The sequence below is a fragment of the Modestobacter muralis genome, from assembly GCF_010682105.1.
In the GTDB taxonomy this organism is placed as follows: Bacteria; Actinomycetota; Actinomycetes; order Mycobacteriales; family Geodermatophilaceae; genus Modestobacter; species Modestobacter muralis.
In genome coordinates this window covers 1-56,671 of record NZ_JAAGWH010000015.1, presented here as the reverse complement: position 1 = coordinate 56,671, position 56,671 = coordinate 1, and the positions used below count along the sequence as shown (strand labels likewise).

53 protein-coding genes (1 of these 53 cut by a window edge) are annotated in these 56,671 nt (G+C 73.9%); 21 read left to right on the top strand and 32 right to left on the bottom strand.

Annotation, left to right across the window (positions count from 1 at the left end; all coding sequences use genetic code 11):
* On the top strand, nt 1-149 hold the end of the coding sequence (locus tag GCU67_RS07885) for a glutamine amidotransferase (RefSeq protein ID WP_163610555.1). Its footprint begins 580 nt before the window's first position; the window shows 149 of its 729 coding nt (coding positions 581-729); its start codon lies off the left edge, out of view; its stop codon occupies nt 147-149.
* 158 nt (nt 150-307) lie between these two features.
* Here the strand turns inward: GCU67_RS07885 and glnA are convergent, their stop codons facing one another.
* Nucleotides 308-1,741, bottom strand: a complete 1,434-nt coding sequence (gene glnA, locus GCU67_RS07880; protein WP_163610554.1) for a type I glutamate--ammonia ligase — start codon at nt 1,739-1,741, stop codon at nt 308-310.
* Nucleotides 1,742-1,924: 183 nt separating this feature from the next.
* Between glnA and GCU67_RS07875 the strand changes: the two genes are divergently transcribed.
* Nucleotides 1,925-2,350 (top strand): RDD family protein, encoded by a 426-nt coding sequence (locus GCU67_RS07875; protein ID WP_163610553.1) that lies wholly within the window; start codon nt 1,925-1,927, stop codon nt 2,348-2,350.
* A 175-nt stretch (nt 2,351-2,525) separates the two neighbouring features.
* On the opposite strand, the gene GCU67_RS07870 is transcribed toward GCU67_RS07875, so the two are convergent.
* From GCU67_RS07870 to GCU67_RS07850, 5 genes are all read right to left on the bottom strand, one after another.
* On the bottom strand, nt 2,526-3,380 hold the full coding sequence (locus tag GCU67_RS07870) for a DUF4191 domain-containing protein (RefSeq protein WP_163610552.1): 855 nt from the start codon (nt 3,378-3,380) through the stop codon (nt 2,526-2,528).
* Nucleotides 3,381-3,451: 71 nt separating this feature from the next.
* Nucleotides 3,452-4,450, bottom strand: coding sequence for a lipoyl synthase (gene lipA, locus GCU67_RS07865; protein WP_163610551.1), 999 nt, complete (start codon nt 4,448-4,450; stop codon nt 3,452-3,454).
* 103 nt (nt 4,451-4,553) lie between these two features.
* Complete coding sequence (locus GCU67_RS07860) at nt 4,554-6,044, bottom strand: hypothetical protein (RefSeq protein ID WP_163610550.1); 1,491 nt, start codon at nt 6,042-6,044, stop codon at nt 4,554-4,556.
* 272 nt (nt 6,045-6,316) lie between these two features.
* Entirely contained in the window at nt 6,317-7,138 is an 822-nt protein-coding gene (locus GCU67_RS07855) for a phosphocholine cytidylyltransferase family protein (protein ID WP_246214783.1), read from the bottom strand.
* 2 nt (nt 7,139-7,140) lie between these two features.
* Nucleotides 7,141-8,259 (bottom strand): CDP-glycerol glycerophosphotransferase family protein, encoded by a 1,119-nt coding sequence (locus GCU67_RS07850; protein WP_163610549.1) that lies wholly within the window; start codon nt 8,257-8,259, stop codon nt 7,141-7,143.
* A gap of 551 nt (nt 8,260-8,810) precedes the next feature.
* Here GCU67_RS07850 and leuS point away from each other — a divergent pair.
* Nucleotides 8,811-11,684 carry a leucine--tRNA ligase gene (gene leuS, locus GCU67_RS07845; RefSeq protein ID WP_163610548.1) on the top strand — a complete coding sequence of 958 codons (2,874 nt, stop codon included), beginning with the start codon at nt 8,811-8,813 and terminating at the stop codon, nt 11,682-11,684.
* 300 nt (nt 11,685-11,984) lie between these two features.
* Here leuS and lipB read toward each other — a convergent pair whose 3' ends face one another.
* The 3 genes from lipB to GCU67_RS07830 all read right to left on the bottom strand — a co-directional run bounded on the left by lipB (nt 11,985) and on the right by GCU67_RS07830 (nt 14,779).
* A complete protein-coding gene (lipB, locus tag GCU67_RS07840; RefSeq protein ID WP_163610547.1) occupies nt 11,985-12,629 on the bottom strand; it encodes a lipoyl(octanoyl) transferase LipB in 645 nt (214 codons plus the stop codon).
* Nucleotides 12,630-12,708: 79 nt separating this feature from the next.
* Nucleotides 12,709-13,443: a Type 1 glutamine amidotransferase-like domain-containing protein gene (locus GCU67_RS07835; RefSeq protein ID WP_163610546.1), complete on the bottom strand. Its 735-nt coding sequence runs from the start codon at nt 13,441-13,443 to the stop codon at nt 12,709-12,711.
* Nucleotides 13,444-13,522: 79 nt separating this feature from the next.
* The gene (locus tag GCU67_RS07830; RefSeq protein WP_163610545.1) at nt 13,523-14,779 is read right to left on the bottom strand and encodes an FAD-dependent oxidoreductase; all 1,257 of its coding nucleotides are present in this window, start codon (nt 14,777-14,779) and stop codon (nt 13,523-13,525) included.
* Between the two features lie 119 nt (nt 14,780-14,898).
* On the opposite strand from GCU67_RS07830, the gene GCU67_RS22345 reads away from it, so the two are divergent.
* On the top strand, nt 14,899-16,809 hold the full coding sequence (locus GCU67_RS22345) for a serine/threonine-protein kinase (protein WP_276508449.1): 1,911 nt from the start codon (nt 14,899-14,901) through the stop codon (nt 16,807-16,809).
* Between the two features lie 29 nt (nt 16,810-16,838).
* Here GCU67_RS22345 and GCU67_RS07820 read toward each other — a convergent pair whose 3' ends face one another.
* The 3 genes from GCU67_RS07820 to lpdA form a co-directional block, all read right to left on the bottom strand.
* Nucleotides 16,839-17,744 (bottom strand): TIGR01777 family oxidoreductase, encoded by a 906-nt coding sequence (locus tag GCU67_RS07820; RefSeq protein WP_163610544.1) that lies wholly within the window; start codon nt 17,742-17,744, stop codon nt 16,839-16,841.
* Nucleotides 17,745-17,887: 143 nt separating this feature from the next.
* Nucleotides 17,888-19,753 (bottom strand): 2-oxoglutarate dehydrogenase, E2 component, dihydrolipoamide succinyltransferase, encoded by a 1,866-nt coding sequence (sucB, locus tag GCU67_RS07815; protein ID WP_163610543.1) that lies wholly within the window; start codon nt 19,751-19,753, stop codon nt 17,888-17,890.
* 57 nt (nt 19,754-19,810) lie between these two features.
* Entirely contained in the window at nt 19,811-21,193 is a 1,383-nt protein-coding gene (gene lpdA, locus GCU67_RS07810) for a dihydrolipoyl dehydrogenase (protein ID WP_163610542.1), read from the bottom strand.
* Between the two features lie 157 nt (nt 21,194-21,350).
* Here lpdA and GCU67_RS07805 point away from each other — a divergent pair, with 157 nt between their 5' ends.
* Entirely contained in the window at nt 21,351-21,707 is a 357-nt protein-coding gene (locus GCU67_RS07805) for an oxidoreductase (protein ID WP_211660981.1), read from the top strand.
* 20 nt (nt 21,708-21,727) lie between these two features.
* On the opposite strand, the gene GCU67_RS07800 is transcribed toward GCU67_RS07805, so the two are convergent.
* Nucleotides 21,728-23,242 carry a leucyl aminopeptidase gene (locus tag GCU67_RS07800; protein ID WP_163610541.1) on the bottom strand — a complete coding sequence of 505 codons (1,515 nt, stop codon included), beginning with the start codon at nt 23,240-23,242 and terminating at the stop codon, nt 21,728-21,730.
* Nucleotides 23,243-23,313: 71 nt separating this feature from the next.
* On the opposite strand from GCU67_RS07800, the gene gcvT reads away from it, so the two are divergent.
* Entirely contained in the window at nt 23,314-24,441 is a 1,128-nt protein-coding gene (gene gcvT / locus GCU67_RS07795; RefSeq protein ID WP_163610540.1) for a glycine cleavage system aminomethyltransferase GcvT, read from the top strand.
* 105 nt (nt 24,442-24,546) lie between these two features.
* Here the strand turns inward: gcvT and GCU67_RS07790 are convergent, their stop codons facing one another.
* From GCU67_RS07790 to GCU67_RS07780, 3 genes are read right to left on the bottom strand one after another with little or no spacing between them, the layout of a single operon-like run.
* On the bottom strand, nt 24,547-25,734 hold the full coding sequence (locus GCU67_RS07790; protein WP_163610539.1) for a YihY/virulence factor BrkB family protein: 1,188 nt from the start codon (nt 25,732-25,734) through the stop codon (nt 24,547-24,549).
* A 47-nt stretch (nt 25,735-25,781) separates the two neighbouring features.
* Complete coding sequence (locus GCU67_RS07785) at nt 25,782-26,054, bottom strand: DUF4235 domain-containing protein (protein ID WP_163610538.1); 273 nt, start codon at nt 26,052-26,054, stop codon at nt 25,782-25,784.
* Entirely contained in the window at nt 26,051-26,305 is a 255-nt protein-coding gene (locus GCU67_RS07780) for a DUF3618 domain-containing protein (protein WP_163610537.1), read from the bottom strand. The genes GCU67_RS07785 and GCU67_RS07780 overlap by 4 nt, the downstream gene beginning before the upstream one ends.
* Nucleotides 26,306-26,430: 125 nt before the next feature.
* Between GCU67_RS07780 and GCU67_RS07775 the strand changes: the two genes are divergently transcribed.
* Complete coding sequence (locus tag GCU67_RS07775; protein WP_163610536.1) at nt 26,431-26,643, top strand: hypothetical protein; 213 nt, start codon at nt 26,431-26,433, stop codon at nt 26,641-26,643.
* Between the two features lie 93 nt (nt 26,644-26,736).
* On the opposite strand, the gene GCU67_RS07770 is transcribed toward GCU67_RS07775, so the two are convergent.
* A complete protein-coding gene (locus tag GCU67_RS07770) occupies nt 26,737-27,720 on the bottom strand; it encodes an aldo/keto reductase (protein ID WP_163610535.1) in 984 nt (327 codons plus the stop codon).
* A gap of 91 nt (nt 27,721-27,811) precedes the next feature.
* Nucleotides 27,812-28,420 (bottom strand): DUF3043 domain-containing protein, encoded by a 609-nt coding sequence (locus GCU67_RS07765; RefSeq protein WP_163610534.1) that lies wholly within the window; start codon nt 28,418-28,420, stop codon nt 27,812-27,814.
* Nucleotides 28,421-28,639: 219 nt separating this feature from the next.
* On the opposite strand from GCU67_RS07765, the gene GCU67_RS07760 reads away from it, so the two are divergent.
* Nucleotides 28,640-28,999: a HesB/IscA family protein gene (locus GCU67_RS07760; protein WP_163610533.1), complete on the top strand. Its 360-nt coding sequence runs from the start codon at nt 28,640-28,642 to the stop codon at nt 28,997-28,999.
* 100 nt (nt 29,000-29,099) lie between these two features.
* Here the strand turns inward: GCU67_RS07760 and GCU67_RS21285 are convergent, their stop codons facing one another.
* Genes GCU67_RS21285 through GCU67_RS07745 form a run of 4 tightly spaced genes read right to left on the bottom strand, consistent with a single transcriptional unit; the run spans nt 29,100 to nt 32,136 of the window.
* Entirely contained in the window at nt 29,100-29,459 is a 360-nt protein-coding gene (locus GCU67_RS21285) for a hypothetical protein (RefSeq protein WP_163610532.1), read from the bottom strand.
* Nucleotides 29,456-31,390, bottom strand: coding sequence for an asparagine synthase (glutamine-hydrolyzing) (asnB, locus tag GCU67_RS07755; protein ID WP_163610531.1), 1,935 nt, complete (start codon nt 31,388-31,390; stop codon nt 29,456-29,458). The genes GCU67_RS21285 and asnB overlap by 4 nt, the downstream gene beginning before the upstream one ends.
* Before the next feature lie 52 nt (nt 31,391-31,442).
* Nucleotides 31,443-31,781, bottom strand: coding sequence for a DUF3817 domain-containing protein (locus GCU67_RS07750; RefSeq protein WP_163610530.1), 339 nt, complete (start codon nt 31,779-31,781; stop codon nt 31,443-31,445).
* On the bottom strand, nt 31,771-32,136 hold the full coding sequence (locus GCU67_RS07745; RefSeq protein ID WP_163610529.1) for a metalloprotease: 366 nt from the start codon (nt 32,134-32,136) through the stop codon (nt 31,771-31,773). The genes GCU67_RS07750 and GCU67_RS07745 overlap by 11 nt, the downstream gene beginning before the upstream one ends.
* Nucleotides 32,137-32,422: 286 nt before the next feature.
* On the opposite strand from GCU67_RS07745, the gene ctaC reads away from it, so the two are divergent.
* Both ctaC and GCU67_RS07735 read left to right on the top strand, forming a co-directional pair.
* Nucleotides 32,423-33,304: an aa3-type cytochrome oxidase subunit II gene (gene ctaC / locus GCU67_RS07740; protein ID WP_163610528.1), complete on the top strand. Its 882-nt coding sequence runs from the start codon at nt 32,423-32,425 to the stop codon at nt 33,302-33,304.
* 33 nt (nt 33,305-33,337) lie between these two features.
* Nucleotides 33,338-33,739, top strand: coding sequence for an aa3-type cytochrome oxidase subunit IV (locus GCU67_RS07735; protein WP_163610527.1), 402 nt, complete (start codon nt 33,338-33,340; stop codon nt 33,737-33,739).
* A gap of 1,335 nt (nt 33,740-35,074) precedes the next feature.
* Here the strand turns inward: GCU67_RS07735 and qcrB are convergent.
* The 4 genes from qcrB to ctaE are packed head-to-tail and all read right to left on the bottom strand — an operon-like array spanning nt 35,075 to nt 39,394.
* Nucleotides 35,075-36,778, bottom strand: a complete 1,704-nt coding sequence (qcrB, locus tag GCU67_RS07730; RefSeq protein WP_163610526.1) for a cytochrome bc1 complex cytochrome b subunit — start codon at nt 36,776-36,778, stop codon at nt 35,075-35,077.
* A complete protein-coding gene (gene qcrA / locus GCU67_RS07725; protein ID WP_163610525.1) occupies nt 36,778-37,893 on the bottom strand; it encodes a cytochrome bc1 complex Rieske iron-sulfur subunit in 1,116 nt (371 codons plus the stop codon). The genes qcrB and qcrA overlap by 1 nt, the downstream gene beginning before the upstream one ends.
* Nucleotides 37,890-38,771 (bottom strand): cytochrome bc1 complex diheme cytochrome c subunit, encoded by an 882-nt coding sequence (gene qcrC / locus GCU67_RS07720; RefSeq protein WP_163610524.1) that lies wholly within the window; start codon nt 38,769-38,771, stop codon nt 37,890-37,892. Before qcrC ends, qcrA begins: the two co-directional genes overlap by 4 nt.
* A gap of 8 nt (nt 38,772-38,779) precedes the next feature.
* Nucleotides 38,780-39,394 (bottom strand): aa3-type cytochrome oxidase subunit III, encoded by a 615-nt coding sequence (gene ctaE / locus GCU67_RS07715; protein ID WP_163610523.1) that lies wholly within the window; start codon nt 39,392-39,394, stop codon nt 38,780-38,782.
* 146 nt (nt 39,395-39,540) lie between these two features.
* Between ctaE and GCU67_RS07710 the strand changes: the two genes are divergently transcribed.
* Nucleotides 39,541-39,963: an ANTAR domain-containing protein gene (locus tag GCU67_RS07710; RefSeq protein ID WP_163610522.1), complete on the top strand. Its 423-nt coding sequence runs from the start codon at nt 39,541-39,543 to the stop codon at nt 39,961-39,963.
* A gap of 4 nt (nt 39,964-39,967) precedes the next feature.
* On the top strand, nt 39,968-41,026 hold the full coding sequence (gene trpD / locus GCU67_RS07705; protein ID WP_163610521.1) for an anthranilate phosphoribosyltransferase: 1,059 nt from the start codon (nt 39,968-39,970) through the stop codon (nt 41,024-41,026).
* 60 nt (nt 41,027-41,086) lie between these two features.
* Here trpD and GCU67_RS07700 read toward each other — a convergent pair whose 3' ends face one another.
* Both GCU67_RS07700 and GCU67_RS07695 read right to left on the bottom strand, forming a co-directional pair.
* Nucleotides 41,087-41,374: an Lrp/AsnC family transcriptional regulator gene (locus GCU67_RS07700; protein WP_163610520.1), complete on the bottom strand. Its 288-nt coding sequence runs from the start codon at nt 41,372-41,374 to the stop codon at nt 41,087-41,089.
* A complete protein-coding gene (locus GCU67_RS07695) occupies nt 41,371-43,353 on the bottom strand; it encodes a DEDD exonuclease domain-containing protein (protein WP_338104862.1) in 1,983 nt (660 codons plus the stop codon). The genes GCU67_RS07700 and GCU67_RS07695 overlap by 4 nt, the downstream gene beginning before the upstream one ends.
* A gap of 156 nt (nt 43,354-43,509) precedes the next feature.
* Between GCU67_RS07695 and GCU67_RS07690 the strand changes: the two genes are divergently transcribed.
* The 4 genes from GCU67_RS07690 to GCU67_RS07675 all read left to right on the top strand — a co-directional run bounded on the left by GCU67_RS07690 (nt 43,510) and on the right by GCU67_RS07675 (nt 47,613).
* Entirely contained in the window at nt 43,510-43,920 is a 411-nt protein-coding gene (locus GCU67_RS07690; RefSeq protein ID WP_163610507.1) for a hypothetical protein, read from the top strand.
* A gap of 355 nt (nt 43,921-44,275) precedes the next feature.
* Nucleotides 44,276-45,163 (top strand): coiled-coil domain-containing protein, encoded by an 888-nt coding sequence (locus tag GCU67_RS07685; protein ID WP_163610519.1) that lies wholly within the window; start codon nt 44,276-44,278, stop codon nt 45,161-45,163.
* A gap of 42 nt (nt 45,164-45,205) precedes the next feature.
* Nucleotides 45,206-46,495: a M48 family metallopeptidase gene (locus GCU67_RS22340; RefSeq protein WP_163610518.1), complete on the top strand. Its 1,290-nt coding sequence runs from the start codon at nt 45,206-45,208 to the stop codon at nt 46,493-46,495.
* Entirely contained in the window at nt 46,492-47,613 is a 1,122-nt protein-coding gene (locus GCU67_RS07675) for a glycosyltransferase (RefSeq protein ID WP_163610517.1), read from the top strand. Before GCU67_RS22340 ends, GCU67_RS07675 begins: the two co-directional genes overlap by 4 nt.
* Before the next feature lie 34 nt (nt 47,614-47,647).
* On the opposite strand, the gene GCU67_RS07670 is transcribed toward GCU67_RS07675, so the two are convergent.
* Nucleotides 47,648-49,462, bottom strand: coding sequence for an AMP-binding protein (locus GCU67_RS07670; protein WP_163610516.1), 1,815 nt, complete (start codon nt 49,460-49,462; stop codon nt 47,648-47,650).
* Nucleotides 49,463-49,638: 176 nt separating this feature from the next.
* Between GCU67_RS07670 and GCU67_RS07665 the strand changes: the two genes are divergently transcribed.
* The 4 genes from GCU67_RS07665 to GCU67_RS07650 are packed head-to-tail and all read left to right on the top strand — an operon-like array spanning nt 49,639 to nt 52,719.
* Nucleotides 49,639-50,070 (top strand): SRPBCC family protein, encoded by a 432-nt coding sequence (locus tag GCU67_RS07665; RefSeq protein WP_163610515.1) that lies wholly within the window; start codon nt 49,639-49,641, stop codon nt 50,068-50,070.
* Nucleotides 50,070-51,263 carry an ArsA family ATPase gene (locus GCU67_RS07660; RefSeq protein ID WP_163610514.1) on the top strand — a complete coding sequence of 398 codons (1,194 nt, stop codon included), beginning with the start codon at nt 50,070-50,072 and terminating at the stop codon, nt 51,261-51,263. The genes GCU67_RS07665 and GCU67_RS07660 overlap by 1 nt, the downstream gene beginning before the upstream one ends.
* Nucleotides 51,260-51,694: a hypothetical protein gene (locus tag GCU67_RS07655; protein ID WP_163610513.1), complete on the top strand. Its 435-nt coding sequence runs from the start codon at nt 51,260-51,262 to the stop codon at nt 51,692-51,694. Before GCU67_RS07660 ends, GCU67_RS07655 begins: the two co-directional genes overlap by 4 nt.
* Nucleotides 51,691-52,719 (top strand): ROK family glucokinase, encoded by a 1,029-nt coding sequence (locus GCU67_RS07650; RefSeq protein WP_163610512.1) that lies wholly within the window; start codon nt 51,691-51,693, stop codon nt 52,717-52,719. The genes GCU67_RS07655 and GCU67_RS07650 overlap by 4 nt, the downstream gene beginning before the upstream one ends.
* 150 nt (nt 52,720-52,869) lie before the next feature.
* On the opposite strand, the gene GCU67_RS07645 is transcribed toward GCU67_RS07650, so the two are convergent.
* Complete coding sequence (locus GCU67_RS07645; RefSeq protein ID WP_163610511.1) at nt 52,870-53,562, bottom strand: hypothetical protein; 693 nt, start codon at nt 53,560-53,562, stop codon at nt 52,870-52,872.
* The gene (locus tag GCU67_RS07640) at nt 53,559-54,338 is read right to left on the bottom strand and encodes an alpha/beta hydrolase (RefSeq protein ID WP_163610510.1); all 780 of its coding nucleotides are present in this window, start codon (nt 54,336-54,338) and stop codon (nt 53,559-53,561) included. Before GCU67_RS07640 ends, GCU67_RS07645 begins: the two co-directional genes overlap by 4 nt.
* Nucleotides 54,339-54,452: 114 nt before the next feature.
* Between GCU67_RS07640 and GCU67_RS07635 the strand changes: the two genes are divergently transcribed.
* Nucleotides 54,453-55,235, top strand: a complete 783-nt coding sequence (locus tag GCU67_RS07635) for a lysophospholipid acyltransferase family protein (protein ID WP_163610509.1) — start codon at nt 54,453-54,455, stop codon at nt 55,233-55,235.
* A gap of 10 nt (nt 55,236-55,245) precedes the next feature.
* On the opposite strand, the gene GCU67_RS07630 is transcribed toward GCU67_RS07635, so the two are convergent.
* On the bottom strand, nt 55,246-56,535 hold the full coding sequence (locus GCU67_RS07630; RefSeq protein WP_163610508.1) for a cation:proton antiporter domain-containing protein: 1,290 nt from the start codon (nt 56,533-56,535) through the stop codon (nt 55,246-55,248).
* Nucleotides 56,536-56,671 lie beyond the last annotated feature (136 nt).

The window sequence follows — 56,671 nt, the reverse complement described above, 5'->3', positions numbered from 1 at the left end:
TCGAGGCGCTGATCACGCGGGTGGACGTCTACCAGCACGCCGGGTACTACCCGCCCGCGGAGCGGGACGCGCTGGTCGCCCGCCTGGCGCCGGCGGTGGTCACCGAGCCCGGCCGGATGCTGGCCAACTTCGTGGCGCGGTACGGCTGACCCGACAGGCCCGGGACGTGGCGCCCGCAGACCACCGGGGCGCCGTCCTGGTCGTGCGGGTCCGCCTGGTGTCCTGCCGCCGAACGGGGGAGAGCCGGCCCCCCGAGGGGGACCGGCTCTCCTGACCGCTCAGCTGTGCAGCCGCGCTACGACGTGGATCAGATGTCGTAGTACATCGCGAACTCGTGCGGGTGCGGGCGGAGCCGGATCGGGGTGATCTCGTTCTCCCGCTTGTACTCGATCCACGTCTCGATCAGGTCGGGGGTGAACACCCCGCCGTCGAGCAGGTAGTCGTGGTCGACCTCGAGCCGGTCGAGCACCGCGTCCAGCGACGCCGGCACCTTCTCGATGCCCAGGGCCTCCTCGGGCGGCAGCTCGTAGAGGTCCTTGTCGACCGGGGCCGGGGGCTCGATCCGGTTCTTCACGCCGTCCAGGCCGGCCATCAGCATCGCGGAGAACGCGAGGTAGGGGTTGGCCGAGGGGTCCGGCACCCGGAACTCGATGCGCTTGGCCTTCGGGTTGTCACCCGAGATCGGGATGCGGGTGCAGGCCGAGCGGTTGCGCGCGGAGTAGACCAGGTTGATCGGGGCCTCGAAGCCGGGCACCAGGCGGTGGTAGCTGTTCACCGTCGGGTTGGTGAAGGCCAGCAGCGAGGGGGCGTGCTTGAGCAGGCCACCGATGTAGTGCCGGGCGATGTCGGACAGGCCCGCGTAGCCGGTCTCGGCGTGGAAGAGCGGCACGCCGTCCTTCCAGAGGCTCTGGTGGCAGTGCATGCCCGAGCCGTTGTCACCGAACAGCGGCTTCGGCATGAAGGTGGCGGTCTTGCCCGCGGCCCAGGCGGTGTTCTTGATGATGTACTTGAACAGCATCAGGCTGTCGGCCGAGCGCAGCAGGGTGTCGAACTTGTAGTTGATCTCGGCCTGCCCGCCGGTGCCCACCTCGTGGTGGCCCCGCTCGAGCTCCAGGCCGGCACCGGCCAGGTTGACCATCATCTGGGCGCGCAGGTCGCTCTGGTGGTCGACGGGCTCGACCGGGAAGTAGCCGCCCTTCTGCCGGGTCTTGTAGCCCAGGTTCGGGCCGCCGTTCTCCCCGGTCAGCGAGCCGGAGTTCCAGGAACCCTCGATCGCGTCGATGTGGTAGTAGCCCTCGTTGATCGAGGTGTCGTGCCGCACCGAGTCGAAGACGTAGAACTCGGCCTCGGGGCCGAAGTACGCGGTGTCGGCGATGCCGGAGCTGGCCAGGTAGGCCTCGGCCTTCTTCGCCACGTTGCGTGGGTCGCGGCTGTAGGCCTCGCGCGTGATCGGGTCGTGGATGAAGAAGTTGATGTTCAGCGTCTTGTGGATGCGGAACGGGTCGACGTAGGCGCTGCTGGCGTCGGGCAGCAGCAGCATGTCGGACTCGTTGATCGTCTGGAAGCCACGGATCGACGAGCCGTCGAAGCCCAGGCCCTCGCTGAACGTGTCGGGCCCGAAGGTCTCCGCGGGGATGGTGAAGTGCTGCATGACGCCGGGGAGGTCGCAGAACCGGACGTCGACGAAGCGCACGTCGTTGTCACGGATGTAGGCGAAGACCTCGTCGGGACTGGTGAACATCGATCCTCCGGGGGTGGGCGGACAGCCGAGCCGCAAGTTACGAGCAGGCGGTTGCCCTGCGGTGTCTCTCGTGTTTCCGGGCGGTAACACCGCCCCTGGCGTGTCGTACCGGCCACCTCTCAGGGGCCCGTGCCGAGCGTGCGAGGTGCGGAGGGAGAGGTGGTCCTTCCGTACGCTGGCGGCATGGCCAGGGACGACGCCCCACCCTCTCAGCACCCCGCCCGCGGCGCCGCACTGGGGCTGCCCGCGGAGGGCCCCGGATCGCTGGCCCCCTTCGGACGCCGGATCGCCGCCTACCTGGTCGACTCGGTGGCCGCGGCCTTCGTCGCCGGGCTGCTCACCGCCCCCGAGCTGCCCCGGCTGTGGAGCCTGCCGGCGTTCGGGGTGATCACCGTGGTCTTCCTGGTGCTCACCGGCCAGACGCCGGGGATGCGGCTGCTGGGGCTGCGGCTGGCCCACCCCAACACCGGGCAGCGGCTGGCGTTGTGGCGGGCCGTCGTCCGCACCGGGCTGCTCATGCTGCTGGTGCCGGCCCTGGTGGTCGACTCCGACGGCCGTGGCCTGCACGAACGGCTCACCCACACCGCCGTCATCCGCGACCGGGTCTGAGGGAGGGCCTCGTCCCCCTCAGCACTCGCAGGCTCGCACCGGACCTTCGGACGGCGCTGGGACCCGCGTCCCTCCCGGCCGACGCGGGCCGGCGCTGGGCCTCCGGGCGAGGCCGGGACGCACGGACGCCCCCGGTCGCATGTGCGACCGGGGGCGTCCTCGTGCTGGGGCTGCGTCAGCCGCGGCGGCGGACCTGCCGCTGGCTGACCGACATCTGGCGGCCGCCGGGGAGCGGACCGCCGGGCATCGGCAGGCGCTGGGTGCCCAGTGCGGCCATCCGCTTGCCCAGGGAGTTGACCTCGGCGCCGTCGAGGTTGCGGGGGAGCTTCATGACGTGGGTGCTGAGCTTCTTCAGCGGCACCTGGCCCTCGCCGTCGCCGACGACGACGTCGTAGATCGGGGTGTCGCCGACGACCTTGGCCATCCGGCGCTTCTCCGCGGCGATCAGCCCGCGCACCCGCTGCGGGTTGCCCTCGCCGACGAGGATGATGCCGGGGCGGCCGAGCACGCGGTGCAGGGCGTCGAGCTCCCGGGTCCCGGCCACGCCGGCGCTGACCCGCCAGTCGCCGCGCATGCCCTCGAGCACCCAGGAGGCGGCACCCGGCTGGCCCTCGACCTGCCGGTAGGCCGATCCCTGCGCGCGCCGCCCGAACACGATCAGCGCGGCGAGCAGCCCGAACAGGATCGCGAAGGGCAGGAAGACCAGCGGCGAGCTCAGCAGCACGCCGATCAGCTCGATCACGGCGAACACCGCCACGAAGGCGATGAGCATGACCCAGGGGAGCTTGGGGTCGTTCTTGTACGTGAGCTTGTAGGCCTGGCGCATCATCCCGGCCTGGCCCTTGAGCTTGGCCAGCCGGGAGCCCTTGGGCTTCCCGTCCTTGCCCAGCTTCGGGGCCTTGGGCGCCTTGCCGGGCTTGCCGGTGGCACCGACGGCGGTGGCGCCGGTGTGGCGTCCGGACGCGCCGGCCGGGCCCCGACCGGCCTTGCCGGTGGGGGCGGGGGAGTCGGTGGACCTGCTGCGTGCCATGCCCACGAGGATAGGGCCCCGGCGAGCCCGGTCCGCGCGGCGCGCGTCCGGGCTCGCCGGGAGGGGTGAGCTCAGCGGGTGGTGACGGCCAGCCCGCGCGCCTCGGCGGCCTGCTGGTACAGCCGGCCGGCGCGGTAGGAGCTGCGCACCAGCGGGCCGGAGAGGACGCCGGCGAAGCCGATCCGCTCGGCCTCGGCGTTGAACTCGACGAACTCCTCGGGCTTGACCCACCGCGAGACCGGGTGGTGCCGGACGCTGGGCCGCAGGTACTGGGTGATGGTCAGCAGGTCGCAGCCGGCCTCGTGCAGGGCCTGCATCGCCTCGATGACCTCGTGCGGCTCCTCGCCCATGCCCAGGATCAGGTTGGACTTGGTGACCAGCCCGGCGTCGCGGGCGGCGGTGATGACCGACAGCGAGCGCTCGAAGCGGAAGCCGGGGCGGATCCGCTTGAAGATGCGCGGCACCGTCTCCACGTTGTGCGCGAGCACCTCGGGCCGGGAGGAGAAGACCTCGGCCAGCTGGTCGGGCTCGGCGTTGAAGTCCGGGATCAGCAGCTCGACGCCGCAGCCGGGGATCTGCGCGTGGATCTGGCGGACCGTCTCGGCGTACAGCCACGCCCCGCCGTCGGGCAGGTCGTCGCGGGCCACGCCGGTGATGGTCGCGTAGCGCAGGCCCATGGAGACCACGCTCTCGGCGACGCGGCGGGGCTCGTCGGTGTCGTAGTCGGCGGGCTTGCCGGTGTCGATCTGGCAGAAGTCGCAGCGCCGGGTGCACTGGTCACCGCCGATGAGGAAGGTGGCCTCGCGGTCCTCCCAGCACTCGTAGATGTTGGGGCAGCCGGCCTCCTCGCACACCGTGTGCAGGCCCTCGCGCTTCACCAGCGACTTGAGCTCGGTGTACTCCGGGCCCGTCTTCAGCTTGGTCTTGATCCACTCGGGCTTGCGCTCGATCGGCGTCCGGCTGTTGCGGACCTCCAGGCGCAGCATCTTGCGTCCGGCAGGTTCGATCGGGGACGCCGCAGCAGCTGCCGGTCCGGCCGTCGCAGCGGCCTCCTCCATGCCCAGGCTCATGGCGAGAACGGTACTCCCGGCCCTGAGGCGACCCGGGACGTGCAGAGGGGGCCCGGCCGATGGCCGGGCCCCCTCGCAGGACGTGTGGTGCGGTGGGCGCAGGTCAGCCCGCGGTGTCCTCGTCGGGGCGGGTGCCCCGGCTGGGCGCGGAGTTGCCGGCGCTGCCGGGGGACTCGGTGAAGCTGTCGGGCGCGGCGGTGGCCACCGGGCTGTCGGGGTCGTTCGTGGTCCCGGTCGCGGTGGTCGGACGGTCCTGGTTGCTGGGCTCGTCGCGGCCGGAGGCGGGCTGGGCCTCGAGGGCGCCGATGCCACCCTCGGCCGGACCGGAGTCCGAGGGGGCGGTCATCGCGGTGGAGACGGTCTTCCCCTGGGCCTCGGGGGACTCGGTTCCGCCTGCGGGAGTGCTCGGTGAGCTGGGCACGGGGTCCTCTCGGTAGCTGGGCACGGGACCGTCGCCGGAGGGCGCCGGGTTCCACAGGTCGTTCGTGTTCTTCTTGCGCAGGAGCACCACGGCGACGCCGGCGACGACGGCCAGCACGGCCACCACCCACGGCCACCGACGCGGCTGCTCCTCGATGCCGACGCTCCGCTTGACCGTGGTGACGGTCCGCGCGGTGCGCTTGCCGGCCTCCTTGCGGGCCTGGCCGACGGCCTTCTCCAGCTCCGACCGCCGCTTGGCGGCCTTCTCGGAGAGCTTGTCGGCCTTCCTGCCGAGCTTCTCGGCCTTCTTGCCGGCCGCGGCGTAGTTGGCGTCCGTAGCCGCGCGCAGCGCCGCGAGCCGGACGGCGGCCTCGGCCCGGGCCGCCTCGGCGGCAGCCGCGGCGTCCTTGCGCACCTTCTCCGTCTGCTTGGCGGTGGCGGCGGTGAGCGTGGCCGCGGTCGCGGCGATCTCCGCGCTGCGGGCGTCGATCAGCGCGCGGGCGGTGTCGGCCTGCGCGGCCAGGCTCGCCCGGGCGCTGTCGAGTGCCGGACCCGCGGCGTCACGGGCGGCGGTGACCCGGGGCGTGGCGTAGGCCGTGGCCGCGGCGGTGGCGGCGCTGAACCGCGGTCCGGCGGCGTCCCGAGCGGCCACGATGCGCGGCGTGGCAGCGGCGACCGCGGTCTCCAGGTTGGCCCGGGCGGCGTTGGCGGCGGCCTCGAAGGCGGGACCGCTCGCCCCACGGGCAGCCTCGATCCGGGGGGCGGCCGCGGCGACGGCGGTCTCCAGGTTGGCGCGGGCGGCCCGGGTGGCTGCCTCCAGGCGCGGGACGACGTCGGACTCGTAGGCCTTCCGCCCGGCCTCGATGCGCGGGGCGAGGTTCTCCCGCGCTGCCTCGATGCGCGGCGCCAGGTTCTCCCTGGCGGCGTCGAGTCGGGGCACCAGCACCTCGCGGGCGGCGTCCAGTTGCGGGGCGAGGGCGGCGACGGCCGCCTCCACGCGTGGGGCCACCTCGGTGGCGTAGGCCACGGTCGCGGCCCTGGTCGCTGCGTCGACCTGCGGGCGCAGCTGCTCGACCGCGGCCCGGCGGGCCTCGGTCGCGGCCAGGCCCAGGTGCGCCAGCCCTTCCTGCAACTCGGCCCCGATGACCTCTGTCGGGCTCTTCTTGCGGAACACTCCAGCACCTCCGAGTTGATCGCTTCTCGATCATCCTGCCCGCTGGCGTCCCCGGGCACACCCCGAACCGGCGCGGGCACCCGGCGGAGCGCCGGCGTGCACGGCGCGCCGTCGTCGGGATCGCCGGCCCCGGTCGGTGCGCGGTGCCCCGGGCCCGACCAGGACGGCCGGCCTCACCCGCCCGGCCCCGGTGACCGTCGAGGGGCCGGGCCGCGGACGACACAGCGCCCCGTCCCCTCACCGGGGGACGGGGCGCTGTCGTGCGGGGTGGGTCAGTCCAGCTCGGAGGCCAGCGGCGCCAGCGCGGCGCGGGAGCCCAGCCAGGTGTTCGCCCGCTGCAGGTCGTCGTCGAAGTCGACCTCGACGGCGGAGAACCGCGAGATGTCCAGCGGGCGGAACCGCACGCCCGCCCGCTGGATCGCCAGCTCCATGCCCCGCTCGAAGTAGTCGGTCATCTCCACGGTGGACAGGGCCTCGATCAGCGCGGCCTTGTCGGCAGCGGACACGTAGTTGATGCCCACCGCCTCACCGAGCCCGCCGACCACGCTCTTGGACAGGCCGGCGATGAAGCCCTCCTCGTCGAGGGTGTACTTGACCTCCTCCTCGGCGACCGTGGAGGTGTCGACGCAGACGAAGCTCTGGTCGGCCGTCACCAGCGGCGCCGCGTGGTCGAGCACGGCCGGGTCGAAGACGACGTCGCCGTTGAGCCAGAGCACGCCGCCGGTCTGCGAGGACCGCAGCGCGCGCAGCAGGCTCTGCGAGGTGTTGGTGGTGGCGAAGTCGGGGTTGAACGCGAACAGCAGGTCCGGCTGGGCCCGCATGACGGCCTTGGCGCGGTAGCCGACGACCGCGGTCACCGGGGTGTCCTCGCCGAAGACCGCGCGGACGCCGTCCAGCTGCTGGGACATGATCGTGCGGCCGTCCATCAGCGGGGTGAGCGGCTTGGGCAGCTTGCGGCCCAGGCGGGTGCCCATGCCGGCCGCCAGGATGACCACCTGGGGAGCGGTCTGCACGGGGGCGGAGGGGTGGCCGGCCGCGGCCGGCTGCGACCGCTGATCGCGGCCCCCGGTCAGGATCGGGTCAGCAGTGCGCATGCTCATCTCCTCTTTCCGTCGTGCGTGGGTGCAGCACCGGTCGGCCCAGGGGGGTCGGCCGGGAAGAACAGCTCGAGGACCCGCTCGGTGGCGTGGCCGTCCTCCAGCGAGCAGAAGGTGTCCTGGAACCGGGTGTAACGCTCCGTGGGCTCCCAGGGATCCCGGGCCAGCGCGGCGAGGGCGGCCAGCAGCTCCTCGGCGGTGGTCAGCAGGGGAGCGGGCGCCGTCTCGGCGAGGTCGAAGTAGAAGCCCCGCAGGTCGTCCCGGTAGTGCTCGAGGTCGTAGGTGAAGTTCAGGACCGGCTTCCCGGTGACGGCGAAGTCGAACATCGTCGAGGAGTAGTCGGTCACCAGGACGTCGGCGGCCAGGTACAGGTCGCTGACGTCGGGGTGGCGGGAGACGTCCAGCAGCGGGGCCGAGCCGTGGACGGCGAGGCGGTCGGCGACCATGGCGTGCAGCCGGACGAGCAGCACGTGGTCCGGGCCCAGGGCCCGCGCGAGGTCGGAGAGGTCGACCGGGAAGTCGTACGACGGGCCGTCGTGGCTGAGCACCAGGTCGTCCCGCCACGTGGGGGCGTACAGCACGGCCCGCACGCCGTCGGCGATGCCCAGGGCCGCACGGACACGGGCACGCCGGAGCTCGCGGTCGGGTGCGCTCAGCACGTCGTTGCGCGGGTACCCGGTCTCGTGCACGGGCCCACTGAACCCGAACGCACTGCGCAGGTGCGGCGTGCTCACCACATTGGGGGAGAGCAGGTGGTCCCAGCGGGAGATGTCCCGCATCACCATCTCCAGGCGGCCCTCCGGGGCCCACCGGGCGTCCCGGTGCAGCCGCTTGAGCGGGGTCCCGTGCCAGGTCTGCAGGTAGGTCGTGGTGGGCGACTTGTCCCACTCGTGCGACAGCCCGTCGTTGGACACGATGACGTCGGCGGACTCGACGGCCGCCCGGGCGTCGGGTCCCCAGGTCTCCACCGTGTGCACGTCGGCGGGGAAGTCACCGCGCAGCTCGGGGCGGGCGAGCCAGACCGCGTCGACGTCCCGGCCGCTGGCGACCAGGGCCTCGTGGAGCGCGCGGGGGTTGTCGGAGTAGCGGCCGCCGAAGCTGTTGAAGACGACCCTCAACGGCGGCTCTCCACCCGGGAGGACCGACCGGGGACACGGCGTCGGCTGCACCCTGCGGTCGGGTGCTGTGCTCGTCGCTGCCTCATGTCGACTCCTCCTCGGGGGGTGGTGCTCGGGTGCTGCGGGGTGCCCCCGGGCGCCTGGCCGCAGGTGGGCGGGTGGGACCTCGGGTCGCGTCCGCTCGCGAGCCCGGGTCGGGCGCCGGGCGCCGCGGGGGCCGGGCTGCCCACCGGGCGCGCTGCCGGCTGCTGGCGGCGCTGCCGAGGGTCTGAGAGGACGCCTGCGTCCTGGTTCCCACGGGGCTGGAGCCGTCAGGACGGGCGTGCTCCCCGCCCGGGCAGCGTGCTCCTCCGACGTCGAGCTCCTGCAGGCTACGGGCTGAGGAGTCCCGCCGTCGACCTGGGGGATCGCGCGTCGCGCTAGGATCGGCCCCGTGACCGGCGGACTCCTGCTTCCCCGGCCGTGCTGATCTCCCTGACGTAGACCGGCACGGCGACCCCTCCTGTGTGAGGGGTCTCTTCATGTCCGCCCCCTGTACCAGGAGCGCCCCGATGAGCCAGACCACCGAGCCCACCGCCGACGGGGTGCCCCCGCACCGCTACACCCCGGCGCTGGCCCAGCAGATCGAGCTGGCCTGGCAGGACCGGTGGGAGGCCGAGGGCACCTTCCACACGCCCAACCCGGTCGGTCCGCTCAGCGAGGGCTTCGACCGCGTGGCCGACCGGCCCAAGGCGTTCGTGATGGACATGTTCCCGTACCCCTCCGGCGCCGGCCTGCACGTCGGGCACCCGCTGGGCTACCTGGGCACCGACGTCACCAGCCGGTTCCTGCGGATGGACGGGCGCAACGTCCTGCACCCGATGGGCTACGACGCCTTCGGTCTGCCGGCCGAGCAGTTCGCGGTGCAGACCGGGCAGCACCCGCGGGTCACCACCGAGGCCAACATCGCCGCGATCAGCGCGCAGCTGCGCCGGCTGGGCGTCGACCACGACACCCGCCGCACCTTCGCCACGATCGACCCGGGCTACTACAAGTGGACCCAGTGGATCTTCCGGCAGGTCTTCGAGGCCTGGTTCGACACCGAGACCGACCGGGCCCGCCCGATCCCCGAGCTGGTGGCCGAGCTGGACGCCGGCACCCGCACCCCGGCGCCGGGGACGCTGCCGGAGGGGCAGACCTGGGACTCCCTCGACGAGGTCGGCCGCCGCCGGGTCGTCGACGCCCACCGGCTGGCCTACCGGAACTCCGCGCCGGTCAACTGGTGCCCGGGGCTGGGCACGGTGCTGTCCAACGAGGAGGTCACCGCCGACGGCCGCTCCGAGCGGGGCAACTTCCCGGTCTTCCGGCGTCCGCTGACCCAGTGGATGATGCGGATCACCGCCTACGCCGAGCGGCTGATCGACGACCTGGACCGGCTGGACTGGTCGGACTCGCTGAAGCAGATGCAGCGCAACTGGATCGGCCGCTCGACCGGCGCCCGGGTCCGGTTCCCCGTCTCCGGCGAGACCGTCGAGGTCTTCACGACCCGCCCGGACACCCTCTTCGGTGCCACCTACCTGGTGCTGGCCCCCGAGCACCCGCTGGTGGAGACGCTCACCGCCCAGGAGTGGCCGGACGGCACCGACCCGCGGTGGACCGGCGGTGCCGCCACCCCGGCCGAGGCGGTCGCGGCCTACCAGCTGCAGGCCTCCCGTCGCTCCGAGCTCGACCGCCAGTCCGAGGGCCGGGACAAGACCGGTGTCTGGCTGGGCGTCACCGCGCGCAACCCGCTGACCGGCGCCGACCTGCCGGTGTTCATCGCCGACTACGTGCTCACCGGCTACGGCACCGGCGCGATCATGGCCGTGCCCGGTGAGGACACCCGCGACTGGGAGTTCGCCCAGGTCTTCGGCCTGCCCGTGGTGCGCACGGTGCAGCCGCCGGCCGACTTCGACGGCGGGGCCTACACCGGCACCGGGCCGATGATCAACAGCTCCAACGAGCAGTTGTCGCTGGACGGGCTGGACAAGGCCGCAGCCATCGCCCGGGTCACCGAGTGGCTGGTCGAGGGCGGCCACGGCGAGGCGACGACCACCTACAAGCTGCGCGACTGGCTGTTCAGCCGGCAGCGGTACTGGGGCGAGCCGTTCCCGATCGTCTACGACGCCGACGGCCTGCCGATCGCCGTCCCGGACTCGATGCTGCCGGTGCTGCTGCCCGAGGTCGACGACTACTCGCCGAAGACCTTCGCCGACGACGACGCCGACTCCCAGCCCGAGCCGCCGCTGTCGCGCGCCACGGAGTGGACGACGGTCACCCTCGACCTGGGCGACGGTCCGCAGGAGTACCGCCGGGAGACCAACACGATGCCCAACTGGGCGGGCTCGTGCTGGTACTACCTGCGTTACACCGACCCGACGAACGACCAGCAGTTCGTCGACCCCGAGCTCGAGCGCTACTGGATGGGCCCGCGCGAGCCCGGCGACGTGGGCGGCGTCGACCTGTACGTCGGCGGTGTCGAGCACGCCGTGCTGCACCTGCTCTACGCCCGGTTCTGGCACAAGGTGCTGTTCGACCTGGGCCACGTGTCCAGCGAGGAGCCCTTCCGCCGGCTGGTCAACCAGGGCTACATCTCCGCCTACGCCTACACCGACGCGCGGGGCTTCTACGTGCCCGCCGCCGACGTGGTCGAGCGCGACGGTCAGTTCCTCTACGAGGGGCAGCCGGTCAACCGTGAGTACGGGAAGATCGGCAAGAGCCTGAAGAACATGATCACGCCCGACGAGATGATCGCCGCCTACGGCGCGGACACCTTCCGGGTCTACGAGATGTCCACCGGGCCGCTGGACCAGTCCCGGCCCTGGGAGACCAAGGCCGTCGTCGGCTCCGCCCGGCTGCTGGCCCGCATCTGGCGGGTCGTGGTCGACGAGGAGACCGGTGAGGTGCGCGCCGGCGACACCGAGCCCGACGACGACACCTCCCGCGCGCTGCACCGGGCCATCGAGGCGGTGCGCGACGGCATGACGACGCTGCGGTTCAACATCGCCATCGCCCGGATCACCGAGCTGACGAACCACCTGACCGCGGCCTGCCCGCCCGGGACGGCGGTGCCCCGCTCGGTCGCCGAGTCCCTGGTGCTGCTGGTCGCGCCGCTGGCCCCGCACCTGGCCGAGGAGCTGTGGTCGCGGCTGGGCCACCCGGGCTCGGTGGCCTGGGCGCAGTTCCCGGTCGCCGAGGACCGCTGGCTGGTCGACGACACCGTCGAGGTCGCCGTGCAGGTCAACGGCAAGGTGCGGGCCCAGGTGGCCGTGCCCGCCGACGCGGACGCCGCCACCCTGGAGGCCGCGGCCCGCGCCGACGAGAAGGTCATCGCCCAGCTCGAGGGCAAGACCGTGCGCCGGGTCATCGCCGTCCCCGGCCGCCTGGTCAACTTCGTCGTCGGCTGAGGGAGCCCCTCCACGCGCCGCTCCTGGCGGGCCCCGTGCGGGGGTCGGCTGCCGGACGTGGATCAGGTGACCTGATCCACGGCTGTCCCCCCGCACCAACGCTGGTGCGGGGGGACAGCCGTCGGTGCAGGGGGACGCCGGTCCGTGAGGTCGGGGTACCGGACGTGGACCAGGTGACCTGATCACAGGCACTCCTCCCGCACCGACGCTGGTGCGGGAGGAGTGCCTCTGCTGCAGGAGGACGTCGCCAGCGCACTGAGGCGCCGCCCAGGCCACGTCCGCCCGGCGTGGGACGTGAGGTCAGGCGGGGACGGCGGTGCTGGTGAGCACGCGGCGCATCGCGGCCTCGACCGGCGCGATGGCCTCGGCGACCGGCACGTCCCGGCCGAGCTCGGCGGTCAGCGAAGTCGCCCCGGCGTCGGGGATGCCGCACGGGACCATGTTGCCGAAGGCGGTCATGTCGGGGTCGCAGTTGAGCGCGAAGCCGTGCATGGTCACCCCGCGGGCCACCCGGACCCCGATCGCGGCCACCTTGCGGTCGGGCCCCCGCTCGTCGGCCAGCACCCAGACCCCGCTGCGGCCCTCGACCTGCGACGTGGCCAGCCCGAAGCCGGCGCAGACCTCCATCAGGGCGAGCTCCAGCCGGCGGACGTGCGCGACGACGTCGACCGGGTCGGCCAGCTGCACGATCGGGTAGCCGACCAGCTGACCCGGGCCGTGCCAGGTGATCTTGCCGCCGCGGTCGACCTCGATGACGGGGGTGCCGTCGAAGGGCCGCTCGTGCGGCAGGGTGCGCTTGCCGGCGGTGTAGACCGGCGGGTGCTCCAGCAGCAGCAGGGTGTCCGGGCCGGTGCCGGCCACCCGCTGCTCGTGCACCTCGCGCTGCTGCGCCCACGCCTGCTCGTAGGGGACCAGCCCCGCCCGCACCACCGCCAGCTCGCTCATGACTCGACAGCCTATGCCTCGTCCGGCTCCGTCCCCCTCGTCCCTCGTGAGCTCCTGACGCCCCTCGGGAGGGCGCCGATCAGGCCAGCCGACGGGGGCGGACCGGTGTCTCCACGGCCTGCCCGTCGCTGCCGCGCTCGACCCGGTACGCGCTCGCGCCGGGGCGGTCGGACACCGCCTCGACCAGCTCGGTGCCGCGGTAGACCAGTCCCACGCCGTCGTCGGTGGCGTACCCGGCGGGCAGCACGCCCTCGGCGACCAGGCGGTGGTACGCGGGCCGGCGCTGGGGCTCGGAGTCGTGGTGGACGCCGTTGGAGTGCGGCAGCAGCGCGAGGCCGTTCGTCACCGGCCGCAGGTCGGGGCCGAAGGAGTCCGTGGTGCCCCCGGCGTGCCAGCACAGCGACCCGGCCGACACCCCGGCCAGCACGACCCGGGCCTGCCATGCCTCCCGGAACACCTCGTCCAGCCCGTGCACCCGCCAGACCGCGAGCAGGGCGGCGACGCTGCCGCCGCCCACCCAGACGACGTCCTGGGCCAGCAGGTGCGCGCGCACGTCGGCGACGGTCGGCATGGGGAACAGGCTCAGGTGCGAGGCCCGGACGGCGCTGCCGGCGAAGGCGCCGTAGAAGCTCGCCACCCGCGCCGGGTCGTCGCCGGTGGCGGTGCCCAGGTAGGTGATCCGCGGCTGCTCCGGACTGCCGGCGAGCTCGACCGCCAGGTCGACGACCGGTCCCGGCGCCGCGTCGTACGGACCGCGACCGCGGGCGTGGAAGCCCATGCTGGTGGCCAGGATCGTCGGTGCGGCAGCAGGCACGGGGCGAACCTACCCGTGCGCCCGCCGACCTCCGCGCGCTCGCGGGGGAGGTGCCGACCGTCCGGTGCGGTCGCGGCCCTCAGCCCTCGTTTCCCGGCACGGGTGCCGTGCTCGCCGTCAGCCGGCGCAGGACGGCGCGGGCGGTGCGGGCACCGCTGGCCATGGCGCCCTGGATGGACGGGGTGTCCCGGTGGTCGCCGCAGACGAACAGGCCCTCGCCCAGGTCGACCGGTCGGCGGTGCTGCAGCGGGACGGTCGCCGCCGGCTGCGCGCCGGTCACGGTCACGCTGGTCAGGTGGTCGAGGTCCCCGGGTCCCACTCCGTGCGCGCGGGCGATCTCGGCACGGACGTCGGCCTCCCGGGTGGGCTGGAGGGTGGAGCTGGCCACCAGCGCCCGCCGGTCGGGGCTGTAGGCGGGCTGGGCGTCGGAGACCACGACGGTGTTGACCAGGTGGCCGCCGGGCCGCCCGAGCACGATGAGCGGTGCCGGCCAGGGGGAGGCCGGCAGCACGTGCAGGTGGGTGGTGACCTGCCGGGGTGCGGAGGCCCCGAGACCGGGGAGCAGGCCGGTGGCGGTGTCGGGGTCGGTGGCGACCACGACGGCATCGGCCGTCGTCGTCCCGGTGGCGGTGCGCACCGAGCGGCCGTCGACGGCGGTGACGCGGACCCCCAGGTGCACGTGCCCGGCCGGCAGCCGATCGGCCAGCTGCTGGCCGACGGACTGCATCCCCGCGGCGGGGAGCCCGACCCGGCCGCGGACTAAGCTGCGCCAGACCAGGTCGAGGTAGCGGCTGGAGGTCGTCAGCCGGTCCTCCAGCAGCACCCCGGACAGGAACGGGCGCAGGAACGTCTCCAGGGCCTGCTCACCCACCCCGGCGGCGCGCAGGGCCTCCTCGGCGGTCCGCTCGGGGGCCGCCAGCAGCCGGGACACCGGGAGGTAGCCCGCCCGGGCGGAGAAGGCGGCCAGCGCCGCTTTCCGGGGCAGCCCGCCGATCGGTGCCCGGACCGTGTCCAGCAGTGCGCCGAGGTGCTGGCGCGGGTCGACGACGCGGTGCGGGCCGCTGTCCCCCTGCACGACCGCCCCGGTCCAGAACCAGCCCATGTCCAGCGCGTCCAGGTCCAGGTCGGCGACCCGCGGGTAGCCGGTGTTGAGCACCTGGAAGCCCCGGTCGACGGTGAACCCGTCGACCCGGGTCGTGGTCAGCCGCCCGCCGACGTGGCCGGCTGCGTCGACCAGGTGGACGTCGCGGCCGGCGGCGGCCAGCCGGGTCGCGGCCGACAGCCCGGCCAGGCCGGCGCCGACCACGACGACCTCGGCGCGTGAAGGCAGGGTCATGCCCCGAACGTAGGCGCTGGGGGCCGGCGCTGTCCCGCGGGGAGCCCGGCCCGTGGACGGAGCGGCAGCCTGTGGACAGCGCCGGCGCGGTGGCCGCCGGAACGCCTACGGTCCCCGGCATGCCTGCGCAGCCCGTCCCGACCGCGGCCCCCGTCGTGCCCGGACTCGTGCTGGAGGAGCTGCTCGGCCGTGGGGGCTCCGGCCAGGTCTGGCGGGCCCGTCCCCGCTCCGGCGGGCCCGCGGTCGCGGTGAAGGTGCTCGTCCGCGGCGACCCCGAGCGGCAGGAGCGGGAGGCGGTGCTGCTGGGGGAGTTGGACCACCCGCACCTGGTCCGCCTCCACGAGGTCGTCCGCCGCGAGGTGCGCGGTGCGCCGGCCCAGGTGGCGCTGGTGCTGGACCTGCTCGAGGGCGGCAGCCTGGCGGCCCTGCTCGCCCGGCGGGGGCGGTTGCGGCCGGGGGAGGTGGTGACTACGGTCGCCCCGATCGCCGCCGCGCTGGCCCACGCCCACGACCGCGGCGTCGTGCACGGTGACCTCTCGCCGGGCAACATCGTCTTCACCGCCGAGGGCCGGCCGGTGCTCACCGACCTGGGCACCGCCCGGCTGGTCGGGAACACCGCACGGGCGGAGGTGACCCCGCCCTACGTCGACCCGGTGGTCGCCCGTGGCGGTGCGCCGGGTCCGGCCTCCGACGTCTTCGGGGTGGCGGCCGCGGCCTTCCACGCCCTCACCGGCGTCGCGCCGTGGAACGCCGCCGACCCCGGCGGCACGCTCACCGTCGCCGCCACCGGACAACTGCCCGATCTCGCCCTGCTCGCCCCGGAGGCGCCGGAGGAGCTGGTCCGGGTGGTGCTGCGCGGGCTGTCGGAGGAGCCGCACGAGCGCGGGTCGGCGGCCGCGTTCGCCCTGGACCTGCGGCACGCGTGCCGGCCCGAGCCGGTGCGGCTGCCGGTGGCAGGGGTCCCCGACACCGAGCTGGCCGTCACCGGTCGCGGACCGCGCACCGAGCTGACCCACCAGGTGCCGGGTCAGCGGCCGCGGGCGGCGCACGCTGCGGCTGCTCCGGACAGCCGGCTGGTGCGGGCGCGGGGTTGGTTGACCGAGCGGTCGGGGGTGGACGGGCAGCTCCGCGCGCTGGTCCGCCGCTCGGCCACGGGGGTCGCGGTGGTGCTTGCGGTTGGCGGTGCCCTGGGGGGTGCGGCCTGGTTGGGCTCCAGCTGGGGGAGCGCGGGGGAGCCGGTACCGGCCGCGGTGGCCGGGCCCGCCCCGACGGACGTGGCAACGTCGGCCTCCCCGTCAGGGTCGCCATCCGGCTCCCCGGGGTCGCCGATCGACGACTCGCCAGGCTCGCAGGGGTCGGCCGGGGGTCCCCGTGGAGGCGCGGCCTCGCGGGACGCGGCCGCGGGCGACGCAGCTCCGGGCGACGCAGCCGCGGGGGCGCGCGGGGACGCCACCGCCGGGCCACCGGGGGACGCTGCAGTCGAGGTGTCCGAGGCCGTCCCCGCTCAGCCGGCCCCGTCACCGGCGACCGGGTCGGCCACGGCACCGCCGTCTCCCACGCCGCCGCCCGCGCCGCCGCTCCCGCCGGCCGCCGACCGTACCGAGACGCCGGCCGACGTGGACGCCTGGGCCGGCGTGGTCGGTGAGCTCTACCAGCGCCGGGCAGCCGCCTTCGCCGCACCCGCCGACCCGGCCGTGCTGGCCACCGTCCACGCCCCGGGCAGCCCGCTGCTCGCCCGGGACGCCCAGCAGCTGACCGCGCTGCGCACGGCCGGGCGGGTGGTGGAGGGGTTCACCCCGCTGCTGCGCGAGGTGGTCTCGGTGACGGAGGAGTCACCGGGCCGGGTGCGGGTGCTGCTGGTCGACGCGCTCCCGGCCTACCGGACGGGGGTGCCGGCTCGGGGCACCGGTGAGCTCACGGACGACACGGAGCTCGTGCCCGGGCGTGGGGACGCCCGGGTGGAGCTGGTGCTCACCCGCACCCCCGACGGCTGGCGGATCGCCGAGGGCGGGCTGGTGACCGACGGGTGACCAGCCCGGAGTCGTCCGGTGCGGCGGGCTCAGCCCTTGGCGAGTGCCTGGGCGAGGGCGACCCGCAGGTCGGGAACGGAGAAACGGAAGCCGGCAGCTTCCAGCGCCGCCGGCACCGCGCGCTGACCGGCCAGCGCGCCGACCCGGGCGAACTCACCCAGCACCACCTGCAGGGCGATGCCCGGCACGGTCAGCAGCGCCGGCCGGTGCACCACGTCGGCCAGTGCAGCAGTGAACTCCGCGTTGGTGACCGGGGTGAGGGCCGTCAGGTTCACCGGGCCGGACACCGGTGCGGTCAGCAGGAACCGGATCGCGTCGACCTCGTCGGCCAGGCTGATCCACGGCATGTACTGGCGACCGTTGCCGAGCCTGCCGCCCACCCCGAGCTTGAACAGCGGGGCCAGCCGGCCCAGCAGTCCGCCGCGGGCGAGCACCAGCCCTGTGCGCAGGGTGGCCACCCGGATGCCGGCGTCCGCGGCCGGGGCGGTGACCGCCTCCCACGCGACGCAGACGTCGGCGAGGAAGTCCGAGCCGGCCGGGGCGCTCTCCTCGGCGACCCGGTCGCCGGTGTCGCCGTAGTAGCCGACCGCCGAGGCCGACAGCAGGACCCGCTCCCGGTCCGGGTCGGCCGCGGCCGCTGCGGCGAGCGCCTCGCTGACGGTGGTGGTGGCGTCGACCCGGCTGCTGAGCACGGCCTGCTTGTGCGCCGCGGTCCAGCGGTGCTCGGCCACGCCGACCCCGGCCAGGTTGACGACCGCGTCGACGTCGTCGAACAGCCCCGGGGGGAGTCGGTGGTGGGCGGGTTCCCAGCGGTGCTCGTCGGCGGTCCGTGGGGTGCGGCGCACCAGGCGCAGCACCTCGTGCCCGTCGGCGACCAGCAGCGGGACGAGTGCCGACCCGATGAGGCCGGAGGACCCGGTCACGGCGATCTTCATCGTGCTCTCCCAGCGGTGGCGGCGCACGGACCGGCTCGACGGCCGGGGAGATGCCGAGGGCCCCGGCAGGTGCCGGGGCCCTCGTGGCCCCGTCCAGAGGCTCGCCCTGAGCGTGCGAAGGGTGAGGAGGACGGGGTCCTTTGTCAGGCGAGGCCGAGGTCGCCGGAGAACTGGCCGGCCTCGAGGCGGTCCTTCATGGTGACCAGGAAGCGGGCGGCGTCGGCGCCGTCGACGATCCGATGGTCGTAGCTGAGGGCCAGGTAGACCATCGAGCGCACGGCCACCACCTCGCCGAGGTCGGCGTCCTTGACCACGACCGGCCGCTTCACCACCGCGCCGAGGCCCAGGATGGCGACCTGCGGCTGGTTGATGATCGGTGTGTCGAACAGCGCGCCCCGGCTGCCGGTGTTGGTCAGCGTGAAGGTGCCGCCACCCAGCTCGTCCGGCGTGATCTTGTTGATCCGGGTGCGCTCCGCGAGGTCGGCGATCTTGCGCGCCAGGCCCGGGATGTTGAGGTCGCCCGCGCCGTGGATGACCGGGACGAGCAGCCCGCGCTCGGTGTCGACGGCGATGCCGAGGTTCTCGCTGTCGTGGTAGGTGACCGTGCCGGCCTCGAGGTCGACCGAGGAGTTGACGACCGGGTGCTCCTTGAGCGCCTCGATCGCGGCCTTGGCGAAGAACGGCAGGAACGACAGCTTGACGCCCTCGCGGCTGACGAAGTCGTTCTTCGCCTGGTCGCGCAGGCGCGCGATCCGGGTGACGTCGACCTCCACGACGGTGGTCAGCTGGGCACTGACCTGCAGCGACTCGAGCATCCGCTTGGCGATGACCGTGCGCAGCCGGGAGAGCTTCTCGGTGCGCCCGCGCAGTGCGGAGCTGGACGTGGCGGCCGGCGAGGGGGTGCGGGTCGCCGACGGGGCGGCAGCCGCGGCCGGGGCCGGGGTGGCTGCGGCGGCCTTGGTCGCCTCGGCGGCGGCCAGCACGTCCTGCTTGCGGATCCGGCCACCGACACCGGTGCCCTCGACCGTGGACAGGTCGACGCCCTGCTCGGCGGCCAGGCGGCGCACCAGCGGGGTCACGTAGGCGCCAGAGCCCTCGGGCGCGGGAGCTGCCGCCGGGCGCGAGGCGGGGGCGACGGCCTCGGCGGGCGAGGGGTTGTCGGTGGGGGACGTGGTCGGCATCACGCCGCCGGAGCCGTAGTCGGCGCCGGGCTGGCCGGTGCTGGTGTTGGCCTCGACGGGGGTCGGGGAGACCTCCTGCGGCGCGGGCGCCGGGGCGTCGGTCTTCGGAGCGGAGGGCAGCGGCTCCTCGGCGGCCGGGGCGGGGGCAGCCGCCGGGGCCGGGGTGGCCGGTGCTGCGGCGGGCGCGCTGCCGGCGACGCCGATGACGGCGAGCTCGGCGCCGACCTCGACGGTCTCGTCCTCGTTCACCGTGATCGACAGCAGGGTGCCCGACACCGGTGCGGGGATCTCGGTGTCGACCTTGTCGGTGGACACCTCCAGCAGCGGCTCGTCGGCGGTGACCTCGTCGCCCACGGCCTTGAGCCAGCGGGTGACGGTGCCCTCGGTGACGCTCTCGCCGAGCGCCGGCATGGTCACCGCGGTGCCCTCGCCGCCGCCCGAGCCGCTGCCGCCGTCCTGGGCCGGGGCCTCGGCCGCCGGCGCAGCCGGTGCCTCGGCGGCCGGGGCGGGAGCCGCGGGCGCCTCCTCCTGTGCCGGGGCCGCCTCGGCCGGGGCCTCCTCCTGCGCCGGAGCGGCGGGAGCGGCGTCGTCACCGCCGCCGATCACCGCCAGCTCGGCGCCGACCTCGACGGTCTCGTCCTCCGCGACGACGATCTTGGTGAGCACACCGGCGGCGGGGGAGGGGATCTCCGTGTCGACCTTGTCGGTGGAGACCTCCAGGAGGGGCTCGTCGACCTCGACCTGGTCACCCTCCTGCTTCAACCAACGGGTGACCGTGCCCTCGGTGACGCTCTCGCCCAGGGCGGGCATGGTGACGGACGTCGGCATCGAAGGCAGGTCTCCTCAGGTCAGGGGTGTCTCGGGGATGGGACGGGTCGAGCAGGGTCAGCTGTGCGCGTGCAGCGGCTTGCCCGCCAGCACGAGCGCGGCCTCGCCGAGGGCTTCGCTGAGCGTGGGGTGCGGGTGGATCAGCTGGGCGACCTCCTCGGGGAGGGCCTCCCAGTTGTAGATGAGCTGGGCCTCGGCGATGAGGTCGCCCACCCGGCTGCCGACCATGTGCACGCCGACCACGGGGCCGCCGTTGGCGGTGCGGATCAGCTTCACCGCGCCGGCGGTCTTGAGGATGGCGGCGCGCCCGTTGCCGGCGAGGTCGTAGGTGGCGATCTCGAGCTCGCCGTACCGCTCCTTGGCCTGGGCCTCGGTCAGGCCGACCGAGGCGACCTCGGGCTCGGAGTAGGTGACGCGTGGGACGCCGGCGTAGTCCAGCGGCACGACCGGGAGGCCGGCGAGCCGCTCGGCGACGAGGATGCCCTCGCCGAAGCCGACGTGGGCCAGCTGGAGCGTGGGCACCAGGTCGCCGACGGCGGAGATGGTCGGCACGTTGGTCTGCATGTACTCGTCGACGAGGACGTAGCCGCGCTCCATGGCGACCCCGGCCTCCTCGTAGCCCAGGCCCTGGCTGACCGGCCCGCGGCCGACGGCGACGAGCACCAGCTCGGCCTCGAACTCCTTGCCGTTCTCCAGGGAGACCTTGACGCCGTCGGCGGTGGTCTCGACCCTGGCGACCCGGCTGCCCAGGGAGAAGTCGATCTTGCGGCGGCGGAAGGCGCGCTCGAGGAGCTTGGAGGAGGACTCGTCCTCCAGCGGCACCAGGTGCGGCAGGCCCTCGACGATGGTCACGTCGACGCCGAAGGACTTCCAGGCGCTGGCGAACTCGCAGCCGATGACGCCGCCGCCGAGGATGATCGCCGAGGTGGGCACCCGGTCCAGGGCCAGCGCGTGGTCGCTGGTGATGACCTTCGTGCCGTCGATCTCGATGCCCGGCAGCGAGCGCGCGTAGGAGCCGGTGGCCAGCAGGACGTGCTTGCCCTCGTAGCGGGTGCCGTCGACCTCGACCGCGGTCGGGGAGACCAGCCGGCCCTCACCGGTGACGGTGGTGACGCCGCGGGACTTGATCAGCCCCTGCAGGCCTTTGAAGTTCTTGGAGATGACGCCGTCCTTGTAGGCGTTCACCCCGTCCATGTCGATGCCCGACAGGGTCGACTTGACACCGAACTGCTCGCCCTCGCGGGCGTTGTCGGCGACCTCGGCGGTGTGCAGCAGCGCCTTGGTCGGGATGCAGCCGCGGTGCAGGCAGGTGCCGCCGACCTTGTCCTTCTCGATCAGCACGACGGACATGCCGAGCTCGGAGGCCCGCAGTGCCGCGGCGTAGCCACCGGAGCCACCACCGAGGATGACCAGGTCAGCGGGGGTGGTGGGTGCGCTCACAAGTGCTCCTCAGTGCTGGGTGACCCGGTGTGGTGCCGGGCACAACGATCGTGCGCCTGCCCATCCTGCCACTCCCGGGAACGACACGTCCGGGTGCTCCGTTCACCGACTGCGAACGTCGCCGAGCAGCGCGCGACGCAGGGGACGGGAGCACGGCATGGGACTGGTCGACCGACTGCGCGGGCGTCGCGCGCGACCCGAGGCGGGGCCGGGCCGGCGCGGGACGCTGGACCGCGCGTCGGGGTCCGCCGACGTCCGGCACCTGGAGGAGTTCGTGGCCACCCGGCGCGGCGTCGAGGGCTTCGTCGAGCCCCGCACGGCCGTCACCGAGACGACGATCCTGCTCGTGGCCGCCGACGGCGAGTGGACGCGGCGGCGCATCGACGGGCCGGAGACCGCCCGCAGGCTGTCCCGCGACCTCGCCGTCCCGGTGTACGACGCACAGGTGACCGGCTACCCGCAGCGCATGCGTGACTGGAACCGCGACCACCCGGCGGGCCCCGCCGCCCGGTGAGGGCGGCCGGGCCGACCGCGCTACGCCTGGGCGATGAGGTCCTCGATCGTGGCCAGCAGGGTGCGGACCGGGACGCCGGTGCCGCCCTTGGGCGTGTACCCCCAGGGGCTGCCGGTGTTGTAGGCCGGGCCTGCGACGTCGATGTGCGCCCACGGCAGGCCCGAGGGGACGAACTCGGCCAGGAAGTGCCCGCCGACGAGCATCCCGCCCATCCGGTCGGGGTTGGCGTTGACCAGGTCGGCCACCGAGGAGTCCAGACCGCGACGGAGCTCGGCGGGCAGCGGCATCGGCCACATCGGCTCGCCGCTGCGCCGGCTGGCGGCCACGACGGCGTCGCGCAGGTCGTCGCTGCCCATGACACCGGCCGTGCGGGTGCCCAGCGCCACCAGCTGCGCGCCGGTGAGCGTGGAGGTCTCCAGCAGGTGGGCGGGGGAGTCCTCGACCGCGCGGCAGATCGCGTCGGCGAGCACGACCCGGCCCTCGGCGTCGGTGTTGGTGATCTCGGCCTTGGTGCCGTTGCGGAAGGTGACCACGTCGGCCGGGCGGTAGGCGGTGCCGCTGGGCATGTTCTCCGCGATCGGCACGGTGGCGATGACGTCGACGGGCAGGCCGAGCTCGGCGACCAGGCACACGGTGGCGATGACGGCCGCGGCGCCGGCCATGTCGCTCTTCATGTCCTCCATGTGCGCGGCCGGCTTGATCGAGATGCCGCCGCTGTCGAAGGTGATGCCCTTGCCGACCAGCGCGACGCTGGTCCTCGCCTTCTTGCCCCGGTACTCCATGCGCAGCAGCCGCGGCGGGCGCGAGGACCCGCCGCCGACGGCCAGGATCCCGCCGTAACCACCGGCCAGGAGCGCCTTCTCGTCGAGCACCTCCACCGACAGTCCGGCCTTCTTGCCGGCGGCCGCGCCACGGGCGGCCAGCTCGGCCGGGTACAGGTCGTTGGGCGGGGTGTTGACCAGGTCGCGGACCAACGTGACGGCCGCGGCGACGGCGCGCACCCGGGCCAGCGGGCCCTTGGCGGCACCGGCGTCGGGGACCACGAGCTCGAACGACCACGGCGGGGTCGGCCGGTCGGCGGGGAGCGTGGACTTGTAGGCGGTGAACTCGTAGGCACCCAGCAGGGAGCCCTCACCGACGGCGTGCAGGCGCTCGGCGTCCGGTGCGCCACCGACGGCGGCCAGCAGCGTGACGACGGCACCGCGGCCGGTCAGCGCCCGGCTCGCCGCACCGGCGGCCTGGCGGAGCGACTCCGGGGACCAGCCGCCCCCGGCCTGCGGGGCACCCAGACCAGCGACCGCCACGACCGGGAACGGCCCCTGGCCGAACGTCGGGAGCTTGGTGACCTCGCCCTCGGCGCCGCGGGCGCCCAGGTCGGTCAGCGCGGCGAGCAGCCGGCCACCGAGCAGCCGGTCGAGCGCGTCGGCGCCCGGCGTGCTGAGCAGGCCCTTCGGCCCCTGGCCGATCCCGACGACGACGGCGTCGGCGGAGAGCTTCTCGAGCGGGCGGTCGGTGGCAGAGATCGTCGGCGGCACGGGGACGATCGTAAGGAGGGGCTGAGGACGGCGTACGACCGGCGGTGCAGCCGCCCACTAGCGTGCTCCGGGTGAGCTCGCCGACACGCCCTCTGCTGTCCCCGCTGCACGACCGGCACGTGGCCGCCGGTGCGAAGTTCGCCGACTTCGGCGGCTGGTCGATGCCGATCGAGTACGCCGGCGGCGGGGTGATCGCCGAGCACACCGCGGTGCGCGAGGGCGTCGGTCTCTTCGACGTGTCCCACCTGGGCACGGCGACGGTGCGGGGCCCCGGTGCAGCCGCGTTCGTGGACTCCTGCCTGACCAACGACCTGACCCGGATCGGCCCCGGCCAGGCGCAGTACACGCTGTGCTGCGCGGCCGACGGCCCGCAGGCCGGTGGCGTGGTCGACGACCTGATCGTCTACCTGCACGGCCCGGACGACGTCCTGCTGGTGCCCAACGCCGCCAACGCCGCCGACGTGCTCGCCCGGCTGTCCGCGGCGGCGCCGACCGGGGTCACCGTGACCGACCGGCACACCGAGGTCGCCGTCCTCGCCCTGCAGGGCCCGCGGGCGGCGGAGGTGCTGGCCGCGGTGGGCCTGCCCGGCGAGCTGTCCTACATGTCCTTCGCCGAGACCCCCGGCTCCGGCGGCGACGAGGTCACCGTCTGTCGTACCGGCTACACCGGCGAGCACGGCTACGAGCTGCTGGTCGCCGCCGAGCGGGCCGACGCGCTGTGGGACGCCCTCCTGGCCGCCGGCGAGCCCGAGCAGATCCGCCCCTGCGGTCTGGGCGCCCGGGACACCCTGCGCACCGAGATGGGCTACCCGCTGCACGGCCACGAGCTGTCGCTGGACATCACCCCGAACCAGGCCCGTTCGGGCTGGGCGGTGGGGTGGGGGAAGGACGCCTTCTGGGGTCGCGACGCGCTCGTGGCGGAGAAGGCGGCCGGTCCGGCTCGCCAGCTGTGGGGCCTGCAGGCGCCCGGCCGGGGCATCCCGCGCCCGGGCATGGCCGTGCTCTCGGCCGACGGGTCGAAGGTCGGTGAGGTGACCAGCGGGACGTTCTCCCCGACGCTGCGCACCGGGATCGCCCTCGCCCTGCTCGACACCGCCGCCGGTCTGACCGAGGGCGACGAGGTGGCCGTCGACGTCCGCGGCCGCCCGCAGCCCGTCGTCGTCCGCAAGCCCCCGTTCGTGGAGTCCAAGGTCCGCTGAGGCCCCCTCGCAGGGGCCCGGCGCGAGTAGCAGGACCCCGTCCTCCTCATCCCTCGCACGCTCGGGACGAGCCTCGGGACGGGGCCGGGGCGAGGAGGTCCTTCGTCAGGCGTTGGCCGTGGCCTTCGCCTCCTCCTCGTCCTTCTTGCTGGGGACGGGCGGGTCGGCGACCTCGTCCGCCATGGTGGCGTCGCGCTCGCCCATCGGCTGGGGCTCGCCCTTGGTGGTGTCGACCGCAGTCTGGTGCTCGGTCTCGGAGTTGATCTCCGCGCCCAGCAGCACCAGGAAGACGGTCAGCTGCAGCCAGAGCATGAGCACGATGACGCCGGCGATGGCCCCGTAGGTCTTGTCGTAGGACCCGAAGTTGTCGACGTAGAAGCTGAACAGCAGGCTGATGACCGCCCAGATGACAGTGACGACGACCGAGCCCAGGCTGACCCAGCGGAACTTCGGTGCGTCGCGGTCGGGCGCGACCCGGTAGAGCACCGACAGCGCTCCGGACATCACCCCGAGCAGCAGCACCCAGCGGATCACCTGGGCCAGGATCGTGCCGAACACGCCCAGCGGCAGGGAGTCCAGCACCACCGGGACGACGGCCACCAGGGAGAAGGTGATCAGGACGAAGACGATCGTGCCCAGGGTGAGCGCCAGGGAGAGCAGCCGCAGCTTGATGAAGTTGCGGGTCTCGACCTCGTCGTAGGCGATGTTGACGGCCTTGATCAGGTTGCCGACGCCGCCGGAGGCGCTCCACAGCGCGCCCAGGATCGAGATGATCAGGCTGACGGTGAGCGCCCCGCCGCTGTTGGACGTGATCGCGGTCAGCTGGTCGGCGAGCAGGGACTGGGCGCTCTCGGGCAGCTGGTCCGACAGTGACTCGATCTGCCGGGCCACCGTCTCCGGGGAGGCGATCAGGCCGTAGAGGGAGATGGCCGCGATCAACGCGGGGAAGATCGCCAGGAAGCCGAAGAAGGCCACGCCGCCGCCGATGATCGGCATGTTGTCGGCGCCGTTCTCCGCCCAGGCCCGCTTGACGATCTGCACCCAGCCGCGCGCGGGGATGTCGGTGGGCTTCTCCGCGTGCACGCCGGGCAGCTCGGCCTCGCTGGGCACCTCCGGCGCCGGGCGCTGGGCCTCCTGGCGCTCGGTGGCCACCACAGTGGCCGTCGTCGCGCCCGTGTAGGGCGCCGGGTCCGCGGCGCGGTCGGCGCCCGCCCGGGCAGCCGCCCGGCGCGCGGCCTTCTCCTGCACGCGCTGGCGGATGCGCTCGACGGCGTTGTCCGTGGTGTCCACCATCGGGGGCGTTCCTTCGTGTCTGGAGGGGAGACGGGGGTGGCGGAGGGTCAGTCGCCGGGCCAGGCGCCGGTGAGCTTGGTGAAGCCACGGGCACCGCCTCGGCTGACCAGGGCCTTGACGACGGCGACGATCGCACCGCGGACGGCGGAGGCCAGCAGGATCTCCCGCAGCCGGTACTCGCTCTGCATGGCGGTGGGGGCGTCGTCCCGACGGGTGACCTTCTTCCACACCACCTGGAACAGCGTGGCGGCGATCGAGCTGGCCACCAGGCTGCCGATCAGACCGATGGGGCGGTAGACGGCCTTGGCGGTCTTGCTCATCGCTTGCTCCTCCAGATGACGATGCCCACGACCGAGGCGAGCAGCGCTGCGGCGGCCCCCAGCACGGCCGGCGGGTTCTCGCGATAGGTCTCCACCGCGGTGTCGCGGGTGCGCAGCGCGCTCTCGGTCAGCCGCGCCCGGGTACGGGCCGGCACGTCGAGCCGTGCGGCGAGCTGGTCGACGGTCTCGCCCAGGCGCTCACGGGTCGCGTCGATCTCGGCCTGGATGTCCGCAGGGGTCGGCTTGCTCATGGGTCCTCCGCGGTCTCGGGGCGCAAGCGGTGCGGGCCTCCCATGCCCCGATCGGCCAACCGGGTAAACCAAGATCGACGTCACCGACCCCCGCGCCGGGACGCCGTCCTCGCTAGCCTCGCCGCATGAGCTGGACCTGGCAGCTGGAAGACCCGACGGGCACGCCCGTGGACCCCGCCACGCTCGGGGTGGAGGTGCCTGCGTGCGACAACCAGGGCGACGCGGAGTCCTGGCTGGGGGAGGCCTGGCGTGACCTGCTCGAGCGCGGCATCGCCACGGTCACCCTCCAGCGCGACGGCGAGCGCGTCTACGGCCCGATGGGCCTGGCCCCGAACTGACGGGGCGGACGCCATGACGGCGCCCGCCCCCCCCGGCCCCGTCCCGAGGCTCGCCCTGAGCTCGCGGAGGGCGAGGAGGACGGGGTCCTCCGGTCAGCCTCGGCTGGTCTTGGCCGGGTCGCGCTCGACGACGTCCCCGAGGACGTCGTCGATGCGGGCGAGCACCTCGGCCGGCAGGGTGACGCCGGCGGCCTTCACGTTGTCGTGCACCTGCTCGGGGCGGCTGGCCCCGATGATCGCCGCGGCGACGTTCTGGTTCTGCAGCACCCAGGCGACGGCCAACTGCGCCATCGACAGGCCCAGCTCGTCGGCGATCGGGCGCAGCTGCTGGACCCGGGTCAGCACGTCGTCGGTCAGGTAGCCCTTCATCGAGCCGCCCACGGTGGCGTGCCCGCCACGGCTGTCGGCCGGCGGCTGCTGGCCGGGCAGGTACTTGCCGGTCAGCACGCCCTGCGCCAGCGGCGACCAGACGATCTGGGACAGGCCCTCCTGCTCGCTGGTGGGCACGACCTCGGCCTCGATCACCCGCCACAGCATCGAGTACTGGGGCTGGTTGCTGATCAGCTGGACCTTCAGCTCGCGGGCCAGCTCGGCGGCCGCGGCGATCTCCTCGGCGCGCCACTCGGAGACGCCCAGGTAGAGCACCTTGCCCTGGCGCACCAGGTCGGCGAAGGCGGTCATCGTCTCCTCCAGCGGCACCGAGGAGTCGTAGCGGTGCGCCTGGTAGAGGTCGACGTAGTCGGTCTGCAGCCGCTTGAGCGAGGCGTTGCAGCTCTCGATGATGTGCTTGCGGGACAGGCCGCGGTCGTTCGCGCCGGGACCGGTGGGCCAGTACACCTTGGTGAAGACCTCCAGGCCCTCACGGCGCTGACCGGCCAGTGCGCGGCCCAGCACCGACTCGGCCTTGGTGCCGGCGTAGACGTCGGCGGTGTCGAAGGTGGTGATCCCGACGTCGAGGGCGGCCCGCACGCAGGCGTGGGCGGCGTCCTCCTCGACCTGGCTGCCGTGGGTGAGCCAGTTGCCGTAGGCGATCTCGGAGATGGTCAGGCCGCTGCGGCCGAGGCGTCGTGTCTGCACGACCCGACGGTAGCCCTGAGCGTGGCTAACGACCCCCGGCCCCCTCGCAGGGCCCCGCCACGAGCTCGCGAGTGGTGGGGGGCGAGGGGTCCTACATCTCGGCGCCGACCGCGACCTGGGGCTTGGGGTACCGCCACCGTCGGACCATCGTGGCGCGGCTGACGCCGTACCAGGCCAGGCTGTTCGGCTTCTGCGTGGTGTTCGGGAACCGCTCGGCGACCTTGGCCTTGATCTTGCGGCTCAGGATGATCGAGTCGACGACCAGCACCAGGAAGAAGGCGTAGAGCACGAAGGACGAGTAGACCTTCAGCGCCTGGCTGGGCACGACCAGGCTGACCAGCAGCAGGGCGGCGATGACCAGGAAGAAGCTGCCGAGGTTGCGGCGGGCGTCGACGACGTCGCGCACCAGCCGGCGCTCCGGGCCGCGGTCGCGGGCGGTCAGCGCGCTGTCGTCGCCGCGGGCCGCGGCCTCACGAGCGCTGCCCCGACCGGCCACCTGCTGCTCGCGCTGACGCCGGTAGGCCTCCTTGCGCGTGGTCGGCGGCGGCGGCACCGGGCCGGTGCGCCGTCCCTGGGCCTCGTTGCGCCGAGGGGTCGGGCGGCCCTTGCCCGCGCCGACGGCCGTCGAGCCGTGCGGGGTGACGACGGTCGTGTCCGGCGTCGGGGTGTCGGCGCGGCGGCCGGGCAGGCGGAGCTTCACGGGGGTGGAGTCTACGTGGCTGCGAACCCCCTCCCGTGCCGTCGTGGACCACCGTGCCCTCTCCGGGTGGGGTGCAGTTGCTGTCCCGCCCGGCATGAGCGCCGTACAGTGGGAAGCAGCTCCGCTCCGGCGGTGTTGGCCGTCAGTGCTCATTGATGGCAGGAGTCCGTCCTCGTGGCGGGCCGAGCAGCACACCCTCGAGTGTGGGAGGACCACAACATGACCGTTCAGGACACGCAGGCCCCCGGCACGACCACCGACGTCATCCTCAGCACCCCCGCCGCGTCCAAGGTGAAGGCCCTGCTCGAGCAGGAGGGTCGCGACGACCTGCGGCTGCGCATCGCCGTCCAGCCCGGTGGCTGCTCCGGCCTGCGCTACCAGCTCTTCTTCGACGAGCGCTTCCTCGACGGTGACCAGACCTTCGAGTACGGCGGCGTCGAGGTCATCGTCGACCGCATGAGCACCCCCTACCTCGGCGGCGCGACGATCGACTTCGTCGACACCATCGAGAAGCAGGGCTTCACGATCGACAACCCGAACGCCGGCGGTTCGTGCGCCTGCGGCGACTCGTTCCACTGAGCTAGCCCCCGCCCTCGCGGGCGGGTCTACCTCGTCACAGTGCCCGGCACCCCTCAGGGGTGCCGGGCACTGTGCTGTCCGGGGTCAGGTGCCGTCCGGCTCAGTTCTCGGTCGTCGCCCCGGTGGGGACGGGGACCGGCAGTCCGGACGACGGGCTGGGGACGGTGCTGCGACCCGGTTCCGGCGTCCCGGACGGCAAGGACCCGGACGGCAGCGACCCGGTCGGCACGGCGGTGGGGGAGGCGCTGGTGGGCGCCGCGGTCGGCTCCGCCGTCGTCCGGCCTGCGGAGCCGGTCGGGGCCGGGGCGCCACCGGACGACGACCCTGAGGTGGAGGTCGAGGTCGAGGGTGCGGGAGCCGGCGCGGCCTCGTCGGCACCGGAGCAGGCACCCAGCAGACCCGCGGTCAGCAGGGAGCCGGTCAGCGCGGTGACCAGCCGGGCACGGCCCCCGCCGGTCACAGCCGGACCGGGTAGACCGGCTCGGGGATCTCCGGGTGGATGCGCTCCTCGACGAAGATGCCGTGCCAGATCATGAACACCAGCACCTCCCACACCTGACGGGCGATGCGCTTGCTGGGCACCTCGGCCGAGCGCAGCCGCTCCAGCAGGAGCAGCACGTGGTCGCGGTCGAGCCACTCGTCGGTCTGGCTGTCGGTGACGATGCCGCGGGCCCACTCGTGCAGCGGGCCGGCCAGGAAGTCCGCCGTCGGCACCGGGAAGCCGAGCTTGCGCCGGTTCATGATCCTCGGTGGCACGATCTGCGCCATCGCCTGCCGCAGTGCGTACTTGGTGGCGTCACCGCGGGCGGGGACGCGCTGCTCGACCGGCAGGCTGCTGGCGATGGCGAAGACCTCGGGGTCCAGGAACGGCACCCGCAGCTCGAGGGAGTTGGCCATCGTGATCTTGTCGGCCTTGACCAGGATGTCGCCGCGGAGCCAGGTGAAGAGGTCGACGTACTGCATTGCGGTCACGTCGTCGTAGCCGGCGGCGCGGGCCTGCCGGTAGTACGCCGCGGTGACGTCGGTGTGCGACAGCTGCGGGTCGCGGCCGGGGAGGACGGCGGCGAGCTCGTCCTCGCGCATGTTGCGGGCGTTGCCGTAGTAGCGCTGCTCCAGCGGGGTGGAGGCGCGCGCCAGCAGGTCCTGCCCGCGCACGCCCTCGGGCACCAGCCGGGACAGTCCGGCCAGCGCACGTCGTCCGACCGCCGGCAGCCTGGTCGCCCACGCGAGGCTCAGCGGCTCGCGGTAGATCGTGTAACCGCCGAACAGCTCGTCGGCGCCCTCGCCGGACAGCACCACCTTGACGTGCTTGCGGGCCTCGCGGGCCACGAAGTACAGCGGCACGAGCGCGGGGTCGGCGACCGGGTCGTCGAGGTACCAGACGACGGCGGGGATGGCGTCGGCGAACTCCTGCGCGGTGACCTCGATCGGCACGTGCTTCACGCCCAGGATCGCCGCGGACTCCGCGGCGATCTCCACCTCCGACTGCGCCTGCCTCTGGAAGCCGACGGTGAAGGTGACCAGGTCGGGGTTGTACTTGTGCGCCAGGGCGGCGATGGCCGTCGAGTCGATGCCACTGGACAGGAACGACCCGACGGTGACGTCGGCGCGCATGTGCTTGGCCACCGAGTCGTCGAGCACCTCGGCGATGCGGGCGTAGAGCGCCTGCTCACCGCCTGCCGGGACCGGCCGCGGGGTGAAGGTCGGGTGGAACCAGCGCGTGGTGGTCAGCTCGCCGTCGGCGACGGTGAAGCTGGTGCCGCTCTCGATCCGGCGGATGCCGCGGTGCATCGTCGCTGGCTCCGGCACGTACTGCAGCGTCAGGTAGTGCTGCAGGGACGCCGGGTCGACGCCGCCGGCGGCCGCGCTGCCGCCGAGTAGCTCCAGCAGCGCCTTCTTCTCCGAGCTGAAGACCAGCCCGCCGTCGGCCAGGCGGGCGGTGAACAGCGGCTTGATGCCGAACGCGTCCCGGGCGCCGAACGCCGTCCCGGTGTGGGTGTCCCAGATGACGAAGGCGAACATGCCGCGCAGCTTCGGGACGACGGCCTCACCCCACAGGTGCCAGCCGGCGACGATGGCCTCGGTGTCGCCCTCGGTGGCGAAGGTCGCCCCGGCGGCCTTGAGCTCCTCGCGGAGCTCCAGGTAGTTGTAGATCTCGCCGTTGAAGACGATCCGGTACCGGCCGTCGGCGTAGGGCAGCGGCTGCGGGCTGCCCTCGATGTCGATGAGCGCCAGACGGTTGAAGCCGAGCACCACGTGTGCGTCCGACCACAGCTCCCGGTCGTCGGGCCCGCGATGGCGCACGCACTGCAGCGCGTGCTCGACCTCCGCGACGGTCTGCTCGTCGACGCGCTCGGCGTCGGTGGACAGGTAGGCCAGCAGGCCGCACATGCGGGAGGTCTCCAGGAGGCAGGGGACGGGGGAGGAGCGGAGGTGTGACCGGTCAGAGCGGTTGGCCGGCGCGGACCCGCGCCGTCACCCGCCGCTCGGCCACGAAGGACACGAACGGGATGACCCCGGCCAGCAGGACCAGGACGGTGCCCTTGGCCGTGAAACGGGCCTTGAGCGCGAGGTCGAACGCGGTGACGAGGTAGACCACGTAGAAGAGGCCGTGGATCGGCGAGACGATCGCCGAGACCTCCGGGACGCCCGCGGCGTACTTCAGCGGGATGGCCACGGCGACCAGGACCAGCAGCATGACGCCGACCACGTAGGCCAGCACCCGGTACCGGGCCAGGGCGCCGGCTGTCCTGGGCGCGAGGGTGGTGGTGTCAGCGGCCACGGGGCGTCTCCTGTCCGAGGGCCTTGGCGTTCAGGTCGGCCAGGTAGGCGTTGTAGGCGGCCAGCTCGGGGTCGCCGGTGGTGTCGATGCGGGGCCGCTGGTACAGGACGACGGCGTTGCCCGGCTCGTCGTCGGCGGGGTCGCGGTTGAGCTCGTCCTTCAGCATCCGCAGGTAGAAGCCCAGGCCCATGAGGCCGTAGAGCGGCCATTGCAGCGCATAGCTCCAGTTGACCGCGCCACCGCCGCCCTCGGCCTTGCCCAGCTGCCAGTTGCCCAGGAAGAACGTCGCCACGAACAGCGCCAGCACCAGCAGGTGCAGCAGCACCCACCGCACGGTCAGCACGCGTGAGTACACGCCCCGACTGTAGCCGCCGCCCCGCTGGGTGAGGTGCCGTGCCGGGGAGGCACCGGGCACATCCCCGGCGCCAGAGGACCGCTGTGCCGGGCGTTGCACCGGCGCGCTGCGCCACGCCGGAACGCGACCCGCCGCGCTCCTGCTCCCGCCCCCGGGACGACGAGCGTGGTCGGCTAGTCTCGGGGAGACTGTGGTCGGGGTGGGCGCGGCCTGTCGGGCAACCGATGGGCACCCGCCGGTGAGACCGCGTGGTTCCGCCACGTGGGGGATGAGGAGGCAGCGAGCAGTGACTCGACGCAGCAAGCTGGCGAAGGTCGCCGGGCTCGGTCTCCTGGGTGCTCTGACGCTCAGCGGGTGTGAGGTGCAGGGCAGTTGGCTCAGCTGGGGATGGCCCGAGGGCATCACCGACGAGGCCGCTCGGATGCACTCCCTGTGGATCGGTTCCACCATCGCCGCCCTCGTGGTCGGCATCGCGGTGTGGGCGCTCATCGCCTACGCGGCGATCCGCTACCGCAAGCGCGGCGACGAGGTCCCGCGCCAGACGGCGTACAACCTCCCGTTGGAGATCATCTACACGATCGTCCCGTTCATCATCATCGCGGTGCTGTTCTTCTTCACCGTGAGCACACAGAACCGGGTCATGCAGCGCAGCGCCGACCCCGACGTGACCATCGCGGTCAACGCGTTCAAGTGGAACTGGCAGTTCGTCTACCCGGACACCACCGACGCCAACGGCGGCGAGCCGGTGTCCACGGTCGGGTCGAGCACCGAGATCCCGATCCTGGTGGTCCCCACCGACCAGACGATCCGGTTCGAGCTGGCGTCCGCGGACGTCATCCACTCGTTCTGGGTGCCGGAGTTCCTCTTCAAGCTCGACGTCATCCCGGGCAACGAGAACGGCCGCGACAACGTCTTCGAGGTGACCGTCCGCGAGGAGGGTGCCTTCGTGGGCCGCTGCGCCGAGTTGTGTGGGACGTACCACGCCTACATGAACTTCGAGGTCCGTTCGGTCGACCAGGCCGACTACGAGGCCTACCTCGCCGCCCGCGAGGACGGTCTGTCGACCTACGACGCGCTCGAGAGCATCGGTCAGCCGGGCAACTCCACATCGACCCGGCCGCTCGACCTCGAGCGTGAGCAGTCGTCCGCGGCGGCCTCGAATGACTGACCCGACCACCCTGCAACACCAGGAGGAGCGGCCGTGAAGGTCGAAGCGCTCATCTTCAACTTGATCACGGTGTTCTGCGTCGTGGCCGCGCTCGTCTACGGCATCTGGTCCAGGGAGCCGATCGGCACCACGGCGCTGGCACTCTCCGGTGGGCTCACCGCGCTGATCGGTGGCTTCTTCTGGTTCGTCAGCCGGCGCATCGACGCCCGGCCCGAGGACAGCAAGGACGCCGAGATCGCAGACGGCGCCGGCGAGCTGGGCTTCTTCAGCCCGGCGAGCTACTGGCCCTTCGGCCTGGCCCTCTCGGCCGCGCTGATGGGTCTGGCGCTGGCGTTCTACTACCCCTGGCTGATCCTCATCGCCGGAATCGCGCTGCTGTGCACCATCGGAGGCCTGCTCTTCGAGTACTACGTCGGGCAGAACGCGCACAGCTGACACCAGCACTTCTCGTCCATGACGGGCCCCTTCCCACCCGGGGAGGGGCCCGTCGTGCGTCGCGGGGCGATGTCTCGGGTCGGCCCACAGGTGAGCGCTCGCACCTCACCTCCAGGCCTGAACGCGGCTGTCCGCTTCCTGCCCATCTGAGTCGGAGCGGGTGGCTGGGTGCGGATGCCAGGGGCTCGGGCCGCCGCAGGACGGGCTGTGAGCTCCTGAACGCCCGTACCCGGGCGGGTGGGGCTTGCCCCGGTCGGGTGCCTACGGCCCATGCCCTGTCGAGCCGGAGTCGTTGCCGGTCCGAGGTCCCGGCGCCGTCGGCCGGGCTCGTCCCAAGGCAACAAGCGCTGTCCTCGAACGCTCGCAGCGCCGACGGGCCGCTGCGGACGGCACACGAGCGGCGTGAGCGGCGCGTCAGCACGTCCCCGGTGGCTCGAGGCAGCGACCCAGACCGACAGGACGCGTGTCCGGTGTCCAGGCCAGCGCGGCTGAGCGGCTGGGTGATCGGGTGGTCCGGGGCGTGCAGGACAGGCCGGCCACCCGAACGGTCGCCGGGCCGGGAGCTCGGGTGATCGGCGGCTCGGCGGATGGCCCGGCCCTGCCGAACGGTCGGCGGGGCTGCAGGTCGGCAGGTCGGCAGGTCGGGCGGTCGGCGGACGGGGCGGCCACCGGAACGGTCGGCGGGGTCGGATGCTCGGGTGGACAGAGGCCCGGCGTGCGAACTGACCGCGTCGAACGGGTAGCCGACCCCGCGCCGGATCGAGCACTCAAGGCGCCGGTGGTGCGCGGCCGGCTGACGCTCGTAGTCGTCGTCAGCGGGTCCGGGAGACTCGCGGCAAGAACCCGGACAGCGGTCGACAGTGCGCTCTCTCCGGCGCGGTCCCGCACACGGAGCCGGGCAGGAAGTGAGTAGCGACCGGTCCGGCCCAGCGGACGAGACCCGTACGGCGTACCGCGACGCTGTCTGAGTGGACGACGACGGCGCATCCCAGCTCGCGAGAAGGAGACCCTGGACGGTGCACCCCCTGCACCGGGGCACCGCGCGGTCGTCACCGGACCGACCAGCGATGGAGCCGCACCACCTCACTCGGCGGGGGGCTGATCCAGCTCTGGCTCACGTGAGTCGTGAACCGAGGGGGAACGCCTCGCTGTCCTAACGCGACATGGGTCCTCGACGTCGACCGATGCGGACGCTTCCCGTCAGGTGGCGCAGGTGCCGAACAGGGAGGGGAGTGGCTGAGGCTCAGGGACGATCGACGTAGGCCGGGGATGCAGCAGGGGCCCCGGCGGACGATACCGCCGGGGCCCCTGCTGTGTGGTGCTCGTGTTGTTCGGTCAGGCGCGGGGCTCCTGCTGGGGCTTGCCGCCCTCGGACGGGCGGCCACCCTCGGACGGGCGGCCACCCTCGGACGGGCGACCCGAGCCGGTGAGCTGACGGCGCGCCTGCTCGGACTCGAGGCCGCGAGCCTCCTGCTCGGCCTCGCGCTGCACAGCCGCGGGCTCCTCGATCGGCTTGAAGAAGCCCCGGATCGCGCGGCGTGCGCCACCGACCTGGTTCATCTTCTTCGGCACTGAGGCACCGCCATAGGCGAGCATGCCATGGCCGTGCTCGTCCACCGGGCCCAGGGGCTGGTGGACCTCGATGAACTCACCGCTGGGCAGGCGACGGATGACACCGGTCTCGATGCCGTGCTCGAGCACCTCGCGGTCGTGCTGCTCGAGGCCCAGGCACAGCCGGTAGGTCGCCCAGTAGACGATCGGCGGCAGGATCAGGAAGCCGATGCGGCCGGCCCAGGTCATGGCGTTGAGGCTGATGTCGAACTTGTCGGCCACGACGTCGTTGCCACCGGAGATGAAGAGCACCAGGTAGGCGGTGATCGCCATCGCGCCCAGCGAGGTACGGACCGGGACGTCGCGCGGTCGCTGGAGCAGGTGGTGGCTGGCGGTGTCACCGGTGAGCTTGCGCTCGATGATCGGGTAGAACGCCAGCAGCGAGAACATGATCCCGGGGATGCCCAGGGCGCCCCAGAGGACCGGCGGGATGTGGTAGCCCCACAGGTCGATCTCCCACGGGGGCATGATGCGCGATCCGCCGTCGACGAAGCCGATGTACCAGTCGGGCTGGGAGCCGGCGGAGACCTGCGACGGGTTGTAGGGGCCCATCTGCCAGATCGGGTTGATCTGCACCAGGCCACCGAGCGCCGCGAGCACGCCGAAGACGATGAACAGCAGGCCGGTCGCCTTGGCCGCGAAGGTCGGGAAGAGCCGGTTGCCGACCACGTTGTGCTCGGTACGACCGGCACCCGGGAACTGCGTGTGCTTCTGCTTCACCAGGATCAGCAGGTGGAGCGCGATGAGCGCCAGCAGGACCGCCGGGATGATCAGCACGTGCAGGATGTAGAGCCGGCCGATGATGAGCTCACCGGGAAAGTCCCCACCGAAGACGGTGAAGTAGACCCACGTCCCGATCACCGGGATGGAGAGGAAGACAGCTGAGAAGATGCGGAGGCCGGTGCCGGAAAGCAGGTCGTCGGGGAGGGTGTAGCCGGCGAAGCCCTCGAGCATGGCCAGCACCAGCAGGCCGACACCGATGAACCAGTTCGTCTCACGCGGGCGCCGGTAGGCGCCGGTGAAGAAGATGCGGAGCAGGTGGACGACGATCGACGCGACGAACAGCAGTGCCGCCCAGTGGTGCATCTGCCGGATGAACAGACCACCACGGACGTCGAAGGAGATGTCCAGCGTCGACTCGTAGGCCGCCGACATCTCGATCCCACGCAGGGCCGAGTACGACCCCTCGTAGACGATCTCCTTCATGGACGCGTCGTAGAAGAACGTCAGGTAGGTGCCAGACAGCAGCAGCATGATGAACGAGTAGAGAGCGATCTCGCCCAGCAGGAACGACCAGTGGTCGGGGAAGACCTTGTTCAGCGTGCGCCGGACGGGTCCGGCGACGATCAGTCGGTCGTCGACCTCGAAGGCCGCCTTGCCGACGAGTGTTGCGGGCGCCCCTGGCCCGGGCACGGTGCTGGTGGCCATCAGTTGAGCCTCCCAATGTTCCAGAACGACGGCCCGATCGGCTCGGGGAAGTCTCCTCTAGCCACAAAGTACCCCTCCTCGTCGACCGAGATGGGCAGCTGCGGGAGGGACCGGGTGGCAGGTCCGAACACCGGCCGGGCGCCCTGCGTCACGTCGAACTGCGACTGGTGACAGGGGCACAGGATGCGGCTGGTCTCCTGCTCGTAGAGCGACACCGGGCAGCCGGCGTGGGTGCACACCTTGGAGTAGGCGACGTAGTCACCGACGCCGAAGTCCTCGCGGCCGGCGGCCGGGACGAGGGACTCGATCTGCTCGGGGCGGAGGCGGATGAGCATGACCGCGGCGTCGTAGGCGCGGTCACCGCCCTCGACGGCCGGGAAGACCGTGGCCAGCGAGCCGGGCTGCTGGTCACCGGGGCGGATGGGGGTGCCGTCGTCACGGAGGAGGCGGACGCCCTCGGCCCAGGGGGTGGTGCCCAGCGGGTTGCCCTTGTTCGGGTTCTTGATGAACCCGCCCAGGAGCGAGACGAGCATCGCGCCGAACGCCAGGCTCATGACGCCGAGGACGCCCACGAGCAGTTTCCGGCGGGGGAGGCCGGAGTTGTCCAGGCCGCCCATCAGGGTCGCGCCGGTGGTGACACGGTCGAAGTGCGAGCCGTCGTGCTTGTCCTGGACGGCGGTCTCGTGCGGGAGCAGCTTCTTGACGTAGAGCACCAGGGCGACGCCGACGGCGATCAACGCCCCGCCCATGGTCGCGCCCAGCAGCGGGGTGTACAGCGACTGCCAGGTGCCGCTCTCGATGCGCCACTCCCAGCTGGGCAGGAACCATCCCGAGCCGAGGAAGACGACCACGAACGCCAGCGACAGCAGGCCGGCCAGGGCGAACCACAGGGTGACGAGCCGGGTGTTCTTCTTGTCCAGCGCCGACCCGATCGGGGCCACGGGCTCGACGTGCAGGATCTCGACGCCGTCGAGCCGGGCGCCGAGGCGGTCCAGCTCGGTCCGGTCCATCGCCGCGAGCTGCTCCGGCGAGTAGTCGTCGTCCGGGCCGCCGTGCAGCTGCCCGGGTTCGTCGGCGCCGCCGGTGGAGCCGGGGCGGGGGTCTGTGGTGGTCACGCCTTGGTCCCCATCCAGAAGATGCCGAAGAGCAGGGCGCCGACGGCCGCGACCCAGATGACCAGGCCCTCGGCGACCGGGCCGACACGGCCGGCGCCGTAGCCGCCGGGGTCGGCGCTGGCCTTCATGGTCTGCACGTAGTCGATGATCGAGCGCTTCTCGTCCGGGCTCAGCTGGTTGTCGCCGAACACGGGCATGTTCTCCGGGCCGTGCAGCATGGCCGCGTAGATGGTGAGGTCGTTGGCCTCGGCCAGCGAGGGTGCGCGCTTGCCCGAGGACAGCGCGCCGCCCTGGCCGGTGAAGTTGTGGCACTGGGCGCAGTTGAGCCGGAACAGCTCGCCACCCTCGGCCAGGTCGCCGTCCCGCAGGTCGCCGGAGGGCAGCGTGGGCCCGCCGCCGTTCTCCTGGACGTAGGCCATGAGCTGGTCGATCTCCTCCTCGGAGAAGATCGGCGGGCGCTCGGCGGCCTGGGCCTCCTGGCGGACGAGCGGCATGCGGCCGGTGTGCACCTGGAAGTAGACGGCGGCCTCGCCGGCTCCGATGAGGGACGGCCCGCGGTCGGTGACGCCTTGCAGGTTGGAGCCGTGGCAGGTGATGCAGCTGCGGGTGTAGAGCTCCCGGCCGGCCTCGACGGCGTTGGACGGGTTGCCGGTCGAGTCGTCGGCGGCGCTGGCACCGGGGGCCAGCGCGGAGTAGCCCACCCCGGTCAGCACCAGGGCAGCCATCAGGCCGGCGACGTTGGCCAGTCGGCGGCGCTGCTTGGACCGACGCCGGTCGCGAGCTGCGGCGGCCGGCGTGCCGTCCTCCGGCAGGAGACGGCGCAGCCCGCGGCGACGGCCTTCGGCGGGGGCGACGGATGAGGCGGTGGGAGTGGACACCCGGTTCCCTACTTGATCAGGTAGATCGTGACGAAGAGACCGACCCACACGACGTCGACGAAGTGCCAGTAGTAGGACACCACGATGGCCGAGGTCGCCTGGGCAGGCGTGAAACGGCCCATGGTGGACCGTATGAGCACGAAGACGAAGGCCACGAGGCCGCCGATGACGTGCAGGGCGTGGAAGCCGGTCGTCAGGTAGAACGCCGACCCGTACGTCGAGGACGCGATCGTCGTGTCGTGGTTCACGATGAGGTTGCGGTATTCGTTCGCCTGACCGAGGACGAAGGTCAGGCCCATCGCGAAGGTGATCGTGAACCACCGGCGCAGCCCGTAGACGTTCCCGATCTCCGCGGCGAACACCCCGTACTGACAGGTGACCGACGAGGCCACCAGGATCAGGGTGAAGACCGTCGCGTAGGGGACGTCGAGCTCGGTGGGCTCCGGGGGCCAGCCCTCCAGCGCCCGCGCGCGCGCGGTGAAGTAGATGGCGAACAGGCCGGCGAAGAACATCAGCTCACTGGAGAGCCAGACGATCGTGCCGACGCTGACCATGTTCGGTCGAGTCAGGGAGTGCACCCGCGAGGTGTCGAAGGTGCTGCTCGCCACGGGGGCCGTTGTCACGGGCTCATCATGGCATCGGGACAGGGTTCCCACGACGTGGGGTCGGGTCCGCGTGGCGCGTCCTGCGTGACATGCCGGTTGTACACAACCTGAGGGTACGCGGTCAGGCTCCCCGGAGGGGAGCGCTGCCCGCTAGGCTCCGCCGGGTGAGCGTCGACGCCGCGCCGGCCACCGTGCTGGTCTTCAGTCAGCGGGCAGAGGTCCGTGCCGCTGTGCGCACTGCCCTGGGCAGCTCCCCGGCGGCCGACGTCGGCCCGCTGCGGTACGTCGAGTGCGCCACGGGTGACGAGGTGGTCGCCGCGGTCGACGTCGGCGGCATCGACCTGTGCCTGCTCGACGGCGAGGCGCAGCCGACCGGTGGCATGGGGATCAGCCGGCAGCTGAAGAACGAGATCGCCGACTGCCCGCAGCTCGTCGTGCTGATCGCCCGGCAGGCCGACCGCTGGCTGGCGCACTGGTCGCTGGCCGACGCCACCCTGGCCTACCCGATCGACCCGCTGACGGCCACCGAGGTGGTCGCCGGGCTGCTGCGCGCGCGGGCGCAGCAGCGTCCCGCCGTCCGTCGCTGACGCGGTGGCCGACCTCCGCCCGACCTGGTCGGGACTGCTCACCCGGCTGATCCGCCGGGAGGACCTCTCCGCGGACGACACCCGCTGGGCGATGCGGCAGGTGATGACCGGTGAGGCGACCCCCGCGCAGGTGGCCGGCTTCGTCGTGGCGCTGCGGGCCAAGGGGGAGTCGCCCGACGAGGTCGCCGGGATGGCCGCGACCATGCTCGACCAGGCCACGCCGGTCCCGTTGCCGGTCGACTGCGTCGACATCGTCGGCACCGGTGGGGACGGCGCCCAGACGGTGAACATCTCGACCATGGCCGCCCTGGTCACCGCCGCCGTCGGGGTGCCGGTCGCCAAGCACGGCAACCGTGCGGCGTCCTCGGCGTCCGGCACGGCCGACGTGCTGGAGGCACTGGGCGTGGTCATCGACCTGCCGGCGCCCGCGGTGGCCCGGTGCGTCCGCGACGCCGGGATCGGCTTCTTCTTCGCCCCGGTGTTCCACCCGGGCATGCGGCACGCCGCCGCCCCCCGTCGGGAGCTGGGCATCGGCACGGTCTTCAACTTCCTGGGGCCGCTGACCAACCCGGCCCGCCCGGTGGCCGCCGCGATCGGCTGCGCGGACACCCGGATGGCCCCGGTGCTGGCCCAGGTGCTGGCCGACCGCGGCACCCGGGCGCTGGTCTTCCGCGGTGACGACGGACTCGACGAGCTGACGACCACCACCACCTCGGCGGTGTGGGTGGTCCGTGACGGCGAGGTGGTGCCCGAGCGGCTGGACCCGACGGCGTTCGGTGTGCCCGTGGCCGAGCCCGGCGCCCTGCGCGGGGGTGGGCCCGAGGTCAACGCCGAGGTGGTGCGCCGCCTGGTGGCCGGGGAGCGTGGCCCGGTCCGGGACGCGGTGCTGCTGAACGCGGCCGCGGCGCTGGCCGCCTTCGACACCCACGGCGGCCGGCTGCACGACGTGCTGGCGGCCGGGCTGGAGCGGGCGGCCGCCGCGGTGGACGACGGCCGCGCCGCGGCCAAGCTCGACCAGTGGGTCCAGGTCAGCCAGCTGGCCCGCGCCGCCGCCGTCGGCTGACCGACATCACCGAGCCGCCCCCGCTGGCCTGGCGAGGCGTGGGGGGAACGGGGTCCTTCGTCAGTCGGCGGACTCGAAGCCGATCGAGAACGCCGCCTCCAGGTCATGCCGGGAGTAGGCACGGAAGGCGATGTGGGTGTCGGTGTCCAGCACGCCGGGGACCTTGTTGATCCGCCCGGCGATCACCTGGGCGATCTCCTCGAACTCGTGCACCCGGACCAGCGCGACCAAGTCGACCCCGCCGGCCACGGAGTACACCTCGCTGACGCCGGGCAGGGCGGCGACCGCCTCGGCGACCTCGCCGATCGAGTCGGTGGCGGCATCGATCATCACGATGGCGGTGATCACGACGGGGATGCTAGCCCGGTCGCGCTCCGCCCGCGCCGTCCTGGCGTGCGGCCATCGGGTCGGGGCCGGGACCGCCGGCCGGGCTCGGGAGGGCGGCCTGGGGTGACCCGGTCGGGCTGAGAGCGGGTGCCCAGCGCCCGGTTGTCGGCGAAGGGGTCGCGCTCGGCCCGGCCGGCCTCGACCAGGGCGAGGAAGCCGCTGTAGTCGCCGGTGCCGGGCGTGCGGCTGGCGAGCGTGCCGGTCACGTCGACCAGGCGGGTGCCGGGCTTCTCCATCCACCGCAGCACGAGCTCGGTCTCCTCCACCGTGGCGGCCAGCTCGCCCTCCGGGGTGGTGGTGGTCTCGGCGGTGACGCGCAGGTCGGCGAGGTACCCGCGGACCGAGCGGCCGCGCACGGCCACCCCGGCGGCCACGAGCCGGCCGTTGCGGACCACCGACAGCTGCCACCCGCCCTCCCCGTCGGGCCGGGCCAGCACCAGCTCGGGCACCGCGGCCAGCGAGGCCAGCCGCTGCCGGCGGCGCACGGCGCGCACGAGCACGGCGGCCCGGTCACGGAGCTCGGCGGCGTCCTCGTAGCGGCCCTCGGTGGCCAGCCGCTCCACGCGCTCCAGCAGCGGGGCGATCAGGCCGCGGGGGTCGTGGTCGACGGCGGCGGCGAAGACCTCGGCCACCGACGCGTACTCCTCCCGGCTCTGCGCCCCGGTGCACGGCGCCCCGCAGCGCCCCATCCCGGCCAGCGCGCACGCGCTGCCCAGCACGGTGAGCGAGAGCCGGCCGGTGCACTGCCGCAGCGGCAGGGACTCGTGCACCGCGGCCACGGCGGACTCGGCCGCCCGGCGGTCGGGGAAGGGACCGAGGAACGTGCCCGCCCCGGGCACCTCCCGGCGGACCACCGACAGCCGGGGGAAGGGCTCGTCGGTGAGGCGGACCCACAGCGCCCGCTCGGGGAAGCGCGAGCGCTTGTTGTACCGCGGCTTGTGCTGGGCGATCAGCCGAAGCTCGCGGACGGCGGCCTCGAGGTCGTGGGCGCAGGGCAGCGCCTCTATCCGCTCGGCGAGGGTGATCATCTCGGTCATCCGGCTGCGCTGCTCGCCGGCGGAGAAGTAGCTGCGGACCCGGGTGCGCAGGTCGCCGGAGGTGCCGACGTAGAGCGGCTCGTCGCCGGGACCGCGGAAGACGTAGACGCCGGGGCCGTGGGGCACGTGCTCGGCGAGGTGGCGCTTGCGCCGGCGGCGCGGGTCGACCTGGCGGGTGAGGCCGGTCAGCTCCTCCAGGGAGGTGACGCCCAGCGGCCCCAGTCGCTCGAAGAGGCCGTGCAGCACGTCGACGGTGGCGCGGGCGTCGTCGAGGGCGCGGTGGGTGGGCTGGGTCCGGGCGGAGAAGAAGGGCGCGAGGGTGCCGAGCTTGCAGTTGGGCACCTCGTCGCGGGTGAGCAGCCGACGAGCCAGGACGGCGGTGTCGACCGAGGCGAACGCCGGCCACGCCACACCGCTGGCCTCGCAGGCCGCACGCAGGAACCCGAGGTCGAACGGGGCGTTGTGGGCCACCAGGACGGTGCCGCGGGCGAACTCCAGAAACCCGGGCAACACCGCGGCGATCCGCGGGGCGGCCGCGACCATCATCGTGGTGATGCCGGTGAGCACGCTGATGTAGGGCGGGATCGCGTGCCCCGGGTCGACCAGGGTCTGGAACTCCCCGATCACCTGGCCGCCGCGGACCTTGACGGCGCCGATCTCGGTGATCGCGCTGTCCTTGGGCGAGCCGCCGGTGGTCTCCAGGTCGACCACCACGAAGGTCACCTCGGCCAGGGCGGTGCCCAGGTCGTCGATCGTGGCCTGGTGGTACCGCGGCCGCCCGGGCGCGGAGACGTCGGGTGCTGCGGCGCCGTGCACCGGCAGTGCCACCTGCTGCCACCCGGCTCGGTCCGGCGGCGCCCCGGGTGCGTCCGGCGGGAACGGTGGGACAGGGGGGAACAGCACGTACCGGACGCTAGGTCGGGTGTCCGACAGTTCCGTGCAGCCCACGCCGGGCGGCCGGGCCGGACCCGGGAGCCGGGCGGCGGTGGGACGGAACTGTCGGTGCCCTTCCCTAACGTCCGCGCTGTCCGGACCCGGAGAGAGAGAAGGAGAGCCGTCGTGCTCATCGACTGTGACACCTGCACCGTCCGCGGTCACGGCTGCGACGACTGCGTCGTGACCGTCCTGCTGGGGGCGCCGCCCGGCTGGCGGGGGAGCGACCCCACCGTCGTGCCCCTGACCCGTCGCCGGCCGGGCGTCGAGGCCCCGCAGCCCGCGGTCGCGGCCGGGCAGTCGGACGCCGGGCAGCCGTGGGGCGGGTCGATGGGCGCCGTCGCGGCCGGCGACGCGCCCGGGCGTCCCGACGCCGGGGGTGACGCTCGCGTCGACGCCTCCGCCGACGACCCGTGGTCGCTGGTCGAGCTCGACGAGGTGGAGCAGGAGGCGGTCCGTGCGTTGGCAGAGTTCGGGCTGGTTCCGCCCCTGCGTCATCAGGATGCATTCATCCAGGGTCGCCGTCATGTGAGCTGACACATGGCACGTCTGTGACTTGTCAGCTTCCTGCTCTACATGGTCGTTTGACGGGGCCATCTCGATCCGGTCACGGACCTGAGTTCGTCGTGTCCGTACGAGACGTCGTCAACACAGAGGGTGACTTCGGCCGGGCACCGCCCGACCGCCAGACCCTGAGCCGGGTCGATGGACGGGGAGCCGCCGCAGCACCGGGTGGCTCCTCCCGGATCCGCACAGCCCCGAGCACCGCGTCGACCAGGACGCGACAGGGCCTCCGGCCCGGCCCGGCGGCTGACCGGACCGGCGGTCGACCAGGAGAAACGGAGTCCCGCCGCCCGTGGCGAGCCCTCAGCCCCGTGACCGGACCACCCGGGTGCCCGCACCCGCCGACCGCACCGTCGGCCGGCGTGCCGCCCGCCCCGGGGCACGACCGGACGCCCGGCTCACCGCGGGACTGCTGGTGGGCGTCACGGCGAGCCTCACCCTGGCCCTCCTGCCCGGCTCCGCCGCCGCCACACCCGGCGACCCGGTCACCCACGCGGCCACCGCCGAGGAGGCGACCCGGCTGGTCCCCGACGCCACCCACGAGCCCGAGGTCGTCACCGAGCAGCTCAACGAGGCCCGGGAGACGCTCGCCCAGCAGCGAGCCGCGGCCGAGGCCGCCGAGCAGGCGGTCGCCGACGCCCGGGTCCAGCTCGACGCGCTGGACGAGCCGGTGCGCTGGATCGCCCGCAGCGCCTTCACCGGCGAGAACCTGTCCCGGTTCAACGCCCTGATGACCAGCGGTTCGACCGACGAGTTCCTGGCCCAGGTCACCACCCTCGACACGATCGCCGGGCACACCGACCAGGTGCTCGGTCAGGTGGCCGAGGCCGCCGCGGCCGCCGCGCAGGCCGCATCGACGCGGAGGCCGCCGCAGCCGCCGCGGAGCAGACGCTGGCCGACACCACCGCCCGCCAGGACGACCTCGCCTCCCGGGTCGGCGATTACGAGCAGCAGTTCGACCGGTCAGCCACGTGAGCATCTACATCGGCAAGGGCCAGATGGTGCACGCCTCGACGTTCGGTCAGCCGGTGCTCGTCTCCACGGTGGACATGAAGGGCTACGTCGGCGCCCGCCGCCTGCTCGGCTGACCGCGCCGGCGGTGCGACCGGCGGTCCGAGCCCGCCGGCCGGGTGACCGGCGGCCCGGGACCCGTCGGCCCGGGACCCGTCGGCCCGGCCGCTGCGGCCCGGGGCGCGCGCACAGACCGGCTGCCTAAGCTCGCCGCCGTGTCCACGCTGACCTGCTCGGGGCCCCCCGGATGAGCACCGCCGTCGGGGTCCGGCCCACCGCCCGCCGGCCCGCCCTGGCGGTGGCCGCGGTGCTGGGCCTGGCCCTGGTCGTGGTGATCGTGGTCGTCACCCCCTGGGACCTGCTGCCCGCCCCGGCCGGCGGACGGACCCCCGTCGACCCGGGCGCCGCCTTCACCCCCGAGCAGGCGGCCCGCGCCGAGTCCTTCGCCCAGGCCCTGCGCCCGGCGTCGCTCGCCTCGCTCCTGCTCGGGCTGGCCGTCTCCGCCGTCTTCGGGCTGACCCGGGCCGGTGCGGCCACTGCCCGCACGGTGGCCCGGCCGCTCGGCGGGGGATGGGGCTGGCAGGTGCTGCTGGGCGCGGTGGCCCTCCTGGTGGCCGGCCGGCTGGCCACCCTGCCGCTGGCTGCGTACGCCGAGGTCGTCCGGCACCGCTACGGGCTGTCCACCCGTGGCTGGGGCCTGTGGGCCCGCGACGTCGCCACCTCCACCGCCATCAACGCCGGGATCACCGCGGTCGGCCTGCTGGCGCTGGTCTGGCTGGCCCGCCGGGCACCGCGCACCTGGTGGGCCTGGGCCGGAGGCGGGGCCGCGGCCCTGGTGGTCGTCGGGTCGTTCCTCTACCCGCTGCTCATCGAGCCGGCGTTCAACCGCTTCGCGCCGATGCCCGACAGCCCGCTGCGCACCGAGCTGCTCGCGCTGGCCGAGCGCAGCGGCACCCCGGTCGAGGACGTGCTCGTCGCCGACGCCAGCCGCCGCACGACCGCACTGAACGCCTACGTGTCCGGCTTCGGCTCGACCCGCCGGATCGTCGTCTACGACACCCTGCTCCAGCAGGTGCCCGACGAGCAGGTCGAGTCCATCGCCGCCCACGAGCTCGGACACGTCGCGAACGACGACGTCCTCACCGGCACGCTGATCGGTGCGCTGGGTGCCGGCGCGGGGACGGCGCTGCTCGGCTGGCTGCTCAGCTCCACCCCGCTGCTGCGCCGGGCAGGGGCGAGCGGTCCCGGTGACGGCCAGGTCGTCGGTCTGCTGCTCCTGCTGCTGGCCCTGGGCACGCTGGTGTCGACGCCTGTGCAGAACCTGGTGTCCCGGCACATCGAGGCCCGGGCCGACCTGCACGCCCTCGATCTCACCGGTGACCCGGCGTCCTTCATCGCCGTCCAGCGGTCGCTGGGCTCGGCCAACCTCAGCGACCCGGACCCGCCGGCGGGCTGGCAGTGGTTCTTCGGCAGCCACCCCACGTCGGCACAGCGGATCGCCTTCGCCGAGGACTGGACGGAGGTGCGCGGCCGGTGAACCGCACCCTGGTCGTGACCAACGACTTCCCGCCGCGGCAGGGCGGCATCCAGACCTTCGTCGCCGCCCTGCTGGACACCCGGCCCCCGGAGTCGCTGGTCGTCCTGGCGTCGGACCACCCCGGGTCGCACCTGCACGACGCCGGCCTGCCCTACGAGGTCGTGCGGATGCCCACCGGGATGCTGCTGCCCACCCCCGGCGCCGCCCGGGCCGCCGTCCGGCTGGCCCGCGCGCGCGACTGCCGGACGGTGTTCTTCGGCGCCGCCGCACCGCTGGGCCTGCTGGCCCCGGCGCTGCGCCGGGCCGGGGTCGAACGGCTGGTCGGGGCCACGCACGGGCACGAGACCGGCTGGGTGGCGCTGCCCGGCGCCCGCCAGGTGATGCGCCGCATCGCCGGCGGCCTGGACACCGTCACCTACATCAGCGACTACACCCGGCACCGGCTCGCCCCGGCGCTGGGCGACCGCACCGAGCTGGTGCAGCTCTCACCCGGCGTGGACGTCGACCGGTTCAGCCCGGACGTCGACGGTGCGGCGGTGCGCGCCCGGCACGGGCTCGGCGACGCCCCGGTCGTGGTCTGCGTGTCCCGGCTGGTGCCGCGCAAGGGGCAGGACGTGCTGGTCGCCGGTTGGTCCGACGTGCTCGCCCGGCACCCGCGGGCCCGGCTGCTGCTGGTCGGTGGCGGCCCGCTGGAACCGGCGCTGCGCCGGGCGGTCGCCGCCCGGGGCCTGCAGGACTCCGTCGTCCTGACCGGCGGCGTGCCGGCCGAGGAGCTGCCGGCGCACTACGCCGCCGGGGACGTGTTCGCCATGCCCTGCCGCACCCGCCGGGGCGGGCTGGACGTCGAGGGGCTGGGCATGGTGTTCCTCGAGGCCGCGGCCTGCGGCCGGCCGGTGGTCGCCGGGACCTCCGGCGGGGCGCCGGAGACGGTCGTCGAGGGCGTCACCGGGCACGTGGTCGACCCGCGCTCACCGGCGGCGGTGGCCGCCGTTCTGGCCGGCCTGCTCGACGACCCCGACCGGGCGCGCGCCATGGGCGCGGCCGGCCGGGCGTGGGTGGAGGAGCGGTGGTCCTGGACGACGATCGCCGGGACCTTCGCCGCCGTCCTCGACGGCTGAGGGCCCCGCTGCCCGGGGGCAGCGGGGCCGTCGGTCAGCGGCGCGAGCCGGCGGCGTCGGTCGCGTAGAGGGCCTCGACCTGGTCGCCGTGCTGCTTCATCACCACGGCCCGCTTGAGCTTCAGGCTCGGGGTGAGCGTGCCGTTGGCCTCGGTGAAGTCCTCACCGAGCACCCGGATCTTCTTGATCGCCTCGGCGTGGGAGACCGCCTTGTTGGCCTCGGCGACCGCGCGGTCGAGCTCGGCCAGGAGCTCCGGGTCCTCGCGCAGCTGGTCCGGGGTCAGCGCGGCGTCCTTGCCCACGCTCTTGAGCCAGGCCGGCAGTGCCTCGGGGTCCAGGGTGACCAGGGCGCCGATGAAGGGCCGCTGGTCGCCGACGACGATGCACTGGCTGACCAGCTTGTGGGCGCGCAGCCTGTCCTCCAGCACCGCGGGGGCCACGTTCTTGCCCGCCGCGGTCACCAGGATCTCCTTCTTGCGGCCGGTGATGGTCAGGAAGCCCTGGGCGTCGAGCTCGCCGATGTCGCCGGTGCGGAACCAGCCGTCGGCGTCGATCGCCTCGGCGGTGGCCTGCTCGTTCCGCCAGTAGCCGCGCATCACGATGCCGCCGCGCACGAGCACCTCGCCGTCCTCGGCGATCATCGCGTCGACGCCGGGCAGCGGCCGCCCGACGCTGCCGATGCGCAGGGCGACGTCGTGGTTGACCGCGGCGGCGGCGGTGGTCTCGGTGAGCCCGTAGCCCTCGAAGACGGTGACGCCCAGGCCGCGGAAGAAGTGACCCAGCCGGTCGCCCAGCGGGGCGCCACCGGAGATGGCGGCGTGGCACCGGCCACCGAGCGCGGCCCGCAGCTTGCCGTAGACGAGCCGGTCGAACAGCGCGTGCTGGACCCGCAGCGCCAGCCCCGGGCCGCCGGTGTCCTGGGCGCGGGACCAGTCGATGGCCACCTGCGCCGCCCGGTCGAAGACCTTCCCCTTGCCGTCGGCCTCGGCCTTGGCCTTCGCGCCGTTGTAGACCTTCTCGAACACCCGCGGGACGGCGAGCACGAAGGTGGGCTGGAAGCGACCGAGGTCGCCGACCAGGTCCTTGATGTCCGGGGTGTGCCCGAGCGTCACCCGGTTGTCGATGCAGCCGACCTGCAGCACCCGGGCCAACACGTGCGCCAGCGGGATGAACAGCAGCAGCGAGCCGCGCTCGTTGAGGTGGCCGGACAGCAGGCTGATGCCGTTGCGGATCTCGAACAGGAAGTTGGCGTGGGTGAGCTCGCAGCCCTTGGGCCGCCCGGTGGTGCCGCTGGTGTAGATCAGCGTGGCCAGGCTGGCCGCACCCAGCGTCGCCCGCCGCTCGGCCAGGACGCCGTCGGGGACGTCGGCGCCGGCGGTGGTGAGGGTGTCCAGGGCGCCCTCCTCGATGACCCAGAGGGCGTCGAGCTCGGGGACCTCGCTGCGGATGGACTCCACGACCCCGGCGTGCGCGGCGGTCTCGACGACGACCGCGCGGGCGCCGGAGTCGGCGAGCACCCAGGCGACCTGGTCGGGGCTGGAGGTCTCGTAGACCGGGACGACGACCGCGCCCGCGGTCCAGATCGCGAAGTCCAGGACCGTCCACTCGTAGCGGGTGCGGGCCAGCAGGGCGACCCGGTCGCCGGGCTGCACGCCCCCGGCGACGAGGCCCTTGGCGACCCCGGCGACCTCGGCGGCGAACTGGGCGTAGGTGACGTCGGTCCAGCGGTCCTCGTGCTGCCGGCGCAGCCCGACGTCGTCGGGGTGCTCGGTCGCGTTGCGGGTGACCATGTCGGTCAGCGCCTCGTCGGGGCCCACGGTGGCGGTGGGGGGAACGCTCAGCTCGCGCACGCCGGTCCTCTCTGTCCCGCCCTGCCGGGAGCTCCGTCGCACCCGACCCGGACGTGGGGTCGACCACCAATCTAGTCCGGCGACGCGCCCGGGCAGCAGCCGAGCGACCCCCCGAACGGGCGGTGGGCCCCGGTCGTGGGCCGGAGAGGACGTGCGGAGCGACTACCCTCCCGCCCATGGCCGACCAGTCCACGCAGTCGATCGTCGTCGACGCCCCCGCGGCCGAGGTGATGGCCGTGATCGCCGACTTCCCGGCCTACCCGCAGTGGGTGGCCGCGGCCAAGCAGGTCGAGGTGCTGGAGACCGGCCCCGACGGGCGGGCCGCCCAGGTGCACTTCGTGCTCGACGCCGGTGCGGTCAAGGACGACTACGTCCTGGCCTACACCTGGGACGGCGACCGCCGGGTCGACTGGACCCTGGTGCAGGGCCAGATGCAGAAGCAGCAGGACGGGTCCTACTCGCTCGTCGAGTCCGGTGGGTCCACCACCGTCACCTACTCGATCACCATCGACCTCTCCATCCCGATGCTCGGGCTGATCAAGCGCAAGGCCGAGAAGGTCATCCTGGACACCGCGCTCAAGGAGCTCAAGAAGCGCGTCAAGGGCTGATGGGCTCCGTCCAGGTCCTCCTCGTCACCGGCCCGGGCGGCGCCGGCAGTTCCACCGTCGCCGCCGCCACCGCCCTCTCCCGGGCGCGGGCCGGCGCCCGGGTCGTGCTCCTCGGCGCCCAGCCGCCCGTGGTCCCCGGCCTCGCCGACGCGGTGACGGTCGACGTGGTGGCCCCGCTGCCGGCGCTGGAGACCCTGTGGGCCCAGCACGCCGAGCAGCTCGCCGCCGCCGTCCCGGTGCTCACCGTGCCGCCGGCCACGTCGGTCGTGCCCGTCCCCGGGGTGACCGGGTTCGCGCTGCTGGCCGCGCTCGCCGGCCACGTGCGCGCCGGGGACGCCGACGTCGTCGTCGTGGACGCCGGCCCGCTCGCCGACGCGACCACGCTGCTCGCCCTGCCCGGCGCCCTGCGCTGGTGGCTGGGGCAGCTCGCCCCGACCCGGCTGCGGGTGCTGGCCACCCTGCGCGCCGCCGCGACCCCCGGCCGGCCCGGTGCCGCCACCGGGCTGCTGGACGCCGCCGCCGCGGTCGAGGAGCTGCTGGACGCCGTCCCGCTGGCCGACCCCGCCCGCACCGCCGTGCACCTGGTGCTGCGCCCCGAGCCGGCCGCCGCGGACCAGTTGCAGGCGACCGCCGCCGCCCTGGCGGTGCTGGGCCAGCGGGTCGCCTCGGCGACCGTCGCCCGGGTGCTGCCGGCGGGTACGGGGGAGTGGTGGGCCGCCCGCGCCGCCGTGCAGTCCGACGCCGTCGCCCGGGTGCGCGCGCTGTCGCTCCCGGTCACCGAGGTGGCCGAGGCCGCGGTCCCGCCGGTCTCGACGGCCGACCTGCTGCCCCTGGACGCCGCCGTCCCGGAGACCGTGCCCGCTGCGTCGGCGCCGCCGGCGTCCCGGCGCACGGCGGAGGGGTGGACGCTGGACCTCACGCTGCCGCACGCCCGCCGCGGCGAGGTCGGGCTGACCCGCTGGGGCGACGACCTGGTGGTCACCGCCTCCGGCGTCCGCCGCTCGCTGCCGCTGGACGCGCTGCTGCGTCGCTGCACCGTCGTCTCCGGACACCTCACCGCCCCGGGCACCGGGCAGGCCACGCTGGAGGTCCGGTTCGCCCCCGACCCGGCGCAGTGGCCGGCCGGACTGCTGTCGGCCACCACCGGACCCGTCCACCGCGGACCCACCCACAGCGAACGGAGCACCGCGTGACCACCCCCGGACCCGACTGGGTCGAGCAGGCTCGCCGGTTCGCCGCGGGAGTGGCCGCGGAGCACGCCGCCGGCACGTCGCTGTCCGACGTCCTCGGCGGGCTGCTGGGCGGGGCGGCCACCGCCGCCCCGGCCGGTGCACCCGCGGCGGACGACCACTCCGCGGAGTGCCGCTGGTGCCCGGTGTGCACCGGACTGGCCGCACTGCGCGGCCGCCGCCCGGACCTGCTCGAGTCCCTGGCCGACGTGCTCACCACCGCCGCGACGACGCTGCGGGCCCAGGCGGCCACCCAGGCCGCCTCCTCCCGTCCGGACGGCAGCGCCGCCGCAGCCGGCACCCCCGACCCCGCCGCGTCCACCCCGGACGCGGCCGCTCCTCCGGAGACGACCGTGCCCCACACTGCCCCCGTCCAGCGGATCGACGTCGCATGAGCGCCCCCGACACCGGCCTGGGCGCCCCGCCCTACGACTGCGCCGAGGACGCCGCCGCGCTGCCCGCACTCGGCATCGACATCGGCGGGACCAAGGTCGCCGGCGGCGTCGTGCTGCCCGACGGCACCGTCACCGACACCGCCCGCCGGCCTACGCCGGGCAAGTCGGTGGCCGCGACCGAGGACGCGATCGCCGCCGTCGTCGACGAGCTGGCCGAGCGGCACGGCGGGCCGCTGGTCGGCGTGGGCGTCGGCGCGGCCGGCTGGTTCGACCGCACCGGCGACACCGTGCTGTTCAGCCCGCACTTGGCCTGGCGCAACCAGCCGCTGCGCAAGGAGCTGTCCGACCGGCTCCAGCGCCCGCTGTGGGTGGGCAACGACGCCGACGCCGCCGCCTGGGCCGAGTACCGCTACGGCGCCGCCCGCGGCAGCAGCCTGATGCTGATGATCACCCTGGGCACCGGCATCGGCGGCGGGATGGTCATCGACGGCCGGCTGCAGCGCGGCGCCCACGGTGTCGCCGGCGAGTACGGACACATGCGGGTCGTGCCCGACGGCCGGCTGTGCGCCTGCGGCAACCGTGGCTGCTGGGAGCAGTACGCCAGCGGCAACGCCCTCGGCACCACCGCCCGCGAGGTCGCGCACTCCTCACCGGCCGCCGCCGCACACCTGCTGGACCGGGTGGACGGCGACCCCGACCGGATCACCGGCGAGGACGTCGCCCGCGCGGCCGCCGACGGTGACCCGCTGGCCGGCGAGCTGCTGGCCGAGGTGGGCACCTGGCTGGGGCAGGGGATCGCGGACCTGTCCGCCGTCCTGGACCCCGAGGTGGTCGTCATCGGCGGCGGCGTGAGCGTGCTCGGCGAGACGGTGCTCGGCCCGGCCCGCCAGCGCCTGGAGCGGGCGCTGCCCGGCCGCGGCTTCCGGCCCGGCCCGCGGATCGTGGCCGCCGAGCTGGGTGCCCAGGCCGGCCTGGTGGGCGCAGCCGACCTCGTCCGCCGCGCCGTGTGCGAGGGCGACGCCTGACGGAGGACCCCCTCGCCCCGGCGCCGTCCCGAGGCTCGTCCCGAGCCTGCGAGGGATGAGGAGGACGGGGTCCTTCCACTCGCGGCGGGTCCGGCCCCGCTGCAGGGGCCCGCCGCGAGCTTGCGAGCGGTGGGGGGCAGCGGGGTCCTTTCAGACCACCGCGCCGTCGTCGCCGTCGTCGGTGGAGCGCTCCCGCATCCGGGAGACCAGGACGCCGACGCCGCCGATCAGCGCGGCCACACCGAGCACCAGCCCGGTGTCGACCGACAGCCCGAGCCGGCCCGGCGCGATGATGAGCACCGCGCCGACCAGGATCAGCAGCAGCGAGTACAGCGAGGCCGGTGCCAGCACGGGCAGCGGCGGGGGCGGCGGGGGCTCGAAGTGCTCCTCGGGCAGGTCGAGCACCGAGCGCTCGGCCGGCGGCGGGGGCGGGTCGTCGCGCGGCTCGCCGGGGGCGGCGGTCGGCCCGTGCTCGGCCTCGAAGGCGGCGACGATCCGGGCGAAGGCCGCGTCGTCGGCAGCCGGGTCCCGCGCCGGGCGCGCGGGCGGTGGCGTCGGCAGGGGCGGGACCGGCGGCCCGCCGTGCACGTCGAGCACCGCGGCGGCCTCGGCCCGCCGGGCCCGGTCGACGAAGAGCCGGTCCGTGGGCGGGCTGGGCAGCGAGACGCCCCGGGTGTAGGGGTCGACGTCGGTGGAGGGCTCCAGGTAGGCGGCGATGCCGGCCGCGGCCAGCACGTCGAGCAGGTGCTCACCGACCCGCGGGTCGACGTCGCGCAGCGGGTGCCACAGGACCGCGTCCAGGCCGTTGTCGCGGCGGCCGCGGCCGCGGCGGGGGAGGGTCACGCCGTCGTCCCGCGGGCGGCCGGGACGCGGTCGCGGATCCACTGCACGGACTGGGCGAACAGCAGCGGGGCGTCGTTGTCCAGGGTCGCCACGTGGAAGCTGTCGTGCAGCAGCACCTCGGTGGTGTCGGTGCTGGCGGCCCGCTCGAGCAGCAGCCGGGTCGAGGAGGCCTCCACGACGTGGTCGGTGACGCTGCGGAACACCAGCAGTGGCGCGCGCACCGAGCCCAGGTCGGCCCGCACCGCCGTCCACAGCCGGCGCAGCGCCACCGCCGCCCGGGTGGGCAGCCGCGGGTAGGCCAGCTCGGTGACGCCGGGCTTCTTGATGTCGCCGGCGATGGCGGCCCAGACCGGGGTCACCCGGGCCAGCACCGGCAGCAGCCGGGCGTCCCGGCGCTCGGTGAGCAGCGAGGGGTTGACCAGCACCAGGGCCGCGACGTCGTCCGGGCGGCGCTCGGCCAGTCGCAGCGCCAGCGTGCCGCCCATCGACAACCCGGCCACGACGACGGCGTCGCACCGGGTCAGCAGCTCGTCGAGCGCGGCCGACAGCGCCCCGTACCAGTCGTCCTCGGTGCGGGTGTTGGCGTCCTGCCAGCGGGTGCCGTGCCCGGGCAGCAGCGGGCAGACGACGGAGAAGCCGGCCCCGGCCAGGTGCTCGCCCCAGGCCCGCATGCTCTGCGGGGTGCTGGTGAAACCGTGGCAGAGCAGCACCCCCACACCTCCGCCCGGCAGGTCGAACGGCTCGGCCCCGGCCATCACCGGTGTGGCCTGCGGCATCGGTCCTCCGGGGAGCGCTGGGTGCGGCGGCTGGGGCAGGATGTCCCCGGACGGCTCGCCGATTGTCGGACGGCTGCGTGCCTCCCTAGTCTGACAGTCGCTGAGGGAGGCGCGTTGTTCTACTGGTTCCTCAAGTTCGTGGCCGTCGGGCCGATCGTCAAGCTCGCGCTGCGGCCGACCGCCGAGGGCACCGAGCACGTGCCGGCCAAGGGTGCGGCGATCGTGGCGAGCAACCACCTGTCGGCCGCCGACTGGGTCTTCATGCCCTTGTCGCTGCGCCGCCGGGTCACGTTCCTGGCCAAGGCCGAGTACTTCACCGGCCACGGGCTCAAGGGCACCGCGCAGCGTGCCTTCTTCGCCGGCAGCGGCCAGGTGCCCATCGACCGCACCAACGCCAGCGCCGCCGAGGACGCCATCCGCACCGGGATGCGCATCCTGCGCGAGGGCAAGCTGCTGGGCATCTACCCCGAGGGCACCCGCTCGCCCGACGGCCGGCTGTTCCGCGGCAAGACCGGCGTCGCCCGCATGACGCTGGAGACCGGCGCCCCCGTCGTCCCGGTCGCGATGGTCTACCGGCCGCGCCGGGTGCCGCTGCCGGGCCGTGCCGGGCGCGTGCTGGGCGAGGTCTTCGCCGAGGTGACCGTGCGCTTCGGGCAGCCGCTGGACTTCTCCCGCTACGCCGGGCTCAGCGGTGACCGCTTCGTGGAGCGCTCGATCACCGACGAGATCATGTACGAGATCATGGAGCTGTCCGGCCAGGAGTACGTCGACCTGTACGGCGCCAAGGTGAAGAAGTCGATGGACACCACCGGCGCCTCGGCGGCCGACGCCGTCGGGCGGCTCCAGCCGCAGCCGCGCGAGGTCGTCGACCGGCTCCCGGACTCCCTGGCCGGCTGACCGGCGGCGGTCAGACCGCCGTCGTGGTGGCCGCGTCGGTCGTGCCGTGCAGGGCGACGGCGGCCTTCTCCCGGTGCCGGTCCAGCCGGGCCATCACCGGGGTGGCGGCGATGCCGTGGACGACGACCGAGCCCAGCACGACCAGCACCGTGACCCGCCACAGCTGGTCGGCACCGGCGAAGTCGGCCTTGTCCAGCGCGTAGGCCAGGTAGTACAGCGAGCCGATCCCGCGGACGCCGAAGAAGGAGATGACCGCGCGCTCGCGGCGTCCGGTCTTCCCCCGCGCCAGCCCGAGCCAGCCGGTGGCCGGGCGGACGACGAAGAGCACCAGCACGGCCAGGGTGACCTCGGCCACGGTCACGTCGGCCAGCGCACCGCGGGCGACGGCCCCGCCGAGCAGCACGAGCAGGACCATCGTCAGCAGCCGCTCCACCTGCTCGACGTAGGTGTGCAGCGTCTTGTGCGCGCCGTGCGCACGCTCCGCGGCGCGGATGGTGCAGGCGCAGACGAACACGGCGACGAAGCCGTAACCCTCGGCGAGCTCGGTGACCCCGTAGGCCAGGAAGACGGTGGCCAGCGCGACGAAGCCCTCAGCCCGCTCGGCGAGTCCGACCTGCTGGGACCGGGCGGAGAAGAACAGCAGCCGGAGCACCCAGCCGACGGCGATGCCGATGGCCACCCCGGCGGCCAGCCGCCACAGCACGTCCAGCAGCAGCCAGTCGACCAGCCACGCCGACGGCGCTGCACCGGCGGTGGCCATGGCGATCGCGGCGTAGGTGAAGGGGAAGGCCAGCCCGTCGTTGAGCCCGGCCTCGGCGGTGAGGGCGAAGCGGGCCTCGTCCTCGCTCTCGATGTCCTCGGTCGGCTCCCCGACCTGCACCTCGGTGGCGAGCACCGGGTCGGTGGGGGCCAGCACGGCGGCCAGCAGGACGGCCGCGGCGGCACCCAGGCCGAGCAGCCAGGTCCCCAGCAGCGCGGTGACCACGATGGTCAGCGGCATGGTGACCGCCAGCAGCCGCCAGGTGGTGGCCCACCGGTGCCAGCCCACGGGCCGGTCCAGCGCCAGCCCGGCGCCCAGCAGCGAGATGATCACGCACGCCTCGGTGAGGTGCACCGTGATGGTCGAGTGCTGCATCGGGTCGGGGTCGGGCAGGCCCTGGATCAGCGCGAAGACCAGCACGCCGATGCCCACCACGACCATCGGGACGGAGACGGGCAGCCGGCGCAGCAGCCGGGGGAGCAGGGCGGCCAGCAGGGCCGCGGCGCCGGCCAGGGCGTAGGTCGAGCCGGTGGGGTCCATGCCGCTCAGCCCGCCGGGGAGGAACTGGTCTGCGGTGCGTGGTGCGGGCTCATCGGGTCCAGGATGCCCGGCGGGCGCAACTCGGCGGCCGGCCACCGGCCGCCTGGGGGGTGACCGGTCAGCGCCTACCGTGTCC

Coding starts and splice junctions, on each gene's coding strand:
- glnA (WP_163610554.1), bottom strand. CDS start 1,741: ATGTTCACCAGTCCCGACGAGGTCTTCGCCTACATCCGTGACAACGAC.
- GCU67_RS07875 (WP_163610553.1), top strand. CDS start 1,925: ATGGCCAGGGACGACGCCCCACCCTCTCAGCACCCCGCCCGCGGCGCC.
- GCU67_RS07870 (WP_163610552.1), bottom strand. CDS start 3,380: ATGGCACGCAGCAGGTCCACCGACTCCCCCGCCCCCACCGGCAAGGCC.
- lipA (WP_163610551.1), bottom strand. CDS start 4,450: ATGAGCCTGGGCATGGAGGAGGCCGCTGCGACGGCCGGACCGGCAGCT.
- GCU67_RS07855 (WP_246214783.1), bottom strand. CDS start 7,138: ATGCGCACTGCTGACCCGATCCTGACCGGGGGCCGCGATCAGCGGTCG.
- leuS (WP_163610548.1), top strand. CDS start 8,811: ATGAGCCAGACCACCGAGCCCACCGCCGACGGGGTGCCCCCGCACCGC.
- lipB (WP_163610547.1), bottom strand. CDS start 12,629: ATGAGCGAGCTGGCGGTGGTGCGGGCGGGGCTGGTCCCCTACGAGCAG.
- GCU67_RS07830 (WP_163610545.1), bottom strand. CDS start 14,779: ATGACCCTGCCTTCACGCGCCGAGGTCGTCGTGGTCGGCGCCGGCCTG.
- GCU67_RS22345 (WP_276508449.1), top strand. CDS start 14,899: ATGCCTGCGCAGCCCGTCCCGACCGCGGCCCCCGTCGTGCCCGGACTC.
- GCU67_RS07820 (WP_163610544.1), bottom strand. CDS start 17,744: ATGAAGATCGCCGTGACCGGGTCCTCCGGCCTCATCGGGTCGGCACTC.
- sucB (WP_163610543.1), bottom strand. CDS start 19,753: ATGCCGACGTCCGTCACCATGCCCGCCCTGGGCGAGAGCGTCACCGAG.
- GCU67_RS07805 (WP_211660981.1), top strand. CDS start 21,351: ATGGGACTGGTCGACCGACTGCGCGGGCGTCGCGCGCGACCCGAGGCG.
- GCU67_RS07790 (WP_163610539.1), bottom strand. CDS start 25,734: ATGGTGGACACCACGGACAACGCCGTCGAGCGCATCCGCCAGCGCGTG.
- GCU67_RS07785 (WP_163610538.1), bottom strand. CDS start 26,054: ATGAGCAAGACCGCCAAGGCCGTCTACCGCCCCATCGGTCTGATCGGC.
- GCU67_RS07780 (WP_163610537.1), bottom strand. CDS start 26,305: ATGAGCAAGCCGACCCCTGCGGACATCCAGGCCGAGATCGACGCGACC.
- GCU67_RS07775 (WP_163610536.1), top strand. CDS start 26,431: ATGAGCTGGACCTGGCAGCTGGAAGACCCGACGGGCACGCCCGTGGAC.
- GCU67_RS07760 (WP_163610533.1), top strand. CDS start 28,640: ATGACCGTTCAGGACACGCAGGCCCCCGGCACGACCACCGACGTCATC.
- asnB (WP_163610531.1), bottom strand. CDS start 31,390: ATGTGCGGCCTGCTGGCCTACCTGTCCACCGACGCCGAGCGCGTCGAC.
- qcrB (WP_163610526.1), bottom strand. CDS start 36,778: ATGGCCACCAGCACCGTGCCCGGGCCAGGGGCGCCCGCAACACTCGTC.
- GCU67_RS22340 (WP_163610518.1), top strand. CDS start 45,206: ATGAGCACCGCCGTCGGGGTCCGGCCCACCGCCCGCCGGCCCGCCCTG.
- GCU67_RS07665 (WP_163610515.1), top strand. CDS start 49,639: ATGGCCGACCAGTCCACGCAGTCGATCGTCGTCGACGCCCCCGCGGCC.
- GCU67_RS07660 (WP_163610514.1), top strand. CDS start 50,070: ATGGGCTCCGTCCAGGTCCTCCTCGTCACCGGCCCGGGCGGCGCCGGC.
- GCU67_RS07650 (WP_163610512.1), top strand. CDS start 51,691: ATGAGCGCCCCCGACACCGGCCTGGGCGCCCCGCCCTACGACTGCGCC.
- GCU67_RS07640 (WP_163610510.1), bottom strand. CDS start 54,338: ATGCCGCAGGCCACACCGGTGATGGCCGGGGCCGAGCCGTTCGACCTG.
- GCU67_RS07630 (WP_163610508.1), bottom strand. CDS start 56,535: ATGGACCCCACCGGCTCGACCTACGCCCTGGCCGGCGCCGCGGCCCTG.